The 46,013-nt window shown below is 44.1% G+C and carries 51 protein-coding genes and 6 tRNA genes (1 of these 57 running past the window's edge); 33 read left to right on the top strand and 24 right to left on the bottom strand.

Going from position 1 to position 46,013, the window contains the following annotated elements:
* The 5 genes from ABUE20_RS02390 to ABUE20_RS02370 form a co-directional block, all read right to left on the bottom strand.
* The coding region (locus ABUE20_RS02390) for a vWA domain-containing protein (protein WP_408618214.1) at positions 1–1,427 on the bottom strand (1,427 nt) is incomplete at its 3' end.
* Positions 1,427–2,416, bottom strand: coding sequence for a vWA domain-containing protein (locus ABUE20_RS02385; RefSeq protein ID WP_408618213.1), 990 nt, complete (start codon positions 2,414–2,416; stop codon positions 1,427–1,429). The genes ABUE20_RS02385 and ABUE20_RS02390, both read right to left, overlap by 1 nt.
* The gene (locus ABUE20_RS02380; protein ID WP_408618212.1) at positions 2,413–2,886 is read right to left on the bottom strand and encodes a DUF4381 domain-containing protein; all 474 of its coding nucleotides are present in this window, start codon (positions 2,884–2,886) and stop codon (positions 2,413–2,415) included. The genes ABUE20_RS02385 and ABUE20_RS02380 overlap by 4 nt, the downstream gene beginning before the upstream one ends.
* Positions 2,873–3,775: a DUF58 domain-containing protein gene (locus ABUE20_RS02375; protein ID WP_408618211.1), complete on the bottom strand. Its 903-nt coding sequence runs from the start codon at positions 3,773–3,775 to the stop codon at positions 2,873–2,875. The genes ABUE20_RS02380 and ABUE20_RS02375 overlap by 14 nt, the downstream gene beginning before the upstream one ends.
* On the bottom strand, positions 3,775–4,731 hold the full coding sequence (locus tag ABUE20_RS02370) for an AAA family ATPase (protein ID WP_408618210.1): 957 nt from the start codon (positions 4,729–4,731) through the stop codon (positions 3,775–3,777). The genes ABUE20_RS02375 and ABUE20_RS02370 overlap by 1 nt, the downstream gene beginning before the upstream one ends.
* Positions 4,732–5,189: 458 nt before the next feature.
* On the opposite strand from ABUE20_RS02370, the gene ABUE20_RS02365 reads away from it, so the two are divergent.
* Positions 5,190–5,648: a hypothetical protein gene (locus ABUE20_RS02365; protein ID WP_408618209.1), complete on the top strand. Its 459-nt coding sequence runs from the start codon at positions 5,190–5,192 to the stop codon at positions 5,646–5,648.
* 396 nt (positions 5,649–6,044) lie between these two features.
* On the opposite strand, the gene ABUE20_RS02360 is transcribed toward ABUE20_RS02365, so the two are convergent.
* Positions 6,045–6,121 (bottom strand) — tRNA-Pro (locus ABUE20_RS02360).
* A gap of 349 nt (positions 6,122–6,470) precedes the next feature.
* Here ABUE20_RS02360 and ABUE20_RS02355 point away from each other — a divergent pair.
* The 16 genes from ABUE20_RS02355 (at position 6,471) to ABUE20_RS02280 (ending at position 21,892) form a co-directional block, all read left to right on the top strand.
* Positions 6,471–8,918: an EAL domain-containing protein gene (locus tag ABUE20_RS02355; RefSeq protein WP_408618208.1), complete on the top strand. Its 2,448-nt coding sequence runs from the start codon at positions 6,471–6,473 to the stop codon at positions 8,916–8,918.
* 46 nt (positions 8,919–8,964) lie between these two features.
* Positions 8,965–9,882 carry an RluA family pseudouridine synthase gene (locus tag ABUE20_RS02350; protein ID WP_408618207.1) on the top strand — a complete coding sequence of 306 codons (918 nt, stop codon included), beginning with the start codon at positions 8,965–8,967 and terminating at the stop codon, positions 9,880–9,882.
* A 295-nt stretch (positions 9,883–10,177) separates the two neighbouring features.
* On the top strand, positions 10,178–10,411 hold the full coding sequence (locus tag ABUE20_RS02345; protein ID WP_408618206.1) for a Flp family type IVb pilin: 234 nt from the start codon (positions 10,178–10,180) through the stop codon (positions 10,409–10,411).
* A 51-nt stretch (positions 10,412–10,462) separates the two neighbouring features.
* A complete protein-coding gene (locus tag ABUE20_RS02340) occupies positions 10,463–10,876 on the top strand; it encodes a prepilin peptidase (protein ID WP_408618205.1) in 414 nt (137 codons plus the stop codon).
* Positions 10,877–10,890: 14 nt separating this feature from the next.
* Positions 10,891–11,703, top strand: a complete 813-nt coding sequence (gene cpaB, locus ABUE20_RS02335; RefSeq protein WP_408618204.1) for a Flp pilus assembly protein CpaB — start codon at positions 10,891–10,893, stop codon at positions 11,701–11,703.
* Positions 11,700–13,067: a type II and III secretion system protein family protein gene (locus ABUE20_RS02330; protein ID WP_408618203.1), complete on the top strand. Its 1,368-nt coding sequence runs from the start codon at positions 11,700–11,702 to the stop codon at positions 13,065–13,067. Before cpaB ends, ABUE20_RS02330 begins: the two co-directional genes overlap by 4 nt.
* On the top strand, positions 13,064–13,540 hold the full coding sequence (locus tag ABUE20_RS02325; protein WP_408618202.1) for a hypothetical protein: 477 nt from the start codon (positions 13,064–13,066) through the stop codon (positions 13,538–13,540). The genes ABUE20_RS02330 and ABUE20_RS02325 overlap by 4 nt, the downstream gene beginning before the upstream one ends.
* A gap of 3 nt (positions 13,541–13,543) precedes the next feature.
* On the top strand, positions 13,544–14,797 hold the full coding sequence (locus ABUE20_RS02320) for a CpaE/TadZ family protein (protein ID WP_408618201.1): 1,254 nt from the start codon (positions 13,544–13,546) through the stop codon (positions 14,795–14,797).
* Position 14,798: 1 nt separating this feature from the next.
* Positions 14,799–16,073: a TadA family conjugal transfer-associated ATPase gene (locus ABUE20_RS02315; RefSeq protein WP_408618200.1), complete on the top strand. Its 1,275-nt coding sequence runs from the start codon at positions 14,799–14,801 to the stop codon at positions 16,071–16,073.
* A gap of 2 nt (positions 16,074–16,075) precedes the next feature.
* Complete coding sequence (locus ABUE20_RS02310; protein WP_408618199.1) at positions 16,076–17,002, top strand: type II secretion system F family protein; 927 nt, start codon at positions 16,076–16,078, stop codon at positions 17,000–17,002.
* On the top strand, positions 16,999–17,883 hold the full coding sequence (locus ABUE20_RS02305; protein ID WP_408618198.1) for a type II secretion system F family protein: 885 nt from the start codon (positions 16,999–17,001) through the stop codon (positions 17,881–17,883). Before ABUE20_RS02310 ends, ABUE20_RS02305 begins: the two co-directional genes overlap by 4 nt.
* On the top strand, positions 17,870–18,661 hold the full coding sequence (locus ABUE20_RS02300) for a tetratricopeptide repeat protein (protein WP_408618197.1): 792 nt from the start codon (positions 17,870–17,872) through the stop codon (positions 18,659–18,661). Before ABUE20_RS02305 ends, ABUE20_RS02300 begins: the two co-directional genes overlap by 14 nt.
* The gene (locus tag ABUE20_RS02295; RefSeq protein WP_408618196.1) at positions 18,658–19,203 is read left to right on the top strand and encodes a hypothetical protein; all 546 of its coding nucleotides are present in this window, start codon (positions 18,658–18,660) and stop codon (positions 19,201–19,203) included. Before ABUE20_RS02300 ends, ABUE20_RS02295 begins: the two co-directional genes overlap by 4 nt.
* On the top strand, positions 19,178–19,753 hold the full coding sequence (tadF, locus tag ABUE20_RS02290) for a tight adherence pilus pseudopilin TadF (RefSeq protein ID WP_408618195.1): 576 nt from the start codon (positions 19,178–19,180) through the stop codon (positions 19,751–19,753). The genes ABUE20_RS02295 and tadF overlap by 26 nt, the downstream gene beginning before the upstream one ends.
* Positions 19,754–19,755: 2 nt before the next feature.
* Positions 19,756–21,363: a pilus assembly protein TadG-related protein gene (locus tag ABUE20_RS02285; RefSeq protein WP_408618194.1), complete on the top strand. Its 1,608-nt coding sequence runs from the start codon at positions 19,756–19,758 to the stop codon at positions 21,361–21,363.
* 4 nt (positions 21,364–21,367) lie between these two features.
* Positions 21,368–21,892, top strand: coding sequence for an OmpA family protein (locus ABUE20_RS02280; protein WP_408618193.1), 525 nt, complete (start codon positions 21,368–21,370; stop codon positions 21,890–21,892).
* Here the strand turns inward: ABUE20_RS02280 and ABUE20_RS02275 are convergent.
* The 4 genes from ABUE20_RS02275 to ABUE20_RS02260 all read right to left on the bottom strand — a co-directional run bounded on the left by ABUE20_RS02275 (position 21,879) and on the right by ABUE20_RS02260 (position 25,703).
* Positions 21,879–22,193, bottom strand: a complete 315-nt coding sequence (locus ABUE20_RS02275) for a hypothetical protein (protein ID WP_408618192.1) — start codon at positions 22,191–22,193, stop codon at positions 21,879–21,881. The two genes, ABUE20_RS02280 and ABUE20_RS02275, sit on opposite strands and share 14 nt — an antisense overlap.
* A gap of 304 nt (positions 22,194–22,497) precedes the next feature.
* Positions 22,498–22,827 carry a TusE/DsrC/DsvC family sulfur relay protein gene (locus tag ABUE20_RS02270; RefSeq protein WP_408618191.1) on the bottom strand — a complete coding sequence of 110 codons (330 nt, stop codon included), beginning with the start codon at positions 22,825–22,827 and terminating at the stop codon, positions 22,498–22,500.
* On the bottom strand, positions 22,820–24,982 hold the full coding sequence (locus tag ABUE20_RS02265) for an FUSC family membrane protein (RefSeq protein ID WP_408618190.1): 2,163 nt from the start codon (positions 24,980–24,982) through the stop codon (positions 22,820–22,822). The genes ABUE20_RS02270 and ABUE20_RS02265 overlap by 8 nt, the downstream gene beginning before the upstream one ends.
* 61 nt (positions 24,983–25,043) lie before the next feature.
* A complete protein-coding gene (locus ABUE20_RS02260) occupies positions 25,044–25,703 on the bottom strand; it encodes a Bax inhibitor-1/YccA family protein (RefSeq protein ID WP_408618189.1) in 660 nt (219 codons plus the stop codon).
* Positions 25,704–25,944: 241 nt separating this feature from the next.
* Here ABUE20_RS02260 and ABUE20_RS02255 point away from each other — a divergent pair.
* The 9 genes from ABUE20_RS02255 to ABUE20_RS02215 all read left to right on the top strand — a co-directional run bounded on the left by ABUE20_RS02255 (position 25,945) and on the right by ABUE20_RS02215 (position 31,286).
* Positions 25,945–26,035, top strand: a tRNA-Ser gene (locus tag ABUE20_RS02255).
* Between the two features lie 256 nt (positions 26,036–26,291).
* Positions 26,292–26,382, top strand: a tRNA-Ser gene (locus ABUE20_RS02250).
* A 268-nt stretch (positions 26,383–26,650) separates the two neighbouring features.
* Positions 26,651–27,295, top strand: coding sequence for a UvrY/SirA/GacA family response regulator transcription factor (gene uvrY / locus ABUE20_RS02245; RefSeq protein ID WP_408618188.1), 645 nt, complete (start codon positions 26,651–26,653; stop codon positions 27,293–27,295).
* Positions 27,296–29,119, top strand: a complete 1,824-nt coding sequence (uvrC, locus tag ABUE20_RS02240) for an excinuclease ABC subunit UvrC (protein WP_408618187.1) — start codon at positions 27,296–27,298, stop codon at positions 29,117–29,119.
* A 46-nt stretch (positions 29,120–29,165) separates the two neighbouring features.
* Positions 29,166–29,738 (top strand): CDP-diacylglycerol--glycerol-3-phosphate 3-phosphatidyltransferase, encoded by a 573-nt coding sequence (gene pgsA / locus ABUE20_RS02235; protein WP_408618186.1) that lies wholly within the window; start codon positions 29,166–29,168, stop codon positions 29,736–29,738.
* 136 nt (positions 29,739–29,874) lie between these two features.
* Positions 29,875–29,950 (top strand) — tRNA-Gly (locus tag ABUE20_RS02230).
* 9 nt (positions 29,951–29,959) lie between these two features.
* Positions 29,960–30,033 (top strand) — tRNA-Cys (locus tag ABUE20_RS02225).
* Between the two features lie 12 nt (positions 30,034–30,045).
* Positions 30,046–30,132: transfer RNA gene (locus ABUE20_RS02220), tRNA-Leu, on the top strand.
* 173 nt (positions 30,133–30,305) lie between these two features.
* Positions 30,306–31,286 carry a tyrosine-type recombinase/integrase gene (locus ABUE20_RS02215; RefSeq protein ID WP_408618185.1) on the top strand — a complete coding sequence of 327 codons (981 nt, stop codon included), beginning with the start codon at positions 30,306–30,308 and terminating at the stop codon, positions 31,284–31,286.
* A 6-nt stretch (positions 31,287–31,292) separates the two neighbouring features.
* Here the strand turns inward: ABUE20_RS02215 and ABUE20_RS02210 are convergent, their stop codons facing one another.
* Positions 31,293–32,420 carry a hypothetical protein gene (locus tag ABUE20_RS02210; protein WP_408618184.1) on the bottom strand — a complete coding sequence of 376 codons (1,128 nt, stop codon included), beginning with the start codon at positions 32,418–32,420 and terminating at the stop codon, positions 31,293–31,295.
* Positions 32,421–32,509: 89 nt separating this feature from the next.
* Here ABUE20_RS02210 and ABUE20_RS02205 point away from each other — a divergent pair, with 89 nt between their 5' ends.
* On the top strand, positions 32,510–32,698 hold the full coding sequence (locus ABUE20_RS02205; protein WP_408618183.1) for a hypothetical protein: 189 nt from the start codon (positions 32,510–32,512) through the stop codon (positions 32,696–32,698).
* 55 nt (positions 32,699–32,753) lie between these two features.
* Here the strand turns inward: ABUE20_RS02205 and ABUE20_RS02200 are convergent, their stop codons facing one another.
* The 7 genes from ABUE20_RS02200 to ABUE20_RS02170 are packed head-to-tail and all read right to left on the bottom strand — an operon-like array spanning position 32,754 to position 37,346.
* On the bottom strand, positions 32,754–33,020 hold the full coding sequence (locus ABUE20_RS02200) for a helix-turn-helix transcriptional regulator (protein WP_408618182.1): 267 nt from the start codon (positions 33,018–33,020) through the stop codon (positions 32,754–32,756).
* Positions 33,021–33,034: 14 nt separating this feature from the next.
* Positions 33,035–35,731 carry a toprim domain-containing protein gene (locus ABUE20_RS02195; protein WP_408618181.1) on the bottom strand — a complete coding sequence of 899 codons (2,697 nt, stop codon included), beginning with the start codon at positions 35,729–35,731 and terminating at the stop codon, positions 33,035–33,037.
* Positions 35,732–35,739: 8 nt separating this feature from the next.
* Entirely contained in the window at positions 35,740–36,090 is a 351-nt protein-coding gene (locus ABUE20_RS02190; protein WP_408618180.1) for a hypothetical protein, read from the bottom strand.
* Positions 36,083–36,373, bottom strand: coding sequence for an Ogr/Delta-like zinc finger protein (locus ABUE20_RS02185; RefSeq protein WP_408618179.1), 291 nt, complete (start codon positions 36,371–36,373; stop codon positions 36,083–36,085). The genes ABUE20_RS02190 and ABUE20_RS02185 overlap by 8 nt, the downstream gene beginning before the upstream one ends.
* Positions 36,370–36,837 carry a YmfL family putative regulatory protein gene (locus ABUE20_RS02180; protein ID WP_408618178.1) on the bottom strand — a complete coding sequence of 156 codons (468 nt, stop codon included), beginning with the start codon at positions 36,835–36,837 and terminating at the stop codon, positions 36,370–36,372. The genes ABUE20_RS02185 and ABUE20_RS02180 overlap by 4 nt, the downstream gene beginning before the upstream one ends.
* The gene (locus ABUE20_RS02175; RefSeq protein ID WP_408618177.1) at positions 36,834–37,124 is read right to left on the bottom strand and encodes a hypothetical protein; all 291 of its coding nucleotides are present in this window, start codon (positions 37,122–37,124) and stop codon (positions 36,834–36,836) included. Before ABUE20_RS02175 ends, ABUE20_RS02180 begins: the two co-directional genes overlap by 4 nt.
* Positions 37,125–37,346, bottom strand: coding sequence for a hypothetical protein (locus ABUE20_RS02170; RefSeq protein ID WP_408618176.1), 222 nt, complete (start codon positions 37,344–37,346; stop codon positions 37,125–37,127).
* Positions 37,347–37,413: 67 nt separating this feature from the next.
* Here ABUE20_RS02170 and ABUE20_RS02165 point away from each other — a divergent pair, with 67 nt between their 5' ends.
* Positions 37,414–37,893 carry a helix-turn-helix domain-containing protein gene (locus tag ABUE20_RS02165; protein ID WP_408618175.1) on the top strand — a complete coding sequence of 160 codons (480 nt, stop codon included), beginning with the start codon at positions 37,414–37,416 and terminating at the stop codon, positions 37,891–37,893.
* A gap of 20 nt (positions 37,894–37,913) precedes the next feature.
* Here ABUE20_RS02165 and ABUE20_RS02160 read toward each other — a convergent pair whose 3' ends face one another.
* The 3 genes from ABUE20_RS02160 to ABUE20_RS02150 all read right to left on the bottom strand — a co-directional run bounded on the left by ABUE20_RS02160 (position 37,914) and on the right by ABUE20_RS02150 (position 40,355).
* On the bottom strand, positions 37,914–39,380 hold the full coding sequence (locus ABUE20_RS02160; protein WP_408618174.1) for a KAP family P-loop NTPase fold protein: 1,467 nt from the start codon (positions 39,378–39,380) through the stop codon (positions 37,914–37,916).
* A gap of 64 nt (positions 39,381–39,444) precedes the next feature.
* On the bottom strand, positions 39,445–39,600 hold the full coding sequence (locus tag ABUE20_RS02155; RefSeq protein WP_408618173.1) for a hypothetical protein: 156 nt from the start codon (positions 39,598–39,600) through the stop codon (positions 39,445–39,447).
* A gap of 365 nt (positions 39,601–39,965) precedes the next feature.
* Complete coding sequence (locus ABUE20_RS02150; protein WP_408618172.1) at positions 39,966–40,355, bottom strand: hypothetical protein; 390 nt, start codon at positions 40,353–40,355, stop codon at positions 39,966–39,968.
* 271 nt (positions 40,356–40,626) lie between these two features.
* Between ABUE20_RS02150 and ABUE20_RS02145 the strand changes: the two genes are divergently transcribed.
* From ABUE20_RS02145 to ABUE20_RS02125, 5 genes are all read left to right on the top strand, one after another.
* Positions 40,627–41,493, top strand: coding sequence for a hypothetical protein (locus ABUE20_RS02145; protein WP_408618171.1), 867 nt, complete (start codon positions 40,627–40,629; stop codon positions 41,491–41,493).
* Positions 41,486–41,785, top strand: a complete 300-nt coding sequence (locus ABUE20_RS02140) for a hypothetical protein (RefSeq protein ID WP_408618170.1) — start codon at positions 41,486–41,488, stop codon at positions 41,783–41,785. Before ABUE20_RS02145 ends, ABUE20_RS02140 begins: the two co-directional genes overlap by 8 nt.
* 31 nt (positions 41,786–41,816) lie before the next feature.
* The gene (locus tag ABUE20_RS02135; RefSeq protein ID WP_408618169.1) at positions 41,817–42,128 is read left to right on the top strand and encodes a hypothetical protein; all 312 of its coding nucleotides are present in this window, start codon (positions 41,817–41,819) and stop codon (positions 42,126–42,128) included.
* A gap of 125 nt (positions 42,129–42,253) precedes the next feature.
* The gene (locus ABUE20_RS02130) at positions 42,254–42,532 is read left to right on the top strand and encodes a type II toxin-antitoxin system RelB/DinJ family antitoxin (protein WP_408618168.1); all 279 of its coding nucleotides are present in this window, start codon (positions 42,254–42,256) and stop codon (positions 42,530–42,532) included.
* On the top strand, positions 42,525–42,794 hold the full coding sequence (locus ABUE20_RS02125; protein ID WP_408618167.1) for a type II toxin-antitoxin system RelE/ParE family toxin: 270 nt from the start codon (positions 42,525–42,527) through the stop codon (positions 42,792–42,794). Before ABUE20_RS02130 ends, ABUE20_RS02125 begins: the two co-directional genes overlap by 8 nt.
* On the opposite strand, the gene ABUE20_RS02120 is transcribed toward ABUE20_RS02125, so the two are convergent.
* The 3 genes in view from ABUE20_RS02120 to ABUE20_RS02110 are tightly spaced (at most 8 nt apart) and all read right to left on the bottom strand, a layout consistent with a single transcriptional unit that may run on beyond the window.
* Positions 42,791–43,969, bottom strand: coding sequence for a contractile injection system protein, VgrG/Pvc8 family (locus ABUE20_RS02120; RefSeq protein ID WP_408618166.1), 1,179 nt, complete (start codon positions 43,967–43,969; stop codon positions 42,791–42,793). The genes ABUE20_RS02125 and ABUE20_RS02120 overlap by 4 nt on opposite strands.
* Positions 43,970–43,977: 8 nt before the next feature.
* A complete protein-coding gene (locus tag ABUE20_RS02115) occupies positions 43,978–44,418 on the bottom strand; it encodes a phage tail protein (protein ID WP_408618165.1) in 441 nt (146 codons plus the stop codon).
* Between the two features lie 6 nt (positions 44,419–44,424).
* A protein-coding gene (locus ABUE20_RS02110; protein ID WP_408618164.1) for a phage tail tape measure protein crosses the window boundary here: on the bottom strand, positions 44,425–46,013 show its 3' portion. Its footprint extends 952 nt past the window's final position; 1,589 of the gene's 2,541 nt are visible here — the last part of the coding sequence; its start codon lies beyond the right edge, outside the window — the gene reads right to left on this strand; its stop codon occupies positions 44,425–44,427.

Here is a 46,013-nt window from a genome sequence, read left to right as displayed (position 1 = left end):
TGTTGCTGTTGCTGTTGCTGTTGCTGTTGCTGTTGCTGTTGCTGTTGCTGTTGCTGTTGCTGTTGCTGTTGCTGTTGTTGTTGTTGTTTCAGTAACTGCTCTGCTATGGTTTTATTGTGTTTTGCTTGTGCCAGATTCGGATCTTGCCTCAGTGCTTGATTATAACTGTCAACGGCCTTTTTATATTGATGCAGTTGCATATAAGCGTTGCCCTGATTATAGCTTCCCTGAGCAGAGTGGTCCTGCTGAAAGGCTTCGAGTGCTTGCTGATATTTTCCGGCTTTGTACCAAGCCGAACCTTGCCATTGGGGCGTCCGATATAACGTTGCGGCTTGCTGATACTGGCCTTTTTCGAATGCGTGTTGGGCCTGTTGGGCTTGATTTTCCCAGAAAGCGGCTTGAGCTTTAGGTTGGAGCATCAAACTAGTAACTGAAGTGAGCAGCAGCACCATCAATGGTGGTGACCTAAATTGCCATAACCAGAGTAGTAATAAAGGTAGTAGTAACCAATATCCCTGATCACGCCAGCGAAGTCCTTCTGATTGCGCTCGTCGTCCCTGTTCTGAGTGATCTAAGGTTGTGAGATTGACGATGGCTTGAACATCTTGGTCACCCGCCTGAACATAGCTACAAATGCCGCTACTCATTCGACATAATGGGACGATCTTTTCAAGATTAACTTTGGGGATGACTATTTGCCCCTGTGCATCTTTTAATAACTGACCATTGCCTAATGGCACGGGAGCACCGTCAGCGGTTCCAACCGCTAGAAATGATAATCGATAATGATGTGACTTGAGTTGGCTTTGGATCGATTGCATTTGTGATGATGGAATACTATCCCCAATGACGACGATATCCCCTTGACTATAGCCACTTTGTTGTAATAACTGAATGGCTTTGCCGATCCCATCAGCTAGATTGGAACCTTGGGTAGGCATAATTTCCGGATTCAGATAAGGGACTAAATTGGTTAAAGTGGCTTCATCTGAACTGAGCGGGCTAATGACAAAACCTGTTCCGGCAAAAGCCACTAAACCTGTTTCGCCACCTTTCCAGTTTTTCAGCAAATCCAGCGCCTTATAGCGTGCTATATGCAATCGATCTGGTGAGGCATCCGTGGCATGCATCGACATCGACATATCCAAGACGACAACCCGGGCATTTCCGCCACTAATTGCTTCAACATGCTGCGCTTTAAAACTGGGACCCGCGAGAGCAAAACAGCCGAGCAATAGCCAGATTCCTAGTAGCCAAGGTAAAGATGAATGAATTTTTTGGGATTGAATCACTAATCGACTCGCAATGGCTTGCGGGAGGAGGCTCGCCCATCCTTGCTGACGCTGGGTCCGCCATTGCCAGTAAAGCCAGAGGAAGATGATGGGAATAGCCAGTAACCATTCCGGACGGGTAAAATGGAGCGGCATTAGGTTCTCCTCCTTTGCACTGGAATGAAGCGTAAGAGAGGTACGATGAGTAACCATCCCAGAGCAACGGCCAGAGGAATGAAATAGAGCTCCGTTTTAGGACGATAAAATTGTTGAGGTCCTTTAATTGGGACGAGTTTATCCAGTTGTTGATAGATGGCCGCCAGTTGAGCACTGCTTGCGGCTCTGAAATATTGACCACCGGTCATATGCGCAATCTCTTTGAGGAGCGGTTCATCCAGATCCTGAGATGGATTAATTCGTTGTATTCCGAATATGGTGCGCCGTTCAAATGCCCGGGAACCGATGCCTATCGTATAAATTGTGACCCCATTTTCTTTGGCTATTTTAGCTGCGTCTTTAGGCTGAATGAGCCCCGCGGTATTTTGTCCATCAGTCAGCAAAATCAGGACTCGCTGTTTAGCCGGTTGTTTTAAGAGCTGTTTGACGCCGAGTCCAATCGCTTCACCGATTGCGGTTTTGTTACCGACTAATCCCTGATTCATCTGTTCGGCATAATGTTGCACAGTTTGAGTATCGAATGTTAGAGGGGCTTGTAGATAAGCGTGATCAGCAAACAAGATCATTCCAATGCGATCCCCCCGGCGATGCTCGATAAACTGGGCTAGTAAATGGCGTAAGGCCACGAGGCGGGATACGGCATCCCCGTTCCACTGCATATCTGGGATTTGCATACTGCCGGATAGATCGACTGCCAGCATTAAATTTCGCCCCTGTCGCTCAATCGGGGTCGTGGCATCATCTAGCCATTGCGGCCGGGCCGCTGCAATAAGCAATAATCCCCAGATGAGCCAAAGAGTGAAAGATGAGCGGGCTTTTTGCGACTCATTAGGAGCCACGAGCAGATAGGGTAGGCTTTGATTGATTAGGGGAGCCGTAGTGGGTTGCTCTTTTCTCTTTATAAAGCGCATAAGCCACGGCAGTGGAATGAGCACCAAAATTGGCCACCAAGCAAATGTTAGGTTCATTGAGACCTCCTACGTCGAGGAGGTAAGGCTTTTTTTATCCAGCGTCGGGTTGCTTGGATTTGTTCCGCGGTTGCGGGAAATTCGCCTTGGTATAAGGCTAAACAAAGTGATTCGGTGAGCGATTTTGAAAATAGCTGATCAGTCGTTTGTTGGTTTAAAAATACAAACCATTCCTGCGCGGTTAATGATGCTACTTGATCGCGTCCCAGATAAGCCTGAGCTACCTGTTTTAGTAAGGTATTGACTGCTTGGGCCGAAGCCTGTTGTTGTTCCATATCGTTGAGTTGCTTCAGTGCAATTCGCTGTAAGCGGCGTTTTTTGCGATACAGGTAGAATGCCATCATGCTGATGATGATAACGGCAATGATAGCACCGTAAAGGATCCACCATCCGATGGCTGGAAGTGCAGTCTCGGGATGAGACGGCACTATAATATCACGCAGTCCGATAAGTGGATTAGAAGTAGGCATGCCAGTCCTCCTGAGTTGATAACGGGTGAAATGGCAGATTTACTTTTTGTGTGGCTTCGATGATCTGTTGTTGTCTGTTTTGGGCGGCCTGACGATATTGTTCCCGAAAATGTTTGGACTGACCGACTAACCATCCAGATTGCCGAAGGTTTTGTACGGGGAGTCGCCCTTTGGCATTTTGGGGTAAATCAAATTCGAACGGATCGGTTATTTGCCAGAGCACCACGCGATGGCGAGCGGCTAGTATCGTTAATTGGAGAAAATCAGGGTCGCTATAGTGATAAAAATCACTGATAAAATGCAGGTCAGCTCCTGTTGGTGCATAGTGAGTGAGCTCATTAAAGTCTTGAGTTGTATTGGTCTCACTCTGTAGATGTTCCAATTGTAAATGATATTGATGTTGTAACAGATCCAGAGATTGGAGCCAGGTTTTAGGATGTTGACTGATGGGGGTTACTTTGATGGCTTCTCCGAGTATCTGTAATCCAATGCGCTGCCGTTGTTCCACGTGATCCCAACCAATGATAGCGGCTAGTTCACAAGCCATCATGGATTTTAATTTATCACCACTGCCAAAAAACATGCTGGGTGTTAAATCGATGGAAATCATGACGGAGCGATCACGTTCTTCATGAAATAATTTACTATGCGGATGTCCGGTGCGAGCTGTGACTCGCCAGTCGATATACCGAATATCGTCTCCGGATTGATAACGTCGGACTTCATCAAATTCCATTCCTCGACCCCGATGGGGGCTGACCCAGTTTCCTGCCTGATGGGTGGACTGTCGATTTTTCCTCTGGAAAGTTTGAAAAGGAATAAAACGACATTGAATGAGTTGCTGCAAAGACAGATCAACAGGCGATGGACGTTGGATTTGAAACATCATCAGGCAACACTGACTAAGGCTAATAGTCGCTGGATCAAATCATCGCTGGTATAACCTTGAGCATGTGCTTGATAGGTTAAAAGAATGCGATGACGTAATACGGGAAGGACCAGTGATTGAATATCTGCCGGTGTTACAAAATCCCGCCCATCCAAAAAAGCTTTGGCTCTAGCACAGCGGGCTAAGGCAATGGTTGCCCTAGGGCTGGCACCGAACTCGATCGAATCGGCTAAATCGGCATCATAGGGGGCAGGATTTCGAGTCGCCAGAATTAAGTCCACAATATATTGTTTCAATGCCGGGGCAATATGCACACTCATGATTGCCGCACGCATTTCAAAGAGATTCGCCTGAGTGAGTGGCTGGGGTTTGGGTCGATTCGGTTGCCGTGTTTCGGTATCCGTGAGGTCTAGAATGGCCAGTTCATCATCCGCATTGGGATAATCCAACTGAATTTTCATTAAAAAACGATCCAGCTGTGCTTCCGGAAGCGGGTAAGTCCCTTCCTGTTCTAATGGGTTCTGGGTGGCCATTACCATGAATAGCTCAGGGAGCTTGTAAGTTCGTCGTCCGACGGTCACTTGCTGTTCGGCCATTGCTTCTAGCAAAGATGATTGCACCTTAGCTGGAGCTCGGTTAATTTCATCTGCTAATAGCAAGTTGTGAAAAATAGGACCTCGTTGAAATGCGAAATCGCTGGTTTGGGGACGAAAGATATCCGTTCCGGTCAGGTCGGAAGGTAATAGATCCGGTGTAAATTGGATACGATGAAAATTGCCTTCAATGCCTTCGGCAAGTGCTTTAACCGCTCTTGTTTTGGCTAGCCCTGGTGGGCTCTCAACTAAAATATGACCGCTGCTTAGTAAAGCAATCAGTAATTGCTCAATGAATTCAGATTGCCCAATAATTTGTTGATTTAAATACTGGCGTAGTCCTGCCATCGGTGCTTGTGCCATGACTGCTTTACTCTTTGTAACTAGATGATTTCAATCCGGATGATAATAACCAAGACCACAGTGAACTACAAAAATTCATTTTAAACAGCCTGTTTGACTATTTATTAAACAAGAGGCGCTTGTTTGCCTAGATTGCGGCAATCTCTTGCCATCAGATTGCAGAACAGATGGCTATATAATAAGTAACCTCGTGTATTATAGGTACTTTATGAAATTGGTCTGCTCTTTGCTTATATTCGTCTGAAAGTTGAAATCTAGTGTTTAAAGGGTTTCATTGATGTTCGGTTATTTATAGATTTTTAATCAAATTCGATTAAAGCATCTTGGATGAATGCCGATATGGATTATGAGCCCTGAATGGAGGATGGAGTATGACGAGGGGAAGTGTGATAGGGCCCAGTGAATTGGGTGCACATCAGAGATTAAGACCTGTATCTGCAGATCAACTTGATCGCACTATGCCTAATTCTGATCAGGCTGCTAAGGCTATTCCATCAGCAAAGGCGCCGACATCACCATCGACAGTAGTCACACTATCCAAGGACGCAGATAAAGGACAATCGCCTGATTCAGCGTTAACTTATCATCGGGTTTATCGCTCTCAACCATTTAATACACCTAATCCTGATTCGGTTAAGTATGACGTGGTCCCTGATGCTTCAGGATCAAAATCTACCTCGGCTGAGAAACCATCTGAAGGTGCTTCAGCATCCACGGATGTTGCTAAAACATCGTCAACGGAAAAATCAGCTAAGGCCGATAAGACGGAAGCTCCTGGAAAACTCCAGGCATTAGCTTATGGAGCTTTAGGTATTGATCAAGAGGAAGCCAAAGAGAAAGAGAGTGATTATTATAATGCCGGACAAGTTTTGAAAGTGGTTGGTACGGTTGGTGGCTTGATTGCTCTCTTTGTCTGATGGGCTTTCATTAATTAAAAATGCTAAGGGGGCTTTGCCCCCTTTTATTATCTCTATTTTATTTAGAGTTTGGCGGCTCTTGAGTGTTCAAAAATACTTAATCTAGGCCTATTTTCGTAAGTTATTTGAATCGGATAATGAGCCACCTAATCACCAAAGACCCTTTATATTGAATGAAGGTGCAGAGGTTAATTATTCGGGATTAGTTTTGTAGTCATCTCAGAGTGATTTTGAGCTTAATTTAGACAAAACAAACGTTGTGCTGTGGAGCGATTCTCAATAAACGACATCTCATGTTTACATTGAACCATTGTGACTGAGTGGGTTATATCACAGTAACTAGACGAGCATTTAGATATTCAAGAAATTGAATCTATACTTAGGAAGTAAAGTGAGTGGTCGGCGTGAGAGGATTTGAACCTCCGACCCCTTCGTCCCGAACGAAGTGCGCTACCAGACTGCGCTACACGCCGAATGGACGTTATTCTGTTCCAACTGAATAATGAGATCAAGAGGAAATTCAATCAGAGCGGTTTGAACGCTTAAATATTGATATAAAGTCATTTTATGTAAATATAAACTGCTCATATCGACTAAATTATATGCGCTGCATAAGAGGGGGTGAGATATAGCCTCGCAGGTGTTTAAGTTGGACTACATCGAATTGGGTCTGGATGAAATGCGATCTTGCTATGAGACGGATGGTGTCGCTAATAGATTTAAGTCAACGCGTTCTAATTTTTTGGTATAAACTTAATCAAGCTGATAGGTGTAGTCTCGGGATAACAGAGCTGCGATAGTGAGAGGAATTTCAAGTTATATATGAAGAATGACCGTGATGCATTTGATCAGACTTCAGGATTTCCGCTCCAGTGGAGCTGGGATGTTAAACGTTCTGAAATGACATGTTCGGAGCAGCTTCCTGCATTGCTGGGGTATCCTGAACAGGATTCGATTACATTGGCGCAGCTATTAGCAAGTGCTCAAAAAAGTCAGCTTCCTCACCTTAAGCAGTTGGTCAAAGAGGTTTATCAAAAACATTTGACCCGCGAAACCCGAATGATTATAGACAACGGTTCTCAGCGGTTTGTCGGACTGCTGTGTGTTTGGAATGATCCCCGCTCTGCCGATCTTATCCAGGGAACATTTGAAGTCCTCATTCGTGTTCCTTCAGCAGAAGTAGAAGCTGAACTTTTTCATTATCTGTATGTTCATGCCAAAGTTGGGATGCTGGTATTAGATGAACAGCAGCGCATTATTATGGTTAATCATGAATTTTGTCGGGAAACCGGGTTTGAATTGGACGAGTTACTCGGTGTTTCTGCAGATATTTTTGGTAACCACGAACGTGATCCCTCATTGTATGAAAAAATCTGGAAGTCTGTGGCTAAGAGTGGATTCTGGATTGGTGAATTATTAGGGCGGGATAAGCAGGGACTGACGTTTGCCCATGAATTAACGTTACAAAAAATTCAGATCCCATCTCAGACACAAACTTTTTATGTCGCCATTTCAAAGCGTCTGGATATCTCTATGAATCGCTGGTTAGACAGTGAAAATGAAGATTTGCAGACGCCATCATTATCCCAATTACCTAAAGTGGCTGAACTGAAACAGTTAATGGAACAGATTTTTTCATCGTTGCCAGCTGATCGGACGATGGTCACGTTTGTCTTCCAGCCTTATTTTTCCCGGAATATTAGTGAGTCGATGCGTCATTGGTTGATTGGCAATCGGCTGCTGGATATTCCGGATGAAATGACGATAGGTTTATTGACCAATGAATTGTTTGCCGGATGTATTGTGGTTCCCCGAAATTTAGGGATTATTCATCGAGAATTACAGTCATTTGTGGAACTGTTACATCATAAGGTGGGAGACGAAAGCGCTGAATCTGATATTGAAATTCAGGCGACGGTAGGCGTTTCTATTTTAGCAACGGATGCAGCCTCTGTGGCTCAAATGATCAGTCATGCCAGTCAGGCCATGGTGGCCAGTCGTAGCCGCGGAGAAATGTCAGTCACCTATTTTGATCACCGGATCCAGAAGAAAATGGATCATAAGCAGATTCTGGCTCGGTTATTGGATAAGGCTATCGATCAAGGGCATATCGATGTTTTTTATCAGCCGATCATTGAAATGAAGTCGTTGAAACTGGTGAAATTTGAAGCACTTTTCCGGGTGTCGCTGGATACGAAGCTTTCTTATAATATTCAAGAATTAATTCAATTAGCCGAAGAATATGGTTGGATTGATCGGATTGATAATGCGGTTACCTCCCGGGCGCTGAAAGATTTGTTAGTTTTACAGAAACATTTTAATGCTCCGGAACTTCAGGTTTCCGTGAACCGTTCGATGAGTAACGATCGGATCTCCCATTGCTGTCTGGAAGATACACTACAGCTGGTGATGGATGCTCGTATCGATCCGAAACTGGTCACTGTTGAATTAACCGAGTCTTCTTTTTTAGCTGATATCGAACGGCAAATGGCTTGGATTGAGCGGTTGAAAAAAGAGGGCATTGAAATCGCTATCGATGATTTCGGTACCGGTTATTCGTCATTTGCTTATCTGTTACAACTGCCGATTAATCTGATTAAAATTGACCGGAGTTTTGTGATTGGCCTAACGCTGGGTTCCAATGAATATATGATGATCGAGATGGTCACTTCTTTGGTGCACAAAATGGGCGGGAAAGTGGTTGCTGAAGGTGTTGAAGATGCCGAGACACTCCGGACATTGTCACATGCTAAAGTGGACTACGTTCAGGGGTTTCTGTTCAGTAAGCCATTGAGCATGACTCATATAACCTCCGGTAAAATCGATCGCTATTTTTCGCAATATGAGCGTTATTTAGTGGCAGAAAATGCGGATCGGGCTCGTGATATCATGATGCGCGATTATCCCCGAATTGGTATGGATCATAAGCTTGATTTAGCTCGTCAGCGTATGCATGAACGCCAGGTTAATTTCTTGGTTGTGCTTGAAAATAGCAGTTGTTGTGGCATTTTGCGGGAGGCTGAGTTAAATGCCGCTATTAGTCCTTATATTGGCACTGAGTCAGAACAGCAACGAGATTTAATTACCTTAAATCGTCGGGTTCATCAAGTGATGAGAAAAGGGGGCTACGACGAAGTCAGTAGCGATTGTGAAATTAGTGTCGTTCGTCGGTTATTCCAAGCCAATGCCGATACCATTGTTATTGTTACCGGAGAATCCGGGGTTTGTATCGGGATCATCACGCCAGAAATTATTTTGCAAATTCTTTGAAAGAACATCATGCTATAGCGTTTATCTGAAGTCTGAATGGTGTTTTATGTCAACCCGCTTCCATTTTAAAATTCCTTCCCGTTGGCATCATCAGCCCTTATCTGAATTATTGGTCCAGTGTATTCCTGAAAGTTCGCTACAGCAGTGGTATCTCCGTTGGCAACAAGGGCAGATTCGAGTGCAGGGCATGGTCCCTGAGTGGGTGCAATTGTTAATCCAAGGACAGCTTCTGGAATATTGGATTGATGATTATCAGGAGCCGGATGTGCCATCGGACTGGTCTGTATTATGGGAAGATGAGCAATTATTAGCTGTGCATAAGCCAGCAGGGTTAGCTGTTAGTCGAACTACCCGTAATCCTACACAACATTTGATTGGTCTGGTTCAACAAAGTGGTTTTGATGATGCTCATCTCTTACACCGTTTAGATAAAGAAACTTCTGGTATTCTGATGCTGGCTAAAAGTGCAAATTGGGCGAGTCTTTGGCAACCCCAGCTCAAAACGTTGATGGTTGAAAAAACCTATCTGGCTAAGGTATGGGGTATGCCTGATTGGCAGGAATATCATATGCGTTGTGATTTAACAACTCGGAGCGAGAGTCCGATTCGTTGTCAAATGTATGTTTGTCATGATGGGGAGCCTGGAAAATTCAGTGAAAGCTATTTCAAAGTCCGACAGTCCGATGGTGTACAGTCGCTGATCGAGTGCCGGTTATTCACGGGGCGAAAGCATCAGATCCGAGCTCATTTAGCGTATTTGGGGCATCCTATTGTTGGCGATAAAATTTATGCCCATCATGGTGAGTATTATTTAAAGCGCCTTCAAAATAAACTGACGGATAGTGATCGACAAACTTTAGGTTCTCCCCATCATTGTTTACATTCGTATCGATTAAAAATAAACGTTCATGAAGAATATTTTTACATTCTTGATACAAAATGTAATTTTTGGCCGATTATATAGCGAATAGTTGATATGAGTACTAAGCTTTTAGTATTGGGTTTTTATGATTTATACTTAGTACTTTGAGCCATGTATTATCGACTCTTTAATCAATCATAATGAAAAAAGAGTGATTTACATTCATTTGTATTTACATCTTAAATACGGGAAGCTAAATTTGTGGCATCGAATAAATACCGTGACGTCATTCCGGGTAATTGTCACAATTATTTGGTATAATTAGATTGATTAGTCGAATTGGCAGCCATTCGCTGGGAATGGATAACCAATAGTGAGAATAGGTTGAGGAAACAATATGTTGGACTTAATTACATTAGGATATATTAAAACTAAATTAGCTGTTAGTTCTTTCGTTAAGGACCAGCGAGGTGTGACTGCTATTGAATATGCTATTGTGGCTGTTGCTGTAGCTGCAATTGTTGCCGCTGTATTTGGCCGTAATGGTCAGTTATACAGTGCATTAACTAGCGCTTTTGGTAAAGTATCATCAACAATCGATAGCGTTGGTAGTGTTGCAAGCGGCAGCTAATAGGCCGGATAAGTTAAAGAGAGCTGAGGCTCTCTTTAATTTTCATCAAATATGTTGATTGTTATCATTGTACTTCTGTTATGGGTTATATATACAGATATAAAAAATAGGCAAATATTAAACAGCAGTTTATTAGCTATTTTAGTGAGTGTGATTATTTATGCATATCCAAGAGAAATCATAAATAGTTATTCATTTTTATGGGCCATATTTGTCTTATTTATTGGTGTTTTTTTATCTGTTTTTCATGTTGTAGGTGCTGGAGATAGTAAATTATTAGCTATTTTGTTATTTGGTATTAAACCCGAGAATTTGATATTAGTTCCGTTTTCACTGGCTATTCTTATCGTGATTTCTATCATTATTTTTAGAGTAGTGAGTATGTTTAAACCAGAGCATAGCGTGCGGGGTTTGCCTTTAGCACCTGCGATTAGTCTTGCTGGCTTGTTATGCATATGGCTTTAATAATGGATTAATCGATGAATACAAGGATTATTTTTGTCATTGCATTTATTGCAATATTTTTAGGTATAGCCTCTTTAAGCGGTGTATTTTCCCCTCCCAAGCCAGAACCTGTCGTTAATGTCCAGAAACCCGTCGAGCCCAAAGTGAGTTTTTGGGTGGCTAAGCAGACGATTCTGCCAGGGCAAGAAGTGCTCGATAATGAGTTCGAACAGCAGGTGATGTTTATCTCTCAGGCCCAGAAACTTCATGTTAACCGGGATCAGCCGATTCGTTTTGAAACTGCTATGGTTGCTCGGACTCGAATCGAAGCGGGTCAGGTCGTCGTTGCTTCCGATTTTTCGACACCAGACAGTGCAGATTATATTGCTTTAATTACTCCTCCGGGAAAAGTGGCTTACCCGATTATGGTGAATACAGAAGATTTGAACGTGATGTCTGTTCATCCTAACAACCTTATGGATGTGATGTTGCTTTCTTCTCCGGGAGGCAATGTTAATGAACAACAAAGTAGCCTTAATGGGCTTCATGATCTTTCGGTATCGTTGCTATTTAAATCAGTTAAAGTGTTATCGGTCAATAAAAATAAAGAGGCCGATAAAAATAGTTCAGTATTAGTTGCATTGAATCAGGATCAGGTTGCCAAGTTGATTATCGCTCGCCGTATTGGTCAAATTTATATTTATCACACCAGCATTCATGATCCCGCAACATCCAAACCATTCCGAGATGTGATGGTGAAAGATGTATTACCCACTTATAGTTCTGTCCGAGAGTTGCGCGGAGCATCCGTGACTCAAAAAGCCGATAATCAGGGAATGAGTCGATGAAAATAGGATTATTTAAATGGACACTTGGGCTGATTTTTCTGGGGTTATCGCATTTATCTTGGGCGGCAGTGATTAACTTGTCGACTGGTGGGGCACAAACACTTCGGATTGATGAGCCGGCAGATACGGTTTTTATTGCAAATCCAAGTGTTGCGGACTACCGCATATTAAATAGTCATCGAGTCGTTATCTTTGGTAAATCCGAAGGCGTCACGTCGCTGATTATTTATAATAAAGTGGGTGATACGTTAATGAACCGGCAGGTGATTGTCAGTCAAAGTATGACCAAATTAGAGCAGATTATTGCAGTTCATTATCCAGGCTTGGCGATTAATATTTATAACGTTGGTGATCAGATTATACTCAGTGGCGATGTCCCCGATATTGAAACCCGGGACGGTATTTACGAGATGATTGCCACTTTACTGAATAAAAGTGCTAATGAAACGAAAACGGTGAAATTAAGAAATTCTGGTTCTGTATCGTCAACCGGAGGATCTTCAGGTTCTGGTGATGAGTATGATATTGATTTTCTGAAGAAGCGTCATTATTCAGGGATCATTAATAATTTAAAAGTAGGCGGAGTTAAACAGGTGAATGTGAAATTGTCGGTTGCAGAAGTTTCGACAGCCTACATTGACCAGTTGGGGGCTCGCTGGGGATCCGTTGTGGATGACGCTTTTCAGGGCAATGGCCAATTTTTTAACTATTTCCAGCATTTTAATGCCAGTAATATTGCCACGTTTATTGCTGCATTGAATAATGACACGGTTGGGCAGATTCTAGCTCAACCTAATTTATCGGTTATTTCAGGAGAAACTGCGAGTTTCTTGGTGGGCGGTGAACTGCCCATTGTCACGAATTATGATAATTCTTATCAGGTGACCTATAAGGAATATGGGGTAAAATTGAGTATCGGTGCGAAAGTGATGAATGATCAAAAGATCCGTTTAACACTGGCGCCTGAAGTGAGTGCTCAGGATAGTTCTTATCAATCAGCTTTGGCGGATATCCCTGCATTTCGAACCCGAAAAGCCACGACAACCGTTGAGTTGGGGGATGGTCAAAGCTTTGTTCTGGGGGGCTTGTTAAGCCGAGACGAGCAGGAATCATTGCAAAAAGTCCCTTTTATTGGGGATTTGCCGATTCTAGGGGCTTTATTTCGTTATACCACAACGACTCGCCGTAATTCAGAGTTGGTGATCGTTGCAACCGTGAATTTGGTGAAACCGATTGCCTCGGCAGATGTCCGGCTACCCATTATGCAGCGGACACCGACGTTGGCCCGCTGGTTTGGCGTGGATCCTAAAATAATCAGTCGTGATACGCAGGCGCTGTATTCACAGGGAGGGTTTAAACAATGAAATACTTCCTGATGATATTAGGTGTTTTGATGTTATCGGCCTGTGGTGTGCATCCTTCGCATGGACCCGTTTTTGATCTCAAACCCATGGTTAAAGTATGGCATTTTGATCAGCCAGAAAGCCATCAGGCGTGGCAATCTATCCAAAATACATTGACACCATCGTTAGCAAAATTTCGGGTCGATTCAGTTACTATTCAAGGAAATGAGCAATATCAGGCTCGGGTACAAGCACTCTATCAGTGGTTGATAAAAAAAGGCGTTCCTAAAAACCATATTCAGTTGCAATCGCAGTCTGTTACAGGGGTTACGGTATCTATTGTGAGTTATCAGGCTGTAGCTGAACGTTGCCAATCCCCCAGAATTCTCTACAAAATAAGTGATACACATCAGCATGTTGATCCCTGTGAGGTCTCTGTATTGCGGTGGGAATCAATGGTCCATCCTGAGCATATGATTAAGGCGGGAGAGTGATTTATGGCCGTACTTGAATTATCTGAATTGCTCAAAAAGGAGAGTATTCCTGAAGCGCCTAAAAATATGGCGTTAACGGTTTTGTTTTATCAGACCAATGAATGTGCAGAATTTGTATCGGAGGCTTATCGGTTTGAAGGGTATGAAATCCCAGAGATTCTAGATAATCGAGATCAGGTTATTGGCCATTATGTTGAAGAGAATAATCCTGAGATTGTTATTCTTGAATTGAATGATAGTCGTAATGTGGCTAAAGATGCTGAGCGGATTAGCCATATGCTGCCGAACCATAGTTCAGTGATTGTGATTGGCCAGGAAGATGCCATTTCGACGATTCGAAATTTAAAGGAACTGGGGTTTTATTATCTATTCTGGCCAGTGACCAAGCAGGAATTGATCGATTTTGTGGTCGGTGTTTCAGATAACCGGCAGCGACAGCGAGGGCCGGGGCAAAACCGAAAAGCGAAATACATCGGTGTCTATGGCGCTAAAGGTGGGGTCGGTGCTTCATTGATTGCTTCAGAGATATCGTATCTGCTAGCCGATCAAAAAACAGCAATGTGTATTTTAGTGGATCACAATTATGAAGGCGGAAATTTAGATGTCATGTTGGCGCGGGATGATCTGGAAAAGAGCAATTTGCAAACCGGATCGATTGCCGCGTCCTTAGATAGTACGGCTGCGAAAACATTATTGAGTGATGTGACTGAGCGTTTGAGCTACTTGGGGTTAAATGGTGAACAGCGCTCTCATGATGAAATGCGAGATTTAACCGATAACATGGTTGAATTAGTGGCAAAAGATAGCAATTTCGTGGTTGAAGATCTTTCTGCGAGTGTCGATTTTAAACGAAATATAGATTGGATGTTAAATCGTTACGATAGCCTGATTGTGGTTGTGGAACCTTCGGTTTCTTCAATCCGGGAGGCGAGTAAAGTCGTGAGTGAAGTTCGTAAACAGCGGGTTGAATTAGAACATCCGTTTCGGTTACTGATCGTCGTTAATCAGCGCCTTCCTGAGAAATTTAATTCAGTGACCCGTCAGGAAATTGAAAAATATTTAGGGGCTAAGGCCGATGTGGTGATCCCGTTTGTTCCACAAGTGAATCAGATGAAGCTGTATCAGAAGCATTTGTATAACACGAAGAACAAAGCTGCAAAACCATTGCATCGATTAGTTCAGTTGATTATGGGGTCACAGTCTATGCAATCATCTCCATTGGCGAAGTTAAGTCATTTATTTCATTTGAAAGGTTAGTATGGCTTCATCCAAAGAGATTTATAAGCAGCTTCGGAGTCGAATTTTTGATGTTATCGATGCTGAAGCATTGGCTACTCTTTCAACGGCTCAATTGCAGGATCAATTGGGTCAGGCCATTGATTTACTCATTACTCAGCAGCGGTTACCGATTCCCCGGTTAGTTCGTAACGAATTTGTGACTAATTTAAAAGATGAATTAGTCGGGTTAGGTCCTATTCAGCCGCTTATGGATGATGAAAGTATTAACGACGTTATGGTCAATGGTCCGGATCATGTCTTTATTGAGCGTAATGGGGTTGTTGAAAAATCAGACATCACGTTTGTTGATGAACAACAAGTTTTAGAGATTGCAAAGCGGATTGCTGCTCGAGTGGGGCGCCGTGTGGATGAATCGGTTCCGATGTGTGATGCCCGTTTACCTGATGGAAGCCGTGTCAATATTGTGGCTCCACCGATAGCCATTGATGGAACTTCGATTTCAATCCGTAAGTTTAAAAAGCAAAAACTGGGGCTGGAAGATCTGGCAAAAATGGGATCAATGAGTCAGGAGATGGCCCAGCTGCTAGCGATTGCGGCTCGTTGTCGTCTGAATGTGGTGATTTCAGGAGGAACCGGTTCCGGTAAAACAACATTACTCAATGCGCTGTCGCAGTATATTTCGATTAAAGAACGAATTATTACCATTGAAGATGCCGCCGAATTGCAACTTCAGCAGCCTCATGTGGTTCGTCTTGAAACCCGTACCGCAGGAATTGAAGGTTCTGGAGCGATTGGTCAGCGTCAGCTTGTGATTAACTCTTTGAGGATGCGTCCTGATCGAGTGATCGTTGGGGAATGTCGTGGTGCGGAAGCTTTTGAAATGCTGCAAGCAATGAATACGGGCCATGATGGTTCGATGACCACGCTGCATGCTAACTCGCCACGAGATGCAATTTCCAGGATTGAAAGTATGGTCATGATGGCGACGTCTTCTTTACCTTTGGAAGCGATTCGTCGGACGATTGTCAGTGCCGTTGATGTGATTGTGCAGATTTCCCGATTGCATGATGGGAGCCGACGTTTGATGAGTATCAGTGAGGTCGTCGGTCTAGAGGGAAATTCGGTCGTCATGGAAGAAGTTTTTCGTTTCCAGCCAGATGCGGTTCAGAATGCAGAAGGGAAGGTTTCTGGGCACTACGTTACATCCGGATTAATGCAACGGTCCGTTTTAGTCGAAAAGGCACAGTTTTTTGGCTTGCAGCATGAATTAAATAGTATTTTTGGGCGGAGTTAGCTATGTCATATATCTTGGGAATTGCTGCTGTCCTCTTAGGCATTATTGCTCTTTTTTCACAGTTTCGGAATAAGCGTAAGAAATTGGATTTTTTTTCATCCAAAGAGGAGACTTCGCTGGCCCCTGAAATGATTGATCAGAGCATTATCGATTTGAGTGCCTTGACTCATGTTCCCTTAGTTCGCCGCCTCCAATCTTATTTCTATAGTATCGTTATTCCTCTGGGCCGTGCCGCCAGCGTTAAAGTATTGGGATATTATCTGGTGACGCTGATACTGTCCGTATTGCTGAATCATTATTTTTTACATATGAGTTTATGGCTGTTTTTGCCGGCCGCTTTAATGGTGATGACCGTTGTGGGGATTGCTCTTTTACGCCGGTTGGCGAGTAAACATTTTAATGAACATTTCCCAGATGCTTTAAACATGCTCGCCAGTGCTATTACTGCGGGCGAAAGTTTAATGCATGCCATTATTTATGTTGGTGAACAGCAATCCGATTCAGACGTCGGACGAGAGTTTAAGCGAATGGGAGAACGACTTCAGATCGGTGAGCCCCCTCATAGTGTGTTGAGTCGAGCCTGTATTCGGTTTCCATATCCTGAATTTGTCTTTTTTTCCATTACCCTGCGGGCCAATATTGAACGCGGGGGACAACTCCGGGATATTATTCAACAGCTAAACCGGGTCATGTTTGATGCCCGAGCGTTGGAGAAAAAGAAAAATGCAATGACGGCTGAAGCGAGGATGTCAGCAAAAATCGTGTTTGCAATCCCCTTCTTTTTCTTGCTGGTAATGCGTTTTATGACGCCGGATAATTTTAATTTTATTTTTACGGATTCTCGAGGGCAATATATTCTTTATTATGTATTGGCCAGTGAGTTGGTCGGTATGGTGATCATCTCGGCACTTATGCGGGGGATCAAATGAATTTAAATCGAATTCAGTTATTGTTCATTGCGTTTATTATTTCGGTGATTCTCGCTGTCTTAGTGACGCTTTCTTTGAAGGCCTTCGCCCGCGAACGAAAATTAAAAAACTTTATGGGACGGCGTCAGCGTGATTATACCTGGCGTGATAAGTTATTGGATTTCAGTCGTCAATTTACTCAAATTAGGCATGATGAGTTAAGGCAAAAATTAGTTGCTGCGGGATTTTATGATGAGCGCTATGTTGCATTATTTTTCCCTTTGAAATATGGCTTCTTTGCGCTGTTTTCATTAATTGCCTTTTTTTTCAGAGATTTCTTTGGATTATCAGAGTTTCAGCATTTAGTCAGTGTGATTGCTGTCTTCGCTATTTTTTTCATTATGGTTCCTGATATTTATTTAAATCAGCGCAAGTCTCAATTAACTCGAAAAATATCGTCTAACTTACCTTATTTAATTGATTTACTTGGGGTTTGTGTCCAAACAGGGATGACGATCGAAGCGTCTTTTATGTACATTACTAAAGAGGTGGCTAGTTTTGATAAAGATTTAGCCTATATGATCAAAAAAACGACGGATCGGTCGAAGATTGTGGGTTTACCGAAAGCGCTTTCAGAACTTTTAGAACGGGTTCCCAGCAATGAAATGCGCTCATTTGTGAATACGATCAATCAGAGTCTTCAATACGGAACATCGATTTATAATGTGTTACTAACGCTGTCAAAAGATATTCGAGAATTACAGATGCTGACTCTGGAAGAAAAAGTAGGGAAGCTGTCTGCCAAGATGTCTATCCCTCTTATCTTATTTATTATGTTGCCGATTGTTGTTTTAGTCGCCGGACCGGGTGTGATGAGGTTATTTTATTATGGTTTTCAGTAGAATATGCCAGATTAGTGTCCTTTTCACCTGTATTTTTTTAGCGGCTTGTAGTTCTGACCGGCAGGCAGGGCATTTTGTCCCGGCTCGCTCATCGGTGTCAACTGATACTGTTGGAGATACCACTCCGTTAAATGCCCGAGAGAAAGAACAGTTAATGATTAAGGCTGAGAATTATCCGGGACTCATTGAGTTATATAAAAAGAAAATAGAGCAACGTGATTCGAGTTCGGTACGTTTGAAATTAGCTCAAACTTACTATCGTTCCGGGGATACGGATTCGGCTATGTTTCAGATCCAGTATATGAAGCAGCATGAGAAGCCCAATGCTGAAGTTTTTTATCTGGAAGCGCAATGTTTGCATGAAAAGAATAAAGATACCGAGGCTTTAAAAGCGATTAGCTCAGCTATTATGCTACATTCAGATCAAGCCAAATATTATAATTTGCAGGGGATTGTAAGTGCTAGTCTGGATGATTTTATCTCGGCTCGACGGGCATTTAATAAAGCTCGATCTTTGATGTATACCGATACGGTAGTATTAAATAATCTAGCGATGATTGATATTTATCAGCAGCGTTATCAAGATGCGATTGATAAGTTGATGCCGCTTTATCGAAATGGTCAAGCCGATAGTAAGATCCGAGCGAACTTACTCGTAGCATTAGCTAAAAGTCATCAATATTTCTTATTTAAAGAAGTGTATGCCGAGGGCGAGCCTGGAAAGGCCAAAGCCGTATATCAACAGCTAGCCATGATGACGCATAAGGATACTGAGTGATGCAAAAGCGGGGCTCTCATCACAAAGGTGTTGTATCCATTGAATTCTCCATGGGATTCTTTTTCTTCATGGCGTTGTTCTTCGTATGGGCTCAGATTGCTTATATGGGATATGTGTCAGGCGTTATTGATTATGCAGTCGCCGAAACAGCACGCAATACTCGAGCTAGCATCCCAACGCATAAATCTGAAGATGATACCAGTGCGACGCTCTCCTATCAGGCTCAATTTCGCTATTTTTTGATTAAACAGGCGGGGGTTTGGGGAAAGCTTGTTGATCCGGATAAATTTTCGATTCGGACCTATTACTATGAATCAATTCAGTCACTTGCGAGTAATTGCAACACAGAAGATGAAGATAACACAACGACTGATTGTTTGTCTCAAGGTGCGGTGTCTGAAGAAAACGACGCTCCGGTAGCCGTTTATCAGGTGAGTTATCACTTTAGCCCATTGTTTAATTTGTTTAACGCTCAGGAAATCAGCCTTAAACGCGAAGTTTTTGTGGTCCAAGAATATGAACGTAACAAATTTTACAACTAAAACTCAATGTCGGGGAGTCTTTACGATTGAATTAGCGATTATCGCTATATTTATGAGTACTATTCTCGTTTTTACATCGGATGTGGTGATTAAGCAGTCGATTCAGGGCATGTTAGATCGCATGAGTTATTCGGCCGTAAGTGTGATAAAAGAACGGACACAGCTATATACCGATGCTGATGCAACATCGACTTCAGCATTTCGTACTCAATCCGCTCAAATTAATCAGATTGTGCAGAAATCTTTAAAAAGAACCATGAGTCATTTTGATAGCGCACGCTATGCCGTTGTATTTGAGCGATATCACTTTGAAAATAACGATACTCAAATTAGTAAAATAACCTATCAGGCTGGAGATAGTGTGACCTGTGGTTCTCCGGTGAATTTAACGTTAGTTAAGGCCAAGAGTTTATCCCCGGTTACTAATGAAGATAGACGAGCCGATATTTATCAAGTCACCGTTTGTTATCGAACTGATAACTGGTACGGACGGTTGGTTGATCAGGACTATGAATGGGTTCGTTCTAATTCTATCATGATAGGGCGTTGACGATGAAAAATCCGATTCACCAGCGCGGTGTAGCTGCCATTGTCTTTGTAATTATATTTCCCTTTTTCTTTGGCTTTTTTGTATTGGCGATTGAAGGAACCCGCTATTTAACGGATAGCGCCCGACTTAGTGATGTGGCTGAAAGTGCATCATTAGCCGTCGCAGCTGCCGTTGATCATAGTGATGATAAAACGCGGGTTCAAAACTATATTGCTGCGACTATCCCTGATGCAAATATTGATGCGAAAAACATTACAATAACGTCTAAAACTTGCCAGCAGATCTACGGGAGCCAGTGTGGTATTGCCGGTGTTTATGATAAAGAAGGGCTCCAATTTAATGAATATAATGTAAAGATACAAAGTTCTTTTCTGAGTTGGTTTCCTGGAAGCGATTTGATTGCGGGTTTTGATGCGAATCAAAACTTAACGAATAATGCCGTAGCTCGTAAGTACCAGCAAAAATTTGTTGATGTGGCTTTCGTGACTGATATGTCAGGGTCGATGCTGGATGGATTTGGAGAGCAGAATAAAGCAAAATATGCTGGTGTGATCGATATTATTGAAAATATTTTAGATACATTAGCTAGCTATAATGCATTAGCTGAGCGCTCTAATCGAACTGAGCGGAATTCGATTGCTATTGTGCCTTATAGTAATTATAACAAAACGATTGATAATCAGACGATTAGGGATCGTAGCTTTACTTATAGCCGATATAATAATCCCCGAATTTATGAACGTGATAATTTAAATTCCATCTATCCTTCATTTACGGCTGATGATTTTAATGCGGATAATATCAATTTACATCGGGATTATCCTAATGGTATTCCTACATTAGGCTCTGCGGTTCCAGATAAGCAAAGATTACAATATTATTTGCATTGGTCATTGGGTGAGCGTTCTGGTTCTCGGCAAGTATGTTCTGGGGGATGGTGGAATTATCATTGTGAGTATCAGCCTTACTCATATGACACTTGGCCATATGATCAGTGGTCTGTAAATTCGAATGATTACTCTTGGTGGATACAAAATTATCCTGATGAATATAATCGTAATCTTAAAATTCGTAATTATATCGGCTGTAGTAATTATACCTCTCGAACTGATTGGCGCAATAATTGTACTTCAATTGCACAAAATGGTGATGCTCCCGGTTATACCGGATATTCATATACGATCGATTTGACGGATAATTTTTCAACGATAAAAACAGATATTGAAAACTTCTTCCCCAGTGGGGGAACGGCTTCTAGCCAAGGTGTTATTCCGGCGGCACAACTATTATTGAATAAAAAATCATCGAATACAGATAACTTAATTATTGTTCTTTCTGATGGGAAGGATACCGATAGTGTCAGCCGTAACTATTATGATGCCGGGCTTTGTGATTATTTAAGACAACAGTTTACGAATAAAGGCCAGACGCTGAAAATTGCTGTGATTGGCTTTGATTATAATCCCCAGGAAAATCCGGGATTAGCTGAATGTACCGATTCCAACAGTATTATTGAAGCTAAGGATTACAGTGCTATTTATAATAGTATTTTATCGTTGATTACTGAAGAAATCGGCCATCTTTATGAACATAATTATTCAACGGATTAGATTTATGCGAATTAAACCGCTCTATTATATGGCCTCAGCTGTTTTTGTCGTTATGGGATGGGGGACAAATATAGCTATAGCGTCTTCCTGTCATCCGATTACGGTGCAATCGTATCGGGTTGGGGAGAGTTATGAAGGCTATGAAGTCAAAAAATTAGGTTCTCATTCTGTTCTTGTTGATACAGCGTCTTGCCCGGGAAAATCAGTGTTAATGGTTCATTTTGGTTTTAATCAAGTAGGATTGAGTTCTTCTGAAAAGGCCAAAATAGATAGGGCTCTTCAGGCTGTAAAACAAGGTACTGAACTAAAAATTCATGTGACTGGGTATACGGATGCAATCGGCCCCAATAGATATAACCAGCAGTTAGGAATGAAGCGAGCTCAGATGGTGAAGGCTTATCTATCACAACATGGATTGGCCGCCGATGCTATTATGATATCTAGTGCGGGGGAGACACTTCCGGTTGCAACAAATCAAACAGAACAGGGCAGAGCGCTAAATCGTCGCGCCGATATCATGTTGCAATAGAATGGAAATTATTCTGACTTTCCTGCACAAATCCCTCGATAGATATTGAGGGATTTTTTTGTTGAGCTCCAGCCAGACTCTGCTTTTCCTTTGGAAAAGAAGGCAAATGGATGGGATTTTTAAGTCTCTGATGTCCCGTTTGTACAGGCCCTGAGATTGATATCGGGCAATCCATTGATCGACCGTAGGACGACTGATGAAATACTGTCGAAGACAGTAACCTTTTTGAATAATGACCAGATAACCAGTCGGCAATCAGTTGAATTTTTAAGTCCATTACACAAGTTTCTTTCCAAGTCATAGCCAGTACCTCCGATTATGAGTGTTAACGTGTGTAAACGATGTCTCCAGTTTATTTTGTAAACCATGTCCTCGGTCTGTACACCCCCTCTAGCTCCCCCTTTTTAAGGGGGGAAGGACGGATTGGTGCCACGTCCTCTGATAAAAGTGAAGGATGGGTTGGTGTGAGTTGTTAAAATATGAATATCGTTATTCACGTACCTAATTGGCAAGAGAGAATATTTTATTTCCTCCCCTTTTTAAGGGGAGGTCGGGTGGGGTTTTTTAGATATCTTAATATTTGCCAGACAGGGCGAAGCTGAGTGTTAAATACAGCGAGCAGGCTTGGGGAGCCCTGCAATTTTTGTGGCTTGCTTAGCCGGGCCTTTTGGGAACAACCGATATAGGTAGCGGCTATTGCCTTTTTCCGGTCCGTATTTATTTCCCATCGCTTTAACCAAAGGACGTATCGCGGGGGATGTATTGTATTCCAAGTAAAAATTGCGGACGAAATGGACCACTTCCCAATGGGGTTCGGTCAGTGTGATCCCTTCTTTTTGTGCAATGATGAGAGCTAAATTTTCACTCCATAATTGGCTATCTAATAGATAGCCTTCTGGATCGGTGTCGATTTGAATGCCATTGAATTCAAGCATGATGATACTCTGTCGGGTGTAGTTCTGGAACGTGTAAATGGGTCATTAGCAATGATTGTATCTGTTCGAGATTTTCTGTCATCTGCTGCAATTGGTAAGCGATTAATAGCTCATCCCCATGCAGATCAATAATGAGTTGTCGGAGTTGTTCGTTAATTGTTCGAATAATCTGTTGCATCGGTTCCATATCGATAGGTTGTGGCTGACTGATGACGCTCTCAATTTGACTCAGTGTTTCCATTAAGGTTTGATTAATTTCTCCCAACAACGAGATGGAGCGTGGAGAAATGGTCCGGTTTCGGTAGAGGGCCAACGCAGAAAGGTGTGATAAATAAGCATGAAAGTGACCGGAAAGCTGATAGATCAGTGATAATTGAGTTCGGCGGGAGACTGGTTCTGAGAGTAATCCCCGCCAGTGATTCATTAATTCGGCTTCCGCTGTATGAGCATGAAAGCGGGCCATACGATAGGGTTCGTCTTCTAGGGCTTGTTGTTTCTGATAATGGTTGAAAATACAATTTTGATATAGACGGATCTGTTTTAGCAGTTGAGTCATAATTGCCGGAGTATGGTTACCTAACCAATCCGGCCAGATAAACCGAACCGCCAAATAAACCAGTAGTGCACCTAAAAGCGTTGCCACGACTCGGACCGAAACTGTCACCAGCGAATCGACCCCGAGTAAGTTGAGCGATAAGGCCACAAAAATGGTAATCATGATCACGGCGATGTCATAACGATAACTAAAGTACCAAAAAAATAAGAAACCGCTCAGGGCGGTGATAATTAAAATAAGCATGGTCGGCATATGAATCGCAACTAAACCACTAGCTATTGCAATCCCAATTAAAGTTCCGGCAATACGCTCGAATAATTTTTGGCGGGTTGCCGAGTAATTCGGTTTTGTGACCAGTAATGTTGTTAATAATAGCCAATAATCTTGTCCGTGGGATGGACCGGGAATGAGCAGAATAATGCCATATCCGGCTAGCATACACAGAGCTTGTCGCAATGCATGTCGAAACAGACGGTTTGTTGGGTTTGTTAGTCGCTGCCACAAGACCTTCCAGGTTAAAGCCTCAATCGCTTCAAATTGAAAATCTTGGGTTGGAAATGGGGTATCCTGACGAGTAATTTTTTCCATTTGCTTCAGATTCGCCAGCATATAACTTAACTGATTATATTGGACTGGTCCTAATGCTTCTCGTAAATGGATCTCACCTCTCAAACGGGTGGCTAATCTGGCGATTGTATCGGCTAATGTGTTTTTAGCTGAGAGCACTTCAGTTTGTCTACTGATCCGTTTAGCAAGCTCCAGCATAATAAAATGCAATTGTTTAGGAATATCTGTGTCGATCAGTTTTTGGTGGAGTGCCGCATAGTCGATATGGCTGGAAATTATTCGTTCAGATAAGAGCTGTGCTTTAAAAAACAGGTTCAAATAACCAGACTTCTGATTGGCAGTACGTTTTTGTGCTTGTCGTATCAACAGTAAACGGCGCATTTGAGCCAGGGCAAGAGAGGCCTGACTTGAAAGCTGAGCTAATGATAGTTGCAGTTGTTCCGTATTGGTATGCGCTTTGAAATAACGGGCTTTTTCTGCCTGATACTTGGCTAACAGAATAAACAGCTCTTTACTATGCTGGCGTAGACTTTGATTCGGTCGAATGGCATGGATAATAAAAGATAGCAGGATATAACTTAATGCCCCACCCAGTAAAAACCAAGGTTGCTGCCAAGGATCTTGATATTGAGCGTAACCTAGCATGGTGTATATCGCTGCGATCAGAGCACTCATGGCGATAGGACCAAACCGAGCTTCGAGGGCTGCTAACATTACAAATAAAAATGTTGAGCTAAAAATACCCACGGCAAAAAACACCGGATAATGGTAAAGCCAAGTGACTGAATAGGCGGCGAGGCTAAAACTAATGAGCATAATCCATAGGGATTTTAATGGATTTACATAAAGGGCTGGATGATCAGCTAATGCCGCAGCAACAACCCCTAAAGCCAATGTAGCGACATAAATAATGGGAATTGAAAAGTAATAGCCACTTAAATAGCAAATGATTAAAAAGGCTGCTTTACTAGCAATTAAAAACTGGGGGTTATGATAAGACGGTGGAGACAGATAATGCCAGATTTTGTTCATAATGACCTATAAATGCACATAAAAAAGCCCCGCTGACCGGGGCTTTTAGCAAGGCCGTAGATTAATCCCGGGAAGCCGTCAAAATGTTGAGAAGGCTAATGAAAATATTATACAGAGAAACAAAAATTGTGACAGTCGCTGAGATGTAATTCCGTTCGCCACCATGAATAATGGCACTGGTTTGCATTAGTATTGCCCCGGATGAGAACAAAATAAACAAAGCGCTGAGAACCAAGTTAAGGACTGGCATATGCAGGAACAGATTAGCAACCATGCCCACTAATAACACAAAGAACCCGGCGGTCATCATCCCACCTAAGAAAGACATATCTTTACGAGTAATGAGCACATAGGCGGACAAAACGAAGAAGGTCAGTGCAGTTCCACCTAAAGCGGTAAATAGGATTTCAGATCCCCCTGTTTTAAGTAGGAGATTGATAATAGGCCCTAAGGTATACCCCATAAAACCCGTTAGAAGAAAAACAAATAACAGCCCTAAAGCGCTATTTTTGGTTTTTTCAACAGCAAACAACAGCCCATAAAAACCAACAATAGTAATGAGGATCCCTGGATAGGGTAATGCCAATGTTGCGGCCGTCATGGCTACAATAGAAGAAAAAGCTAAGGTTAATGCAAGCAATAGATAGGTATTACGGAGTACACGGGTGGTTTCATCACGCTGAGCAACCGCAGAATAACCAATGCTACGATTCTGATTCATAATTTACTCCACATTTAAGGGGTTAATACTGTCTCTAGTATACATTCTTTTGTGCGGTTGTATAACTATGTAGTGATCAACGCTAATCTTTGTAAGATTTTAGAGCCTTCCGTATACATCGATTGCCGGAGAGATTTTGAAAAAGATATGGAACATTTGAATAAAAAACAGCCTGTCGCATGCTTTTTTGAAAAAAAATGTTGCGTTTTTTCTGTGAGTCAGTATTATTCGACCCCGCTGCGGAGGGGTGGCAGAGCGGTTGAATGCACCGGTCTTGAAAACCGGCGTGGGTTAATAGCCCACCGAGAGTTCGAATCTCTCCTCCTCCGCCACTAAATTTTAGAGAAGGGCGTCATCATTGTGATGACGCCCTTTTTGCATTTATGAGCATATTTGAGTGGAAATACTGTTGTTATCCACATCTTCTTCATGTTTTAACGTGGTGTTAATGTTATTGTTATTGATTTAAAAGTTTGAAAAAACAGCATGTTGAATAAAAAAATAGCAAATACTCTATTTTTTAGAAAAAATCATGATTTAACTATTTACAACAGATAAAGCTCCCGATAGTATTCGCTCCACTGCTGCGGAGGGGTGGCAGAGCGGTTGAATGCACCGGTCTTGAAAACCGGCGTGGGTTAATAGCCCACCGAGAGTTCGAATCTCTCCTCCTCCGCCATTTCTTTGTAGAAAAAGGGGTTATCGAAAGATAATCCCTTTTTTTATACCCGGATCACACCCGTTATCAATGGCATTATTATTAACTGCTTCTGATCGCAAAATTTAAATACATTACGGTGTAAATAATAAAAGAGCGAGTCATTGAGAGCTTTTAATTAATGTCCAGATAGGATATAACTCAATTAATTGCTTGAGTATGTGACTAGCAATTGTCTATTGGACCTGTAAATAGGTTTTTTTAAGTTTTACTGTGCGGAGATATACGCTTGATTAACGTATTTCTAGTTGATGACCATGAGTTAGTGCGCACAGGGATTCGTCGCATTATTGAAGATGCACGCGGAATGAAAGTTGTCGGAGAAGCCGAAAGTGGTGAACAAGCGGTACAATGGTGCCGTCAGAATCACGCTGACGTTATTCTCATGGATATGAATATGCCAGGGATCGGAGGATTAGAGGCAACAAGGAAAATTCTTCGGTATGATCCCGATACGCGCATTGTTGTGTTAACCATTCATACTGAGAACCCTTTTCCCAGCAAAGTGATGCAAGCTGGTGCATTTGGGTATCTGACAAAAGGTGCAGCACCGGAAGAAATGTTAACGGCTATTCGAACGGTAAGTTGTGGGCAGCGATATCTGTCTCCTCAAATCGCTCAGCAAGTTGCCTTAAGTTCTTTCTCGCCTAATAGCGAAAATCCTTTTGCACAACTTTCAGAGCGAGAGTTGCAGATCATGCTGATGATCACTAAAGGTGTGCGAGTCACTGATATTTCAGAACAACTCAACTTGAGTTCGAAAACGGTCAATAGCTATCGTTATCGTTTGTTTAATAAACTAAATATTAGTGGTGACGTCGAATTAACTCATCTAGCAATTCGGCATGGTATTTTGGATGCTGATAAGTTGTAAATGAGCGAGTTTGATGCCTCTGCATTTTTAGCAAGGGCGCCTGTTCAACCCGGTGTCTACCGAATGTACAACAGCCGTGATGAAGTGATTTATGTTGGTAAAGCAAAATCACTAAAGAAGCGGCTATCCAGTTATTTTCGGAAGCAGGTTGATCGCCCTAAAACAGCAGCCTTAGTCCGGCAAATTTGCCGGATTGAGACGACTATTACTAATAGTGAGACCGAAGCACTTATTCTTGAGCACAACCTGATCAAGAAATATCGGCCTCGCTATAATGTCGTATTGCGTGATGATAAATCCTATCCTTATATTGTGCTGACTGCGCACAAGCATCCCAGGCTTGCTTTGCATCGTGGACGAAAACGCGATAAAGGCAAGTATTTTGGACCTTATCCGAGTGGGAAATCAGTTCGTGAAAGCCTGATCCTGCTGCAGAAAATATTCCCGATCCGTCAGTGTCGCGATAGCGAATATGCCAACCGAACTCGACCATGTCTTCAGTATCAGATCGGCCGTTGTAGTGGCCCGTGTTGTCATAAAGTATCGGATGAGCAATATCAAGAGCAGGTTGATTTGGCCGCTTTGTTTTTATCCGGTAAAGGTGATCAAGTTATTAATAATCTGGTCGGCTTAATGGAGCAGGCCAGCGGTGCATTAGAGTTTGAACGGGCGGCCCGCTATCGTGATCAAATTCAAGCCTTGCGTCGTATTCAAGAACAGCAATGGGTTTCAGGGACCAGTGCGGCACAGACCGATGTGGTTGGGTTTGATTATCGTAATGGTATTGCAGCTATTCACTTAATGTTGTTTCGGGATGGTCAATTACTGGGGAGCCGCAGTTATTTCCCGAAAGTTCCGGCCGATACTGATATGAGCGAAGTGATTCATGGCTTTGTGACGCAATATTATTTAGCCGATCAACGTGATGGACAGCTCCCTAAAGAAATTATTGTGACCCAGCAATACTCGGAATGGGATATTTTGCAACAGGCTCTGACGAGTAGAGCAGGGCATCATGTTGAGATCCATGTTCCCAGTCGCGGTGATAAAGTTCGGCTGCTGCAACTGGCTAATGCTAATGCTCAAAATGCAGTGACTTCGAAATTACAGGAAGCATCAACTGCGGCGGTTCGGTTGCAGTCTTTGCAGCGATTTCTGGAGCGTGATGAGCCGATTCGACGTATGGAATGCTTTGATATCAGCCATACTCAGGGAGAACGGACCGTGGCTTCCTGTGTTGTGTTTAATGAGCAAGGCCCTCAAAAAAGTGAATATCGGCGGTTTAATATCTCGGGTATTACCGGAGGGGATGATTATGCAGCCATGAGCCAGGCTCTCAAAAGGCGTTATGGTAAACAAACCGACGATATTAAGCTCCCGGATATCTTATTTATCGATGGGGGAAAAGGCCAGTTAAATGCAACTTTTGCCGTGTTTGATGAACTACAACTTGAACATGAACCGCTCATTGTGGGTGTTGCCAAAGGTGTGACTCGAAAACCGGGCTTAGAGACGCTACTCATTGGTCGGGTAATGCGCCCAGTGCATCTGGAAAAACACGAAAGTGCATTGCATCTCATTCAGTATATCCGTGATGAAAGTCATCGCTTTGCGATTACCGGACATCGAAATCGTCGAGATAAAGCCCGGCAACATAGTTTCCTTGAAGAAATCCCGGGAATAGGTGCTAAACGTCGGCAATCATTGCTGAAGTATATGGGCGGCATTCAGGAGGTGAAACGAGCTAGCGTTGATGAGTTGACAAAAGTTCCTGGAATTAGCCGTGCGCTTGCACAAACTATCGTGGATCGATTGCAAGAGTAAGCGGAAACGGGCAACATACAGCTATTGATGCAAACTCGATACGCTAATGAATACAATACCTAATATACTGACTTTTTTTCGATTGATCCTTATCCCGTTTTTCTTAGTTGCATTTTATTTGCCGTTTGAATGGGCCTATTTCGCATCAGCAGCAATTTTTGTGATTGCTGCAGTTACTGATTATTTTGATGGCTACTTAGCAAGGCGTTTAAAGCAAACATCACCCTTTGGAGCGTTTTTGGATCCTGTGGCCGACAAAGTCATGGTAACCACGACACTAGTCGTTTTGGTGGAACACTATGACTCGGTTTGGATTAGTCTACCCGCCATTATTATGGTCGGCCGAGAAGTCGTTATATCCGCATTGCGGGAATGGATGGCTGAGATTGGGAGTCGGGCGAGTGTAGCCGTGAATAAATGGGGAAAATATAAGACGGCTTCACAGATGTTAGCGATTACAGGTTTGCTTTGGCAATATCAGCCGTGGATGGTTTTTTTAGCAAAAATTTTGCTGGGTGTTGCAGCAATTTTAACGATTTGGTCTATGGTTACTTATCTAAAAGCTGCATGGCCATATCTTAAAGGTGAAAATAGCGACGATTTGACTAGAAAATCATAGCGATCGATTATTTTTCCAGCGAACGATTCAAAAGATTAAAATTTATTGTTGACGCCTGCGCTCACATCGCTAAAATGCTCAGCACATCGACGGGGACAGCTACTAAGGCTTACAACGTTGATGTGTTATCTAAGGCGCGGCACTAGCTCAGTTGGTAGAGCGCAACCTTGCCAAGGTTGAGGTCACGAGTTCGAACCTCGTGTGCCGCTCCAGTTAGATAGGGCGGGATGGCAGAACGGCTATGCAGCGGATTGCAAATCCGTGGATCTCGGTTCGACTCCGGGTCCCGCCTCCAAAAAATTGTATTGCCCGGGTGGTGAAATAGGTAGACACAAGGGATTTAAAATCCCTCGAACGAAAGTTCGTGCCGGTTCAAGTCCGGCCCCGGGCACCACCTCACTTCTTTGTATATTACACCAGTTCTTATATTTTCTTCTCATATCAAGTATTTGCGCGCTTTCTGCGGTATATTGATTTGGACGAATCTTGGCATTTCTTGCCATATTTTCGATATTTTTACACCAGTTTTACACCACTTTTTACACCAGTTTGGTGCCAGAGGCGTATATGGCACAGATATTTAAGCGGGGTAAAAAATGGCGTGCTCAGGTTCGCGTAAAAAGTCAGTCCCGCTCGCGTAGCTTTGATTCGAAGATAGAAGCATTAACCTGGGCCGTCGAAATCGAACAACAGATGAAAAATCCAACCAGCATTATTCATGGCAAAACGCTGGCGGATGCTTTTATTCGATATGCAGACGAAGTCTCTCCTTCCAAAAAAGGAAAACGGTGGGAGTTAGTGCGGCTTAACAAACTGCTGCGAGCGCCGATGGCTTCGATATTGCTTACCGACCTTACACCCAATGATTTGCAGCACTGGATCAATACCGAACTCAAACGGATTCAGGCCTCATCGATTAATCGGGAATTAAACCTGATTGCCGCCGTTCTGGAGACCGCTCGCAAACGCTGGCTTTGGATTGAAACTAATCCGGCCCGAGATATTGAGCGCCCGAAAAGCCCCAGACCCCGTGATCGACGCATTTCTGCCGAGGAGATACAGCGTATTTTAGATGCTCTGGAGTATATTCCTGATGAACCGGCCGAAACGCAACGTCAGGAGATAGCCATCGCCTTTTTACTGGCCTTGGAAACCGCGATGCGGCAGGGGGAGTTGTGGAATTTGCAGTGGCAGGATATTCATTTAGAGCAGCGTTATCTGCGGCTCAATGAAACCAAAAACGGCACTTCCCGTGATGTCCCGCTCTCAGCACAAGCCATTAAGCTGCTGGAAATGATGCAGCCGAAGCACCAAGGCGAAGTGTTCCACTTTCCGCAGCAGTCCTGTGGCGTGATTTTTCGGCGAGCATTGCGCATTGCTGGCATTAAACAGCTGACCTTTCACGATACACGACATGAAGCGTTAACGCGTTTGGCCAGAAAGTTGGATGTTTTGGATTTAGCCCGAATGGTTGGCCATCGTGATCCGCGTTCGTTGATGATCTACTACAACGCAACGGCAACCGAGATTGCAAATAGATTGGGCTAGAGTTTTCTAGCCCCAGTCAAAGGCTCCAGAGTTACAAAATTGATTGAATCGATGCTCTACTAATGTTTGCATCTCGAGATATGATTGAAAACTATCACAGATCCAAGCTGGGCTTTTACTATATCTAGAGCTCATTTCATTCTGTATTAAGGTAAACATATTAAGGAATATAACAGTAATGCAGCTAGTGAATACTCGCTTCCCTGATGCTCGTTCAAGTGTTAAGAAGTAATCATCGAATTTAGCAAAAGAAAAGAGTTTGAGTCGTTGGAATTGTTTTTTTATTGTTGATGTATCTGGATCAATCAATCTAACGTCATTTTTATTAGTGATCAGCGGTTCTTGAGGATGTCGAGAGTGATATTCCTTATCTTGCATCTGAGCACGTCTTATTTTTTTGTATAATGCCGCATTATTAGATTTTTCCCCTGCCTCAGTAAGGTACTTATGTCTAGTGTTTACGATAAAGCGTTCATTCGTTGTTATGAGCCTACCTTTTTTGCCTAAACAAGGTAGGCTTTCTTCGAGATGAAATGATTGCTTAAAAATATACTTATGCCTCAAACTGAATAGAGCTGCCCAGTAGCAAAATATTCGAACACTAACATTTTCCTTACACTTTTTAGTATCAGAAGTTTTAAAAATTTTCTCCTGTAAATTTTCAAAAAGCTTTTGATCCATTCTTGTTTCGGAGATCTGTTTAAGGAGAAATTCTTCATGCTGAAAGTGAAAATTTAAAAAAGCATAAAATTTTTGGGCTCTAGATAAAATCAGCGGACATTTCTTAAATATTGAAAGAGTTTCCTGATAAAATTTTAGGTAATGAGCAATTAGCTCCCAATTGGCTAATGGTCTATTTGAACAGTCTAAATCCGGATTTTTGATATTATTCTCTTGATAAAAATTAGCTAATTTATCAGTAAATTTTTGCTCGACGTATTGATAATCTTTCGCTCGTAATTTCCTAAAAAGTTGCTGATCTAGAGTGATATTGGTGCTGTTGGTCAATATCATCATTATTTTTCGAAAAAAATCCTCTGATGATTTTAGATCTGGAATGCTTTCCAAAAATGCGGCGATGAATCCTGAAAATATAACACCTGGACCGTTCCCTTCCTTGGTCAAATCTTTCAATGAAATGTCCCTTACTCGGAAAATTTTTCTGGTTAATATCTATAGCGTTAAAGCAAAACTACTCTTTCAATAATTCTGAGGAGAATTATATGCCACAGCGTAACAAAAACTGTTCAGTAGAACACAAGCATACTGAAGAAGAGAGGATGAAACGTTTAACTTCAGAAGCTATAGCACGGATCATGAAAGCTAACATGACTGAAGGTCAGAAAATACAAAAGGGGAGTTATGTCTCCAAATTTCAAAGTATATATGATAAGCAGCAAAATCATAGATAGTTGTGCCGGTAGGGTATTCCCTATCAAAAAAGCCGAGTTTCCTCGGCTTTCTTTTCTACTTCGGTACTCTTTTCGTCGGTTCTCGATGTCGCATCACCCATTGCTTCACTTCTTGGGCTAACCAGCGGCGGCTGCCTAAGCCGGTTTCCGAAGTGGGGAGGCGCACGGCTCGGGGGAAGTTTTCGCGGCAGATAATCCGGCTTTGTACCGTGGATTTGGACAGGTGCATGTACCGCGCAATATCGCCCGCATCCCACAGTGAATCATTGCCGCGCCCCTGATAGCGCAGCTCTTCCAAAATCTCATCTATTACCTGTTTCATAGCCTTGCTTCTCCTTACTGACGGAAAACCCAGCACTTCACGGTGCGCGAGCGGATGGAACTATAAACCGAGCGATTGGCATCCACGAACGGATGGCTTCGCGAGTCTTTGAGTAGTGAACGCAGCAGCTTCAAATCCGGCAAATTCTGCCGATGTTCGGCTGCGGCCTCATAAAAGTGGTTAAGATTGAGGGCAATCACTTGTGGATCACTGGCATGGTTCAGTTGCAGCGATGGGGCGAGCGTGGTTAAGTAGTCATACACTTCCCAGAACTCTGCCACTAACGGATGATCGGCACTGATGGCTTGCTGGCGTTCCTGCGCCATCTCTTGCAACGAGCGTAGCGTTTGTTCGCGCTGTTCAGTCGAAACCGGCATGATTAACGCCAGTGCATCGACCAATGCCATCATCTGAGCGTGGTTTTTAATAATTCGTTCGATACGAATCGTGCCCAGCTCGCGCAGATAGCCCTCATAAAATGAAACCCGGTCGTCAAAACATTGCAGGATTTTTTTCTCTGCCCGACATGCCTGAATTAAAAAGAAGCTCAGCTCTTCAACCGAGAGTAAATTCAGCCGGTCAGCACTGGCGCGGCTTTCGGTGGTTACATGTGGGCGGGTGAAATGCAGCTTTACAATACGCGTTAAAATCGCTTCGCTGGCATTCACTGGCGCATTCTGGCTGATGCAAATCGTGCCCCGAAAGGGCGGCTCATAAGTTTCGTTGCCTGCCGTTTTTACCCCACGAGTTCGCAGTGTACCGCCACCAAAGAAATCTTTAAGTTCATCCCAGTCAAATGATTTAGCGTGAATGCGGTCCGGTTCGTTACGGTCGCCTTCAATCAGAACGATTGGCATGGAAGCCACTTGCCCCATATGGCGAGCGCGTCCGGCGGGGCTGGATTTGGATGGGTCAAAGCCTTCATAGTCACGGCCAAACAACTTCCATAAAAACTGAATCAACGTCGATTTACCTGCGCCGGCTTCACCGGTTAACTCCAAAAACGGAAAGCTTTTATAGCGGGCGCGGATCTGTTCCGCAAACAAGCTACCAAACCAAAAACTCAACGCCACAATGCCGTGCGTGCCAAAGCAGCGCCACAAATCATCCAGCCAGTTATCCACGTACTCCGCGGGTTTGGTATTCAGGCTCAGCCGCACCGATTTTTGCGTGCTTTTAACCCGTTTACGGCCAATTTCAAAATAGTCTTCCTGATTCACATTGAGCAACTGCCCCTGATAGATGGCATGATCGCCCAGTAGATAAATTTGGTGCTCACGCGAGAACCCCAAAAAGTCGACGGTTTCGACCGTACGCAGCGCAAAAAGCTGCTGTTCAATCAACCGGTCCAGCTGTTTACTGGAACCGGTAAACAGCGCACCACTGGCCGCACTTAACACCCGTTTTTTAAACTCCGGTGCTGCCGAAAGTTGCGCGCCGGTCAGTGTGGTTTTCACCGGCTCGCCATCATGCGGAAAGTCGATCTGATAGTAGTACCAGGTTTCCTCGGTGTTCGGGTCGCGCTGAAAGTACAGCGCATGCGGATAGCAGTTGGCGATTTGCGTCACTTTGGCGTACTGCTGCAACTCGCTCACATCCAACGCATCATCAAACTCGCGCAGTTGTTGCTGCTCAATGCCGGTATTACGGCTCATCTGTTCCGCGTCTAACTTCCACCAATACAAACGATTGTGGAATACAAACGGAAACTCCAGCTGTTGCGGGCTGTGGCGAAACATCAATGCCGCCTTTTTCGCCGGCGTTTCGGCCAGTAACAAACTGCCACGGTAGAGTGATTGCGCCAACTCTTTAGTAAAACTGGCTTCGGCTAGCTCGCGCTGCTCGGAGAGCAAGCGCAGATGCAGGTCATTCCAGTCTGTTTTTCGCTGCCCGATCACAGGTGGGACCGCCGCCAGCGAGGTAAACCCTAACTGCTGCGCCTGTTGCGCCCATTTCTGGGTATAACGGCTGGCGTCGGCATCCAGCGCCCAAACCAATGCCGGTGTCGGTTTAGCCGCTTCGCTATAACGCATCCGCAGCTGTTCCAACCACTGATAAGGAAAGTTATTGCAGCTCATTAAACTCACGGCGGTAATCCCATGATGGGCGAGGGCAATCGCATCAAAAATGCCTTCGACCAACCAGATTTTATCCACTTTAAGCCAGTTCTCGATGGGCAGATGCCACACCAGCCCTTTGGTGGATTTACCGGGGGTAAAGCGCGCTTTCATCTTGCCAAAGCGTGCCGGATGGTCGATGAGCCGTTCCCACCAAAGGCCATCGGCCAGCGGAAAACGCACGGTCGAAGAACCTTGTTCCAGCTGAAAGTTCCAGTAATGTTCCTGATGCCATAACCCTTCGATGCGGCTTAAATTAAACCCGCGGGCCTGGCTTAAATAAGCGCGGGCAGGGGCATCTGGTTCGGTTGCGGTCGGCGGTGTTCGCTGTGACCAGTTTTCAAAAAGGTCGGGGTAAAGTTCGCGTACATGCCAGCTTTGCCCGCATTTGACCTCACGGCCACACCGCAGTACCCACGGCGCTTCATAACTGGCATAAAGTTCGTGTTGGCCACAAGCCGGGCAAATGCCTCGCCGTAACCACTTACTATCACCACGCGGTAAGCGCAGCGAATAGTCCTGCATTATTCGCTGTAAAATATCGTCGCGAAGATGAGCCTCCATCGTGAGGCTCTGTTCTAAATTGAGTGCCATTACGCCCCCTAAGAGACCGCTTTAACAGAGGCGCGCAGTGGTCGGTGCAAACAGGTTTTGGCAATCGCGGCCACAGGCACAGCATAGTTTTGGCCATCGGGCCCCACCACGACCACAACATCACTATTGGAACTGCTTAAATCCATCCAGTAGTCAGATTTTTGTTGCCGTTGTAGCAACTGGCTATAGGCGCGGCCAACAACGCGGTTGGCTTCGGCAGGTTCGGCTTTGAGCGAGTTTTCTAAATAGAGGGCGGCTGATTGCATCAGCAGGCCATCATCGTGCAGATATTCCGCCTGATGGCGCTGCATAAAACTCAAGGCTAATTGCTGCATCTCATCAAAGTAGTCGTTATGCATAAGTCACCTCCTCCGGAACCGGCAGGCATAACTGCGCTTCGGGGCGGTCTTGCATCGCTTCACGGCGAATATTCTCGTTCGCCATTGGCAACATAATTTCAGGGTTCGGCATCGCCGAAGGGCTCAGCTGATGGGTGATCTCTAAAATCGCGCGGTAGGTGCCGCCGCAGGCTTCATTGGTGCATTGCAGATACATAGTGCGCACCAGTTCGCTGATGCCTTCACTGGTACGAACGCGCATCGTGCGATGGCAATGGGGGCAAACAAAACGATAAACACTCATAGCTCTCTCCTTTGGTGCAGCATAATCACAGCGCGGATCTCTTCTTCCCGAGCGGCTAAATGGCTTAAATGGGCGGCCTGAATCGCCGCGGCCTCAGCCTCATCAATCACGCCATCTTCCAGCGCTTTGGCAATCAACTGGTCAACCCGGCCCCGCTTGGCACTGGTCTTGAGGGAATTGCTGTACAAATCGAGGGATTCGGCGTCGGGTCCTGGTAATGCCACAAACACACCGCCATATAAGCGGCAGATGTAATCGGCTAAAAAGCGACTGTGGATATCCTGCTCCAGCAAGCGGAGCTGCTCATCCGAGAGAGGCGAAGCCCCATTATTGCCATAAATATGATTGTCCAACCGTTTTAAGGAGAGCCCAAGGCGCGCCGCCGCACATTCACGGCCGCCGGGATAGGCGCAAATAATCGCACTCATCACCGCCCGGCGAGTATTAAGAAGATCACGACTCATCTTCTGTTACCTCCTACCGCACTCCCTTGGCTAAGCTCACAAATGATGGTGCGTAGCCGCAGCGCTTGATCGTGGATCAAATAAGCCTGTCGGCGGGGTAATTGCGGCTCACGTGCCGTAATAAACCCTAAAATGCGACCGAGCCGTTCATCACGGGTGTGTGGATGAGCAAGGGAATGGGAAAGTGCCTCACCGAGCCAATGTTGCAGCATTGGCTCTTCTTTTATCAACTGTGCCAACTGCGGCGTTTGCGACTTTAACTGAGTCGCCAGTGCGAAAGACCACATTTAAGCCTCCTGTAATAAACCCGGGATGATTTCAGCCTCGATGGCCCTGGAAAGGTCGACTAAAATCTGAAACGTTTGCCGGCCATTGGGCAGGTGATCCCGACCGGCCCATCGGTCAACCGCTGCCAATACCATCCGCGGCTGGTAGCCGTGGGCTAGTGCAAAATGGCGGAAGTTGGAGCCCCGTATGATTAAACGTTGATAAATCTCCTGCTTGGTCATGGTTGTCCCTCTGTGGATGGGATAAACTGTACTCACTTTGAATACAACATAGATCCTCAAAACTAGTATGTCAACGGATAATACTAAATTTGTTTATGCCTCTGCTGTCGATGTTTTAGAACGTATGTCTTCGGTTTTAGGTACAAAAACGAGCAACGAACTCGCAACAGCTCTGGGATGCAGTCCTCAAGCTGTGAGTGGCTGGCGTTCGAGAAACAAAGTTCCATATTCAAATTGCGTAGAACTCTCTCTAAGAATGGGGATTTCGTTAGATTGGTTGCTGACAGGGTTAGGGCCGGTTCGTCGTTCCCCTGATGTAACTGCTGAATTGTTACCGGACAATCTTAATGCCTTTCCTGAAAGGGCTGATGAACTAAAGACTGCTCATCATAAACCGCTGACAGAGCTATCTGAGCATGAAAAAGAGTTGCTAGATGTCTACCGATCGCTCGATGATGCAGATCAGCAAGATGTGTATACCAACGCGCTGCACCGCAAAAGGTTGAGAGATCTTGAACAGCGGATGGATGATTTGGAAGGGAAGTAGCGGGCTAAGCCCGCTATAACTTAAGAATTAAAAAATTCCATATTTACTAATTTTCTAAGGGATGGTTGAAACCAATATTTTGAAATGTCTTTATGGTTATTGGCATCATCTAAACACTTTTTAAGATGATCGTGTAAAGGTGAAAGGTGCGTAGGAAAAGAATAATTATCTGATTTTGGTATTGAATATTTTGAATCATCTCCTTTTGGGCTATAGCAAGGATATCCTAGATCTAAAGTAAGATTGGGGTCTGGAGATATCAATTTTAAACATAATTCCAAAAAATTTTTCAATCTTAAATCCTTTAAAACATTTTTATCATTTTGAATCATCATTTCAATATTCAATGATGAATCTTTATCCAAAAGAATATGAGTTTTAACCAATTCGATTAATAAGATCGGATAACATATATAATTAGTTTTTCCATTTGATATAATTGTGTTCATAATTCTTATGAATATCTTTATTAAAGAGTTAACTTCCCTTAAGGATAATTTCAAAGATTCCATTATTGAAGATAAAACGACAATAAAAGAATATTCTTTTTCCTTGTTTTTATTATCTTTATTGTAACATAAAATTGGAAACATTTCGATATTATTCATTAATCTAAATAATTCTTGATAATTTGAATGGATGAAATCTTTTAAATTTATTCGTGGCAAAATTACACGTCTATCAAAGAAGCGTCTTAGATAAGTATCTGATTTAAATTCATTGCCGTAGATGGCTTTGATCGATGCACATAATTGTTCAGTATCGGTAGCAACAAGAAATACGAAATTCTTGGTGCTAAAGAAGTGCTTAATCACTTCAAGCATTTCGATGGCATAAGTGGGGCGACAACGGTCGAGCTCGTCGATTAAGACGATAACGGGTAATTCCGCATTATAGCCAGAAACAAGTTCATCGGATAACTTAGCCAGTTCAGTTCGAACATCTTTGATTGCATCAACTTGATTCTGGTGATTAGCGGATAGGCCATTAATGAGCGTTTCTGCATCTTTATCCGAGAGTTTTTCGACAAAATCGTCGAGTGCTGTTCCATCCCTAAAAATATGACCTGCAACTATTTTTGTTCCGACTATTGCCGAACCTTTTAGCAATTTACCCAGACATGATTTTACTTTTTTGGCCGTATCACTTTCCATGATTGATTCATTGAATTTTGATAACTGTGTCATCAATTCACTGGACACAACAGTCAATGGATCGTGTGAAAAATCGCTTTCCCAGGCATTGATATAAAGTACCGGATGGTTCTGGTCGAGAAAGTGGTTATACAGCCGTTTGAGGAACTCAGTTTTGCCTGTCCCCCAAGAACCGTTGAGATTCAGTACAAAACCATCTTTTTCACCTTTTAGGTAGTTGGCTAAAAACTCGCCGTATTTCCTGCGGCTAAAGCCTGTTTTGTCGTCGTTCGCAAATGTGCAACCTGCAAATTCTGAACGGTATTTTGCGTTTTCTTTGTTGAGTTCTGCCATTGTTTACCCATCTTTAAAAAAAGAGAAAGAGCCACTGGCAAGCAGTGGCTCTGAGTTACGAGGTTTAGTGTTTCTTCTTACGCACAAGGATTTTCCATGCGTGATACCCATATTCATGGGCATCTAACATCCGCTGGGATGAGCCTCGAACTTTGCGAAAACGACAGAAGATCCACTGATAGCCATCAGGGGCTGGATTGGTATTGATATGTTTAAGCATAACATGCTCCTACATTACCAGGCGCAGGAGAAATACCTTGATAAATATCGAATCCAATCCTAAAGTAGGCGGTGTGAACATTCGAAGTTACCAAGTTGATGATGCCCTGCGTACTCATCATCAGTTCTTCATCGAGAGGGATGGGGCCAACCATCCCTTCTCTTCAATTCCCTATACCTTGTGTTTTGATCTTACATAAACACTAGATATAGTGGTTATTTAAGATTGCAATATTATTGATATAGATCATTATTTAGACATCGATATTTGTTGCCATAATGTCAAGGCGTGATGATTTCCCCTACGGATTCATCATCCAAAAGCCCAGATGAGCGTCAAATTATCTGGGCTTTGTTTTATCTGGTTTATGGTAAAGCAGGTTCTTGAACGTGATCTGCCATCGGTTCTGCATCGCTGCTCAATAGCGCTTTGAGCTGCTCATATTTCTCCGGCGTTAACTTTCTAAAATTCTGCACCACATAGGCCGCTGCTTCTTGCGCTTGGCTATCTTCCGGTACCACCAATTCCAATACGCCATAGGTTTGCGCGGCGGACATATACAGATGCCGTTCCATCTCTGGTGGTGCTTTGTGGGCTTCAATGACAAGGCGGGCGAGGTTAGGGCGGATTTCGGTTCTGCCGGTTTCTAAATTATTCACGGTGGGGGTGGTAACGTTGGCATTTTTTGCCACTTCGCAGACGAGCATTTCCAGATCAATACGGGCTTTACGCAGTTCTTTTCCTAATGGTGTCATTTTCATTGCCTTTTATGTTTGATTGCCAATATCGCTAATCTAGATAAAAAACAACGAAACCACGGGTGGTTTTAGCTGTAGACCTAGAGCTTACAGATAAAGTTTCATTTGGAGTGGTTGGTCGGAATGGCGAGAGTGAATCAAAGCGCAGGATAGGTAACTATAGATAAATGAGTCATTTATCGGTACACTCCCTCTCATACTTAATGCTTAAACCTTATGGGTGATTTGTGTGGACCCATGTAAGGTCGAAAAAATAAGGATGTGTGTTGTGGCAGAAGTCGCTCCAGAAGATGTCGCTGAGGTTCAGGCTCATGCGAACGCTCTAATCATGCAAGCTCATACTACTATTCGTGAAGAGATTCCTGCGGGCTCTATTCAACATAGTTTTTTATTCTTTATTGAAAATGTTACAAATCAACTCATGCAACAATTTGCATATTATGGTCGTTTAACGAAAGAAAAAATTATTGAAATGTACGATTCGACAAAGGCTGCATTTGTTAACCATGAGTGGCGAAAAATTTTAGATGCTGTCTTCCAGGGAGGAACTGGTGTTTCTTCTGTGTATATGGGGCCAACAATTATAAGTTGGCTGGTAAAGCCTAGTGGTTTAATTGGGTTTCTTGGTGCCGGTGAACTCTTTGCCGATACAATAGCCGGTGGTGGGGCTGTGCTTTTTTCCCTTGAAGGGGCAGTTTTTGTAATTATGGTCGTTTTAATTATCGCTGCTGTTTTATTTATTATCGGACATGTTACTAATAATTTGCAGGAAACATATTATTTCTTCATCGATGGGGATAAGGAAACTCCCGGATATTTTAGAAAGTGGCATGAAGAACTATTCGGTAATATTTTAGGGGATAATATATATAATATTTCAGATTTGATCATGTCATGGAGGGGCTTAATGGCGATCAAGTATCTGGAGCCAGAACGGTTAGTTGAATCATGCGGTCTTACTATTCAACGACTACTCAATAAAACCGAACGAGCTTGGCGTAGTTTAAGTCAGTCAGCCTTTACTGCTGAACTTTTAGCTGATGCAGGTACAATAGAAAAGTATTTCGAAAAAGGAATTTCCTATGTAGAAGAGCATTTTCCTTGGAGCGATGATAAAGAGAAATCTCATGAATGAAAGTATATTAGCCATTAGTGTCGGCGTCATCGGATGTATCGTATTTTTATGGTGCTACTTCTTACGTAGTCAATATTTAAGATATGGAAAGCCGTTTAAGATTTTCTGTTGGGTCAATTGGATCTATTGGCTTTATGTCGATATTCGGATTTGGCAGGATGATTCACTTGCTTATCCTTATTCTCTGTTAGTGAAAGGGGAGTTATCGGATGGGTTTTATATCATCGTCGCTGCAATTGTGGGGATGGCAATCATGTCCCAAGGCCCGTGCTTTATCAAAAGGCGCCGATAAATGTACAGAGAGTAAATGAATAGAGTGTTATATGGCAGATATCTTGGTTGCTGTTGGCTTACTTATTTTTGAAATCGTACTGTTCTTTTGGTGTTGCTTTATTAAACGACGCTTTCTTAATCTAGGTTTTATTCTAAAAACGTTAAGTTGGATAAATTGGGTTTATTGGCTGATGTTTAACATGATTATTTGGCAGGATTTTAGATTTATCTTTCCATATGATTTAATCTCTGGCCGCGACCAAGCTGACGGTATTAGTGCTATGGTTGCTTTTATTTTCTCTTTTATTCTCTTTTTTCAAGGCCCAATTGCTGTTTATCTCAATAGGCGCCGACGATTTTAGTAAGCTTTTTAAAATGATGCAGAATACGGTTATTTCAATCGATATCGACCTGATAGGGATAGCAATGTTTTGTTGTTATTGTATGACATTGTTATACAATAGCTATCAAACCAATGGAGGTTGATATGAAAACTGAAATGCTATCTGCACGTTTAGATGCGCAGACTAAAGCCGCATTTACGCAAATTTGTGATGAAGTGGGACTCAGCCCTTCGCAGGCCATTAAATTATTTGCAAAAGCGGTGATTAACCACGGGGGTATCCCATTTGAGTTGAAAGCTCGTCAACCGAATGCAGAAACCATTGCCGCGATGCAAGAGCTGATAGAAGGTCAGGGAACGTCTGTTGGGTCTGCGGATGAACTCATCGCAGAGTTGAGCAAAGGGCAACTCCCGCATGTATAAGCTGGAGTATTCATCGCAATTTAAGAAAGATTTTAAAAAAGTGGTTCGTAAAGCCATCCCAGATGTTTTGGCTGTTGGCCACATCATTACTCTGATTCAACGTGGAGAAGCTATTCCCGCTCGTTGTGTTGATCATGTGTTATCGGGGAATTGGAATGGCTTTCGTGATTGCCATATTCAACCCGATTTGGTGCTGATTTATCGTATTGTGGATGATACGGTGCAACTGGCTCGTATCGGTTCGCATAGCGACCTCTTTTAACCCTTCAATTTTGTCCATTCTCTTCGGGCCGCGCGTTTGGCATTGGCTTCGTTGGCATATAAGTACGTCAAATGTTTGTAGTTCGGGCCCGCGCCGGCGGTGACGGATTTTTGCTGGTCGTGGTCATCTAAATACCAGGCGATGACGCCGCTATAGTGCTCGGTTTGGCTATCGACTAATGATTGTGGAATTTGGGTGGTGAGTGAGAGTTCGGTGGTGTAGGCGCTGGCACTGAAGTGATGGCGGATCTCATCGCCGAGCCAGATGATGGCGCTGATATCCGATTTAATTCCGTTTAACCGAAAGGTCATCTCTGGCAAGAGGTCGGCGCGGCCTTTGGCTAAGGTGTAGGTTAAGGTGGCACTGCCTTGCTGTAATCGTTGCCATTCTGCTCGAGCGGCGGCTAGGGCGCTTGGTTGGTCGGTGTAACTGTGGCGCAGCTCTTTGTAATCATCCCCGCGACCTGCAATGGCCTCTAACCGTTTGGCTTGGTCAGGGCGGTAGTAAAACGCTTTAACGCCGGTATAGCTGCCGCGTTTAGCCAACAGATAACGGTGCTGGTCGCCATCGCTGCGTTGTAAGGTGATAGTGGGCAAAACGGTGCCGCTGGCGGTGGTGCTTTCGCCTTGGGGCATAAACAGCAGATAGTTATTTTTGATGTTGGCGATGGCACCATAGTGGCGGCCAAGGCGGCTTAACAGGTTGGCATCGCTTTCGCTGGTTTGGTCCAAGTGGTCGATGACGATGCTGGCTAAGCGGGCGGTAATCGCCTGTTTCAGATTATAGCGTTGAGCCATCAGGCTTAAAATCGAGCCCAGGCTGACACCGTGCCAGCTCTGTTCTCGTTTGGTTTTAAAGGCGCCGCGCAGGTCGGCACTACGGGCGCTGATTTGCAGTTGATCGGGGGCGCCGCTATGTTCCACTTCATCCACAAAAAAGCTGCCTTTGTAGGTCAGGCCGCTATCACTCCAACCGAGCCAGAGCTTTAACGTCGCATTGGTGGGCGGAATCGCCAGTTGGCCATCTTGATCGGTTAACCGAACGGAGAGTGTATCGGCGGTGAGGTCGCGGTGGTCGGTGAGCTCTATGCTGATTAACCGGGCAGTGACGGCTTGGGTGATATCGCGGCCATCAACGGTGAGTCGACAAACGGGGTGCGGGTTGGACAGTGGCATGGGGCTCCTTAATTGACGATCATCGGCAGCAGTTGGCTGGCCTGAATGAAGCTGCCGACTAAGTCGGTGCGGTCGTCATCAATGCGCTGCAAGGTGAGGTCAAATTCGATATGGCGGGCGCTGCCGTTGCTGATAAAGACCCGTTTGGTTTCGGTCATATTCTCCAGTACATAGATGCCGTAAATGCGGCCCGCACCTTCAACTAACGGGTAGGCTTTGCCGGTGTTGCCTATCATCCGCAATACATCCAAACTGGCGGCACTGCCTTTAAAGGTGGGTAGCAAGGTGCCATTGAGGGTGATGGTATCGTCGCCTTTGCCCATAAACTGGCGCGCCGGATTGGTGCCAATGCGGTTGGTGGTGCCAAAACGCCACTGGGTTTGGTGGCGCAGTTCCTGATAGGCCAGCGTGGAAAGGGAAAACACAAAGCTACCAAAGGCCATCATCATGGTTGGTTACTCCTCATCATTTAGGCGGCTGCGCGATTGTGCGGCCAGTTGCTGCTGAAACAGGGCCAGCTGGCGCTGCACTTCACGGCCAATGGCTTGGCTGTCCATCCCCGGGGCGGCATGAATGTTCACTTCAAAATGGTTTTGCTGGGTGACGCTGCGGCTCGCACGTGGGCGCAGCGGGGCGCGCGTATCCAGCGTGGTCGACAGTCCGCCCGAAAGTTCCAGTTGCCCTTGTTGGCGGAGTTGGTTGGCAAAGTGGCGCAGGGTTTTAAGTGGCAGGTTGGTTTGGCGTTGTAAGCCTTGGTTATAGCCTTGCAGGGTATAAGCGCCGAGTTGAGCAAAGACGCGGCTGGGGGAGTGAATGCCGAGTTTTGCTTTAAACCAGCCGACGACTTTTGAGCCCATTTCGGTGATCTTGTCTTTGAGTTTGCCAAGCCCCAACCCGTTAATGAAACCATCGATGAGCATGCCTGCAAAGCCGGTAAAGTTTTTCGGCAAGTCGACGCCAAAGTAGCTCATGACACCGGCAAAGGCTTTGTAGAACAGCCCTAATGGGCTGAAGTTGAGGATGGCTTTTAAGATGCTGCCCAAGCCGCCATGAAAGGTGGCTTTGACGTTATCCCAAAGATTACCAAAGAACTTTTTAATCGGCTCCCAGTAGCGGTAGATCAAGTAGGCGGCCACGCCGATGGCGGTGATGGCGAGCCCTATCGGATTGGTGAGCATCAGTCGCCCGAGCCAGATGAAAGTTTTACCGAGCAACGGCAGGACGGAACCGGCTAAGCGGCCGAGTACTCTGCCGAACGTACCAAAGTGCAGGCCGACCATGTTGGCCATAAAGCGCAGGGTAAACAGTGGCCCCAGTAAGCTGGCGAGCGTGAGTGTGAGTGCGCCGCCAACGACCATCACGGTGGTGAGTATGGCGGCTAAGTTAAACAGCATTCCGGCTAAGCGCGGATTGGCGTTGATCCAACTTTTGATGGAGCGAACGATATCGGTAACGCGCTGGACGGTTTGCCGCAATGGGCCATCTTGCTGGGTTTCGATTTCAATCCCTAAATCTTGCCAGCTGCTGACTAAGGTTTTTATGTCGCCGCTGAGGTTGTTGGTCATCACCTGGGATACTTGCGCGGCGGTGCCCTGATAGTGGCTGACTTGATCAATGTATTTTTTGAGCCCACCCACTCCGGCCTGATGAATCAGTTCGGCCATACCCGCGGCGGGTTCTTCACCAAAAATAGTTTTTAAAATGCTCAGGCGTTGGCCATTGCCCATTTTTTGGGTCGCTTTGGCGACATCTTGCAAGACACTAGGAATGGCGCGAACCCGACCATTAGCATCGGTAGCGCTGATACCGAGCTTTTTCATCATTTTGCTGGCGCCTCCGGTAGGGGCCGAGAGCCGCAGTAACATGGAGCGTAGTGTGGTCCCGGCTTGGCTCGCTTGGATCCCGACGTTGCCGAGCAGCCCGGCCATACTGGCGGCTTGTTCCAAACTCATCCCGGCGGTGTTGGCGACAGGTGCCATGTATTTGAGCGTATCCCCCAGCATTTGCAGGTTGGTATTACTGGTGACGCTGACTTTGGTAAGAA

This window comes from Celerinatantimonas marina, assembly GCF_046054165.1.
GTDB lineage: Bacteria > Pseudomonadota > Gammaproteobacteria > Enterobacterales > Celerinatantimonadaceae > Celerinatantimonas.
The sequence above is the reverse complement of the archived record's forward strand: the minus strand, read 5'-3'. Positions and strand labels throughout refer to the sequence as shown.

What these genes read in the sequence shown, in the direction of transcription:
- ABUE20_RS02385 (WP_408618213.1), bottom strand. Translation starts at nt 2,416, where the DNA reads ATGAACCTAACATTTGCTTGGTGGCCAATTTTGGTGCTCATTCCACTG.
- ABUE20_RS02380 (WP_408618212.1), bottom strand. Translation starts at nt 2,886, where the DNA reads ATGCCTACTTCTAATCCACTTATCGGACTGCGTGATATTATAGTGCCG.
- ABUE20_RS02375 (WP_408618211.1), bottom strand. Translation starts at nt 3,775, where the DNA reads ATGATGTTTCAAATCCAACGTCCATCGCCTGTTGATCTGTCTTTGCAG.
- ABUE20_RS02370 (WP_408618210.1), bottom strand. Translation starts at nt 4,731, where the DNA reads ATGGCACAAGCACCGATGGCAGGACTACGCCAGTATTTAAATCAACAA.
- ABUE20_RS02365 (WP_408618209.1), top strand. Translation starts at nt 5,190, where the DNA reads ATGCCTAATTCTGATCAGGCTGCTAAGGCTATTCCATCAGCAAAGGCG.
- ABUE20_RS02355 (WP_408618208.1), top strand. Translation starts at nt 6,471, where the DNA reads ATGAAGAATGACCGTGATGCATTTGATCAGACTTCAGGATTTCCGCTC.
- ABUE20_RS02350 (WP_408618207.1), top strand. Translation starts at nt 8,965, where the DNA reads ATGTCAACCCGCTTCCATTTTAAAATTCCTTCCCGTTGGCATCATCAG.
- ABUE20_RS02345 (WP_408618206.1), top strand. Translation starts at nt 10,178, where the DNA reads ATGTTGGACTTAATTACATTAGGATATATTAAAACTAAATTAGCTGTT.
- ABUE20_RS02340 (WP_408618205.1), top strand. Translation starts at nt 10,463, where the DNA reads ATGTTGATTGTTATCATTGTACTTCTGTTATGGGTTATATATACAGAT.
- cpaB (WP_408618204.1), top strand. Translation starts at nt 10,891, where the DNA reads ATGAATACAAGGATTATTTTTGTCATTGCATTTATTGCAATATTTTTA.
- ABUE20_RS02330 (WP_408618203.1), top strand. Translation starts at nt 11,700, where the DNA reads ATGAAAATAGGATTATTTAAATGGACACTTGGGCTGATTTTTCTGGGG.
- ABUE20_RS02325 (WP_408618202.1), top strand. Translation starts at nt 13,064, where the DNA reads ATGAAATACTTCCTGATGATATTAGGTGTTTTGATGTTATCGGCCTGT.
- ABUE20_RS02320 (WP_408618201.1), top strand. Translation starts at nt 13,544, where the DNA reads ATGGCCGTACTTGAATTATCTGAATTGCTCAAAAAGGAGAGTATTCCT.
- ABUE20_RS02315 (WP_408618200.1), top strand. Translation starts at nt 14,799, where the DNA reads ATGGCTTCATCCAAAGAGATTTATAAGCAGCTTCGGAGTCGAATTTTT.
- ABUE20_RS02310 (WP_408618199.1), top strand. Translation starts at nt 16,076, where the DNA reads ATGTCATATATCTTGGGAATTGCTGCTGTCCTCTTAGGCATTATTGCT.
- ABUE20_RS02305 (WP_408618198.1), top strand. Translation starts at nt 16,999, where the DNA reads ATGAATTTAAATCGAATTCAGTTATTGTTCATTGCGTTTATTATTTCG.
- ABUE20_RS02300 (WP_408618197.1), top strand. Translation starts at nt 17,870, where the DNA reads ATGGTTTTCAGTAGAATATGCCAGATTAGTGTCCTTTTCACCTGTATT.
- tadF (WP_408618195.1), top strand. Translation starts at nt 19,178, where the DNA reads ATGAACGTAACAAATTTTACAACTAAAACTCAATGTCGGGGAGTCTTT.
- ABUE20_RS02285 (WP_408618194.1), top strand. Translation starts at nt 19,756, where the DNA reads ATGAAAAATCCGATTCACCAGCGCGGTGTAGCTGCCATTGTCTTTGTA.
- ABUE20_RS02280 (WP_408618193.1), top strand. Translation starts at nt 21,368, where the DNA reads ATGCGAATTAAACCGCTCTATTATATGGCCTCAGCTGTTTTTGTCGTT.
- ABUE20_RS02275 (WP_408618192.1), bottom strand. Translation starts at nt 22,193, where the DNA reads ATGACTTGGAAAGAAACTTGTGTAATGGACTTAAAAATTCAACTGATT.
- ABUE20_RS02270 (WP_408618191.1), bottom strand. Translation starts at nt 22,827, where the DNA reads ATGCTTGAATTCAATGGCATTCAAATCGACACCGATCCAGAAGGCTAT.
- ABUE20_RS02265 (WP_408618190.1), bottom strand. Translation starts at nt 24,982, where the DNA reads ATGAACAAAATCTGGCATTATCTGTCTCCACCGTCTTATCATAACCCC.
- ABUE20_RS02260 (WP_408618189.1), bottom strand. Translation starts at nt 25,703, where the DNA reads ATGAATCAGAATCGTAGCATTGGTTATTCTGCGGTTGCTCAGCGTGAT.
- uvrC (WP_408618187.1), top strand. Translation starts at nt 27,296, where the DNA reads ATGAGCGAGTTTGATGCCTCTGCATTTTTAGCAAGGGCGCCTGTTCAA.
- pgsA (WP_408618186.1), top strand. Translation starts at nt 29,166, where the DNA reads ATGAATACAATACCTAATATACTGACTTTTTTTCGATTGATCCTTATC.
- ABUE20_RS02215 (WP_408618185.1), top strand. Translation starts at nt 30,306, where the DNA reads ATGGCACAGATATTTAAGCGGGGTAAAAAATGGCGTGCTCAGGTTCGC.
- ABUE20_RS02205 (WP_408618183.1), top strand. Translation starts at nt 32,510, where the DNA reads ATGCCACAGCGTAACAAAAACTGTTCAGTAGAACACAAGCATACTGAA.
- ABUE20_RS02200 (WP_408618182.1), bottom strand. Translation starts at nt 33,020, where the DNA reads ATGAAACAGGTAATAGATGAGATTTTGGAAGAGCTGCGCTATCAGGGG.
- ABUE20_RS02195 (WP_408618181.1), bottom strand. Translation starts at nt 35,731, where the DNA reads ATGGCACTCAATTTAGAACAGAGCCTCACGATGGAGGCTCATCTTCGC.
- ABUE20_RS02190 (WP_408618180.1), bottom strand. Translation starts at nt 36,090, where the DNA reads ATGCATAACGACTACTTTGATGAGATGCAGCAATTAGCCTTGAGTTTT.
- ABUE20_RS02185 (WP_408618179.1), bottom strand. Translation starts at nt 36,373, where the DNA reads ATGAGTGTTTATCGTTTTGTTTGCCCCCATTGCCATCGCACGATGCGC.
- ABUE20_RS02180 (WP_408618178.1), bottom strand. Translation starts at nt 36,837, where the DNA reads ATGAGTCGTGATCTTCTTAATACTCGCCGGGCGGTGATGAGTGCGATT.
- ABUE20_RS02175 (WP_408618177.1), bottom strand. Translation starts at nt 37,124, where the DNA reads ATGTGGTCTTTCGCACTGGCGACTCAGTTAAAGTCGCAAACGCCGCAG.
- ABUE20_RS02170 (WP_408618176.1), bottom strand. Translation starts at nt 37,346, where the DNA reads ATGACCAAGCAGGAGATTTATCAACGTTTAATCATACGGGGCTCCAAC.
- ABUE20_RS02165 (WP_408618175.1), top strand. Translation starts at nt 37,414, where the DNA reads ATGTCAACGGATAATACTAAATTTGTTTATGCCTCTGCTGTCGATGTT.
- ABUE20_RS02160 (WP_408618174.1), bottom strand. Translation starts at nt 39,380, where the DNA reads ATGGCAGAACTCAACAAAGAAAACGCAAAATACCGTTCAGAATTTGCA.
- ABUE20_RS02155 (WP_408618173.1), bottom strand. Translation starts at nt 39,600, where the DNA reads ATGCTTAAACATATCAATACCAATCCAGCCCCTGATGGCTATCAGTGG.
- ABUE20_RS02150 (WP_408618172.1), bottom strand. Translation starts at nt 40,355, where the DNA reads ATGACACCATTAGGAAAAGAACTGCGTAAAGCCCGTATTGATCTGGAA.
- ABUE20_RS02140 (WP_408618170.1), top strand. Translation starts at nt 41,486, where the DNA reads ATGAATGAAAGTATATTAGCCATTAGTGTCGGCGTCATCGGATGTATC.
- ABUE20_RS02135 (WP_408618169.1), top strand. Translation starts at nt 41,817, where the DNA reads ATGGCAGATATCTTGGTTGCTGTTGGCTTACTTATTTTTGAAATCGTA.
- ABUE20_RS02130 (WP_408618168.1), top strand. Translation starts at nt 42,254, where the DNA reads ATGAAAACTGAAATGCTATCTGCACGTTTAGATGCGCAGACTAAAGCC.
- ABUE20_RS02125 (WP_408618167.1), top strand. Translation starts at nt 42,525, where the DNA reads ATGTATAAGCTGGAGTATTCATCGCAATTTAAGAAAGATTTTAAAAAA.
- ABUE20_RS02120 (WP_408618166.1), bottom strand. Translation starts at nt 43,969, where the DNA reads ATGCCACTGTCCAACCCGCACCCCGTTTGTCGACTCACCGTTGATGGC.
- ABUE20_RS02115 (WP_408618165.1), bottom strand. Translation starts at nt 44,418, where the DNA reads ATGATGATGGCCTTTGGTAGCTTTGTGTTTTCCCTTTCCACGCTGGCC.